We start from the raw sequence: 54,285 nt of genomic DNA on the forward strand, positions 1-54,285 counted from the left end.
TATTATCAGTTATATCGAGCTGTACTACAATCAGACGAGGATTCAAAAGGGTTTGGGCTATCAATCGCCAAGACAGGTGTGGTTTGATTATTATCGTCAGGCTGCGTAACTAAAATCTCCCAAGTTTAACTGTACGGAATTGACAGCAGGGGTCAGTTAGACAAATTGGGGCCAAAACTTGATAGAGTCCAGTTAATATACAGTTTCTATAAGTTCTACATATTGTCGGCAGCAGCAGGCATGCTAAAATTACGTCTCGAAATTTGTACTGCTACTTAGCGAAGCTGTACAAATAGCGAAGTTATCAAACCTTTCAATACCCAAGCATTAGGCTGTTAAAAATGTTTTTTTATAACTTTAATTCTTCTCAACCTCACCAAAAAGATCCTCCTCTAAGCTCTCATTCTTGGGTGAGGGTAATGTTTGGGTTACTGCTGGCCTTAATATTGGCTATTACTAGTACCGCCCAAGCGGCAGATGAGCAGTCAGCCTTATCCAATGGTGGCTCTCAAGACAGCGCCGAGGAAATGATTGATCCTTTTGGGCGCCAAACGCCGCGTAGTACTGTGCAAGGGTTTATAAAAGCGTTGGCAGAGAACAATGCTTCTTTAGCGGCAAATTACCTAAGCTTGAACTCAGGGGAGAACTCTGTTGAGTCTGTGCGTCAATTAAAGTTGGCCTTAGATACTGGCGGTAGGTTGAATCCTGAATTGCAAATTGACAATACCTCATCGGGTAACTTAGCAGATCAATTACCCCCGACTCTTGAAAAAGTAGGGACGATCACAGCCCCTGATCAGGTGATTGATATTGTTTTGGTAAGAAAGGTGAGTGAGCATGGCGGTCAATACTGGCAAATATCTAGCGAAACGCTACAGGCCATCAGAGACTCTAATATAGCGGCCAAACCCTCTCTTATTGATAAATATACTCTAAAGCCTCTGCAAGATAAGATGGTTGGTGGCTACAACCTAGCGGATATTTTTGCCGTATTCTTATTGGCTATCGTCTGTATTGCTGCCTCTTATGTCTTTTTTGCAGTGCTATATTTCATTATCAAAGCTTACTATCCTAAGGTGCGTAACAAGCCTCTGCCCATAGACATTAAGTTCATTTTACCGCTGGCTCTGGTGATGACCTCACTAATTTTATATGAGGTCATGGTTTTTGCGGGGGTTTCGGTTACAGTGCGAGAGCCTGTGAACCGTATCAAGGACATCATTGGTTGGTTTGCTTCGACTTGGTTATTGCTAAGAGTCGTTGATGCCATCTTTAGCCGTGCCGAGCGTCAAAGCTATAAGAAGAATCAGACCGAGCGGGTATCGATATTAAGCCTGCTGCATAAGATCATTAAAACGCTGCTACTTATTTTGGCATCGATTTTTATCTTCGGAAACTTAGGGTTTGATTTAACCACAGGTATTGCGGCACTGGGGGTCGGTGGTTTGGCATTGGCCTTAGGTGCGCAAAAGATGATCGAAAACTTAGTCGGTAGTGTGGTCGTTGTTGCAGACCAGCCTGTACGAGTTGGAGATTATTGTAAGTTTGGAGATTTAGAAGGCACCGTCGTTGATATCGGGATTCGCTCAACCAGACTACGTACTCTAAATAGAACTATTGTGACTGTGCCCAATGGTGAGTTTTCATCGATGTCGATTGAGAACTTTGCTTCCCGAGATATGTACCACTTTTTGCATAACATTTATATTAAGCGCAATGTTGATGCCACTACGCTAGAGAACTTCTTAAAGGAAATGGAGGAGTTTTTGGAAGAGCATGAGTTTACTAACTCAGAATGGACTCAGGTTAGGATTGCTGAGCTGCGCCAAGACAGCATGGTTATCGAGTTCCGTGCTTATATTTATGCGTCAGGAGCAGATGAATTCTATGATAAGCAAACTCAGCTGTTGATTGAAATCTTAAAAGAGATTGAAAGTTATCCTATCGAGCATGCCTTAGCGACTCAAAGAATGATTGTGGAATCTCCAGATAAAGACAATGCCACTTCTATGCTACAAGTGGGAGAAGATAAGGGCTAATTACCTTGAGCCATTTAAGGCTTAATAATTGAAAACCTTCTCATGTTATCCAAACAAAAGCCACTATATTAACTAGTGGCTTTTGTCTTTTTATAAGATTGAGTTGCTAAAGCTTTTAAAGACGAATTATTGGTCGTCAGTCTTATTTTTCTTTAACAGAACTAAGACAGCACCGTTACCGCCATCTTTTGGAGGAGCAGAGGCAAAGCCTAAGACTTCTGGAAGCTGACGTAACCAGCCGTTCACACAGGTTTTAAGGACAGCATCTGTACCTTTACCATGGACAATTTTCACCACAGTTTCATTCTTCTTACGTGCCTGAGTAATTAAAGTAGTCACCGCCTCACGGGCTTCATCAATAGTTGCCCCATGGATATCCACCGCATCATACCAACGCAGCTTGCCCTGTTTTAGCTGATTAAACACTTTGTTTTGTAAAGTCGGGGTCTTATAAACCAGATAAGACTCACCGCTTACAGGGTTTAATAAGGCTTGCATGTCTGATAGCCCAGCACCTAGCTGTTCTGCATCCGCACCTTGAGCAGCCGCACGCTTAGATAGGGTAGCTGCATCAGGCTTGGTGGCTTTAGGTTTGGCCACATCAGACAAGGTGTTGTTGTCTTTAATAGGCTGAACCCCTGCCATGGCTTGTAGGAATAACACCTTGTCATCATCGACATGCTCACTACCTAACTGCTTTACCGTTTTCTCAACTTGCTTCTTGGTCGGTAGCGTAACTGGGTCAGTAGGTTTTTCGTTTTCAGGATCGCTAGGTGAAGTAGCACGACCTTTGCTTAATTTGCCTTTAAGCTCCTTAAGCTGATCTTGTATTTCTTTCGAGAATAGAGAGTTTGACATAAATAATTACCGCTTACATTTAATGAATTTAAAAAATATTATGGGCTTTATAGCGAGCTTAGCAAAGAAGCCAGGGTCTCACCTGGGTTATCTGTTTTCATAAACTGCTCACCGATTAAGAAGCTGCTAATCTGATTGTTTAACATCAGTTGCATATCCTCGGTGCTATGGATCCCACTTTCTGTAACTAAAAGCTGAGGGCGAGTAGACTGATTATCAACATAGGCCTTCAATTTAATAGAAGTGTTCAGGTCAGTGGTAAAGGTGTTCAAGTCGCGATTGTTGATACCATAGATGTTGTGCTCAGAATATGGCAGCTGTAAAGCACGCTCAAGCTCTTGCTGAGTATGAACCTCAATTAAGACATCCATGCCCAAGTCGCACGCTACTTTATGCAGCTCATGCAGTTTATCATCTTCCAAACAAGCCACAATTAACAAAATACAGTCGGCGCCCAGTAGATAAGACTCATAGATTTGATAGCTATCAATCATAAAGTCTTTGCGTAAAACTGGAAGAGCACACGCAGCTTTGGCTTGCTGCAAGTAGTCATTATGACCTTGGAAGTATTGCTCATCAGTCAGTACTGACAGACAGGCGGCACCGGCTTGCTCATACTGTTGAGCGATTAGGGCAGGGTCGAAGTTCTTTGAAATAATCCCCTTTGATGGAGAGGCCTTTTTTACCTCGGCAATGATACCTGGCTTGCCGGCTTCTTGTTTGGCTAACAAAGCTTTAGCGAAGCCGCGACGAGGGGCTGTGCCTTGCTTTAGTAAAGCTTCTGCTTCACTTTTAATACTATCAAAGTCTTTTTTAGATTTGGCAGCAGCAACTTCTGAGTGCTTAGTAACAACAATTTTTTTTAAGATTGAAGGAATGGCATCTTGGGTCATAATTTGCTCGTATATTGCACTTAAAGTTAGTGTAAATGTGAAAGTTTAGAAGGTTTGAGTATAGGCTGCCAATTCTTTCATCTTTTGTAAGGCTTTACCGCTACGGATAATGTTCTGAGCTTTACTCACCCCGTTAGGGAAGTTGCTGGCAAGACCGGCGACATAAATAGCTGCCCCCGCATTTAGCGCAATCATATCACGCGCTTTTTCTACTTTATTTTGGTTGATATCAAAGTCATTGCTATCTTCACCAGATAATGCTGCCTGAATTAACTGTAAGCTTTGTTCTGACGAGTTAACATCCAGACCTACTAAAGTCTGTGAATCAATGCCGGCATCTTCTGGGAAAACATCATAAACTGTCACTTCACCATCTTTTAATTCAGCAACCTTGGTACTGGTCGCCAAGCTAATTTCATCTAAGCGGTCTTTAGAGCTGACAACCATAACATGTTCAGCACCCAAGTTTTTAAACACATGGGCCAATGGCTCACACATATTATCGGTAAATACCCCGACTACTGAGTTTTTGACGCCAGCTGGGTTGGTTAAAGGGCCTAAAATGTTAAAGATGGTGCGCACCTTTAACGCACGGCGTACCGGAATGGCGTGTTTCATCGCCGTATGGTGATTTGGGGCAAATAAGAAGCCAATACCTTGCTCTTCAATGCATTGACGAGTCTGCTCTGGAGTTATCTCTAAGTTTAGTCCTGCCTGCTCAAGTAAGTCTGAGCTGCCAGATTTAGAAGAGACGCCGCGGTTACCATGCTTGGCAACCGTTGCTCCTGCAGCAGCAGCCACAAAAGCTGATGCAGTAGAGACGTTAAATAAGTTACTGCCATCACCGCCAGTACCCACAATATCAACCAGATTATGACAATTTGTAGGCTCAATAGTATGAGCAAAATCTAACATCACACTGGCAGAAGCGGTGATCTCATCGATCGACTCACTTTTCATGTTTAGGCCGGTTAACAGTGCCCCCATCATGGCGTCAGGACAGCGCCCGTCCATAATAATGGTCATGATTTGACGCATCTCTTGTTGAGTTAAATCAATTCTTCGCAAGATACGAGCTAAGGCGGTGGTTAGAATGTCATGGATTTGATCATCAGATAAATGGGCTGTGGTTAACGGAGTATTTGGCATAGTTTCTAACACGACTTAAGTTAATGGGAAGGTTGGATTCTTAAAGTTATTGGTTTTTTATTATACACACTAAGGTTAAAGTTGTTAGTGACTTAACAGATGATGCTGTTTTAAAAAGTTTTCAAATAGCTTTAGACCGGCATGGCTTAATATCGACTCTGGATGGAATTGAACCCCTTCAATGGGAAGCTGTTTATGGCGGATCCCCATGATTTCATCGGGCGCATTCGCCCCATTTTCTGTCCAAGCACTGATTAAAAGAGTATCAGGCAAAGACGCTTTATCGATAATTAATGAGTGATAGCGGGTAAATTCGGTTGGATTATCTAGACCCTCAAACACACCTTGTTGGTCATGAAAAACTTGAGAGGTACGGCCATGCATGATTTGTGAGGCACGAATAATATTGGCCCCAAAAGATTGAGCAATGGCTTGGTGCCCTAAGCAAACGCCAAGTAGGGGTAGCTTGCCTGCAAAATACTGAATACACTGTAAGGTAATCCCAGCCTCATCAGGAGTGCCTGGTCCGGGGCCTAAGACAATGGCGGCTGGATTGAGGGCCTCAATATCAGCCAAGCTAACCTTATCGTTTTCCACGACCTTAACTTCTGACCCTAGTTGTTGCAGATACTGCACAATATTATAAGTAAAGCTATCGTAGTTATCTAAAAGCAAAATCATAAAGGATCATCACAACAATTAGGGCGGAGGGGTAAAAATAATAAGCACAGATTATACCTATCCTAAGCCGGTTACGAAACCAAAGCTATAGAGTTAAAAATAAGTAAGCCATGAAAATAACTTATAACAACTGCACTCCTAGTAATGCACCATAATAAATAACAATTTTTCTATATATGCACAAAAATAGTGCGATAATATAAGGCTTATTGCACTGTTTTTGACAATATTAACGGGCTAAAAAATATCTTAGACGTAAAAGTGCCATGAAAAGCATGGTTTACTGAGTAAAATCTAATATTTATCGCTAAATACAAATATTTTGATAGTTTTTCTTTATGTTGGCACAGCAGTTGCAACAATGAATATATCAAAGCAGCAACAGGTTGCTTAAAGTCGAACTTAGCTTGTTACGACTTGAATTTAAATTGTCATTAAAATTTTAAATTACTGTTACCTAAACTGTTTTTTGATAAAATGAGAATAATATGCCAGCTTTTGAACCTAATAAGCCTAAGTGCCGCATAATAAATTCAAATTAAGTTCAGATTAAATTACCCCACAAAAAAGTTCGTTATGAACAATTAATGGAGAGACATATAATGTCAAACAAACTATTCGATCTAATCAAAGAGTCTAACGCCAAATGGGTAGACTTCCGTTTTACTGATACGATCGGTAAAGAGCAGCACATCAGCTATCCTGCCTCAAGCATCGACGAAGATGTTCTTGAAGATGGCAAAATGTTCGATGGTTCATCTGTTGCTGGCTGGAAAGGTATTGAAGCCTCTGACATGATTTTACGCCCAGATCCAGAAACGGCGTTTGTCGACCCATTTTTTGATTCACCAACCGTTGTGGTAACTTGTGATGTCATCGAACCAACCACTATGCAAGGCTATGACCGTGACCCACGCTCAATCGCACGCCGCGCAGAAGAGTACTTAAAGTCAACGGGTATTGGCGATACCGCTTTCTTCGGTCCTGAGCCAGAATTCTTCGTATTTGATGACGTCAAATGGTCGGTAGATATGTCAGGTGCGCGTCACCGTATCACGGCTGAAGAGGCCGCTTGGTCAACAGATAACGACTATGAGTGGGGCAACATGGCTCACCGTCCACGCGTAAAAGGCGGTTACTTCCCAGTACCACCAGTAGACAGTGCACAAGACCTACGTGCCGTTATGTGTGAGCGCTTAGAAGACATCATGGGCCCAGATCGTGTAGAAGTTCATCACCACGAAGTCGCGTCATGTCAGTCTGAAATCGGTGTTTCATTTAACACTATGGTTCGTAAAGCAGACGAAGTACAGCAGTTCAAATATGTGGTACATAACGTAGCACACCAGTTCGGTAAAACTGCTACCTTTATGCCAAAACCAATCGTTGGTGATAACGGTTCTGGTATGCACGTGCACATGTCAATCTTTAAAGACGGCACTAACACCTTCGCAGGTGACGAGTATGCCGGTCTGTCTGAAACAGCGTTATACTTCATTGGTGGTATTATCAAGCATGCGCGTGCACTAAACGCCATTGTTAACCCATCGACTAACAGCTACAAGCGTTTGGTACCTCATTATGAAGCACCAATCATGCTGGCTTACTCAGCACGCAACCGCTCAGCGTCTATCCGTATTCCCTACGTAAGCTCGCCAAAAGGTATTCGTGTTGAAGCTCGCTTCCCTGATCCAACCGCTAACCCATACCTAGCATTTGCTGCTTTATTAATGGCCGGTCTTGACGGTATCCAAAATAAAATGCACCCAGGCGATGCGGCGGATAAGAACTTATACGACCTACCTCCAGAAGAAGAAGGTTCAATCCCAACCGTGGCTGAGAACTTAGAAGTGGCTCTACAAGCGCTTAAAGATGACCATGACTTCTTATTAAAAGGTGATGTGTTCACTAAAGATATGCTAGATGCCTTCATCGGTATTAAAACTGAAGAAGTACGCCGTCTAAATACGACTGTGCATCCAGTAGAGTTCGATATGTACTACAGCCTATAATCTTTACCTTTAGAGGTTAGTTTTCTATACATAAAAAAACCCAGCTTTCGAGCTGGGTTTTTTGTTTGATAGAGCTTTTGTTTAATAAAGCTAAGGACCTATCTCATAAATGGAATAAGTTCAATGGTACCACTTGCTGTCACACCCAATTTAGTGTTGCCACCCTCAAACTCTTGAGCAGGCACACTGCTTTTTGCAGCAGCATCTCGCATCATCATCATGGGACGCGGTTGATAGCCTCCGTTGGTGTTAATAGAGACATTAACAATTCGATAGCCGCTCATATCCCAAGTCTCAGCCAATGATTTGGCTTGCTCTTTAAATTGCAGGGATGCTTTTTTAATCAGCTCTGTTTCAAGCTGCTTTTGCTTTTTCTCAGAGACCCCAAACTGAATGTTTTGTATCACTAAGTTTTCTTGAAGCTGGGCCACAAGCTCACTGGTCTTAGCAAAGTCATTGCTTTTTAAATCCACACTGATGGTGCCAGTCCAACCCGTAATTTTACCGTTATCATCATACTTAGGATAAGTGTGCTGTCGGCCTGTGGTAGCCGTCACTGTGGGATAGCGTTTAGCAATATTTAGCGCTTGGTTCATTGCCGCATTAAGCTCTGTCGCTAGTTTTTTTGGTGTGGTGGCTTGTGCTTGCTTGTATAAAGTAGCGGTGACCTGATCATTTTCGACTTCTTGGTTGGCTTCCACATTAAAGCTGATTTGGTTATAGCCTGTGGGTTCGGCATTCGCAGCGTTAGCAAATAGGGCAGTAGTTCCTAATACAGATAACATGCCTACTTGAGATAATAGGGTAGATAGTGACTTTGACATGAGTGGATCGCTCGTAAATTATAATTGTTAGTATTTGATTGTTATTAAAAATAAGTGGATGAAACAGAAACTCTAACTGAGTCAGACCAATAAGTGGCAATACGATAAGGCTTAAATAAAACGCCACATATTAGTTACAGCGTCAGTAATCAAATAGTATCAGGTTCCTGATTTACAGTAAGTGTAATGCCTGTGAATATTGTTACACAAATCTGCTGTTTGTTATTAGCAAAAACTGAGTTAAAGGTTATATTAAGGTGGGTTCTAGTAAATATCGAAATGTGCTTGAAAACATTGAAAGTTTAGGTATAATACGTGCTTGGTGGCTCCATTGGTAGCCTCGCAACTATGTACTATGAACCCCGCCAGGACCGGAAGGTAGCAACGGTAGTAGATACACAGTGTGCCGAGGATGTGCTAGTGGAGTCATCTTTTTTTTGCTTAAAATTTAGAAAGTAATAAAAGTGCTCTATACAGAATATAAAATAAAGGTCTGCCACTATGATGTGACAGGCCTTTTTTGTGGGCGTTAATTTTTGTTTGGATGAATCGGAAGATCAAGGTTGTGTTAACGAGGAGGGTCTACAGATTATTGCCGTCAGTGTTTACAATAGGGCAGTCACCTATAATGAAAAATAGAACTTAATAAATAAAATTGAATAAAAAAAGGACATACTATGAAAGCTGAAATTATCGCTATCGGCACAGAGATTCTGCTCGGTCAAATTGTAAATACTAATGCTCAATATATGGCTGAAGAGTTAGCTGACCTTGGCGTGGATGTCTATTTTCAAGGGGTGGTTGGGGACAATCGTGCTCGAATTACAGAGGCTTTGCAAATAGCCAGTGAACGCTCAGATTTGGTAGTTTGCTGTGGCGGGCTTGGTCCAACAGAAGATGACTTAACCAAAGATGTTATCGCTGAGTTCACTCAATCAAAGCTGGTTATTGAAAAACAAGCTGAAGAAAAAATACTAGAGCTGTTTAAAGAGGGTAGCGATTCTCTAATTACCGCTAATAAAAGACAAGCCAATACCATTGAAGGCAGTCAGCTATTAAAAAATGAGGTGGGTCTAGCGGTTGGCTTCGTTCATAAATACCAAAATACTTATTATGCAGTGCTGCCAGGGCCCCCAAGAGAGATGAAGGTGATGTTTGAACAAGAGTTCAAGCCTTTAATCGATAACATACTGGGTCAGCGAAAAAAACTTTATTCTAAATATTTGAAGTTTGGCAATATTGGTGAGTCTACAGTAGAGGACATGTTAAAAGAGCTTATTATTAAGCAAGATAATGTCTCGATTGCGCCCTATGCCGGCATTGGTGAGATTACCATTCGTTTGTCAGTCAAAGCAGATAGCTTTGAGCAAGCAGAAACTTATTTTGAACAAACTGCACAGCCTATACGTGAGCTTTTAGGTGATTATCTATATAGTGAAGAAAATGAGTCATTAGAACAGGCTTTAAGTCAGCATAAGATAGCAGACTTTGGGGTGTATGAGATTAACACCAATGCCTACTTGAGCAATAGAATCTTAAGTACCGATGCCCCTCATGAGAATCTGCTAGTCAGTACAACTAAAGTTGAGAAACAGAGCATTACTGAAGCGTTGGCGACCAGTCAGATTGTAGAATTCATTGAGAGAAACAAACTAAAAAATGGCATTGGTCTTTTTCATTGCCAAATCTCTCAGGCTTCAGTGACCCCCTCAGGCCGACCAAAAAAGCGATTCTTTATTGCTTTATGTGTGAATAACAAAGTGTCAGTTATTGAAAGAACCTTTATTGGCGATATGCAGGCAGTACAGATTCGAGTTGCTAAGACGGCCTTGTTCTTATTACTTAAGGCGCTATAAGCGTTTAATTAGCCTAGTGTGATAGGGCTTTATTATTACGTGGTTTGCGATGAGTAGGCTGGAGCTATTGGTTTTGAATATGACTTTCAATCAGTGACTTATTATAGCCATGGATTATTGAACCATTAAATTGTAGTAAGGGCACAGCTTGGCCACCTAGCGCTCTAAACTGCTCATATCCTGTAGCGGATCGCTCTATATCGTATTCACAGTAATTCACATTGTGTTTGGCTAGCAGCTGCTTGGTTTGCTTGCAGTAGCCACACCAGACCGCACTATAAAGCACAACATCATTTTGCTCAGAGGCATTGCAAGCTCGGGCTTCAGGGACGGGTTGAACTCTGCTGGAGTTAATCAGATAAATACTCGCTATTAAAACGGTAGCGGTTAGCACTATAGTAAATAGTGTGATGGGTTTCATGCGTCACCTGGTGTGCAAAATGTGTGCACATGAGTATAGTTAGAATAGGGATAGATGTCTAATTTGCTTCTGAAAACTTTGTTGGTCTATTTCTATATAACTCGCTTTAATACCAACAATAGTACCAACATAACATGACCTAATATTGCGGTTTAGAGTATCAGGTTAGATTTTCAAACATCAGCTCAGCTACTGGAACGCCCATAAAAAAAGGCTTGCCACAATTAATGTGACAAGCCTTTTAAGTGTTTGGTGGAGATGGCGGGAGTTGAACCCGCTACGAGCCTATACAGTCTGACGCAATCCGACAAGAAGCCTTGAAACATAAGGCTTTTGATTTTTGGTTGTCAGATTGCATCGGACTGTTTGACGTGATAGCACGTCAAAAATCACGTCACAGATTAATCCGTCCTAAGCTTACTCATCTCAATCTTATTTTTATCACCATGAATCCAGCGGCCGTATCTTTTCATAAGCATCTGAATACTGTGGCCTAGTTGGTTGGCAACAAACACTGGATTCACTCCGTCCATCAACAGCATAGTAGCATAGGTGTGCCTGGCATTATATGCTGGGCGCTTTCTAATGCGACACGCTTCCATAGCTCTACTGATTCTTAGACGTGGCGGTTTTTCATTAAAAAATGGCTGGCTAGTCTCAGGGCATATCATCACATAATCATTATCAAGCTTTAGTGCTTGTAGCGCTTCAAACGCTGCTTTGCTTCTGTCGTTAAGATACACTTCACGCACTGTATGAGTTTTAGTGACGCTTTTCTCAACACCGCGCACCCTCGTTTTATTGATGATAATAGACCCATTAAACCAGTCTATATCTGACCATCTCAGAGCAAGCAATTCACTGGGTCGGCACCCCGTCCAAAACGCCACCTCAAAATACCAATAATAAAAATGCTCATCACCATCAAGATTCTTATCAAGCCAGGTCAGTAGCGCATTCATCTCATCTCTGTTGAATGGGTCCGGCAACCCCGTCTGCACTTTCTTGTTATTGATGTCAGACATAGGGTTGTAGCTTTGGTCAATCAACTTCATTTCAACGGCTTTATCAAAAACCCCGCGAAGTGGTACCAAGCAATTATTTAAGGTCTTATCAGTTTTAAAACCCCTGTCGGCAATAGCATCTTTAATCTGGTCACTGGTGATTTCATCAATACGAGACAAGGCAAAGTAGGGCATCCAGTGCTTATTAAGAGCTGATAAGTAATCTTTCTTAGAGTCAGTATTGGCTTCGCAGTGCTTAAGATACTTTTGTGCGACTTCTTGAAAAAGAACGCCGCTAGTAACTATCGATTCAGCTTGATAACCCTTGGCGGCATTGATGTCGGCATCGGTTAAGATGCCCCATTCGGCTTTTGTTGCTAATTCAGCTCTAATTTTAGAGGCTGCAGCGATACCTTCCGCAGTCGGCGGGTGTGGGAGCGTGATGTTGTACCGCTGTTTGCGTCGCTCAAAGTAGATTTGGACACTGCCGGTGCGGATTCGCACTCCTGTTGGCAGTTTCTTGCTTGTTGATTTAGCCATTTGTTAAATCCAGTTACTGAGTAATAGATTCGATTGTCAACTTTAACCCAGACTTCACCTTGCTTCCAACTATCTTTTCGTAAATCATAAAACCGACTTCTGGGTATGCCGGTCAGCTCTTCGAACTTTGGGGCGCTCACCCAGTCAATCTCGACTACAGCGACATTATCATCTGACATCTTTAGATCCTCCGTTTATTTCATCAATTGAATAAACCCACGGTGCCATGTTGTCTTCATAGTGTTCGTTAACAAATTCTTTGGCGCTATCAATACAAGTAAATCCACCGCAATGATCAGTGTGGTTATCTGCTAAGCGGGTTTTTTTAACTAAATACTTGCCATTAACGTCATCCAATATCACATATAAGTGAGTAGGGCCTTTGGCAACAATGCGAGTATCGTCAAAGGGGTTTGCATTCTGATAATGCCATTGTAGAGGCTTGACTGGCAGTTCATCTCGCTGGCGTCTACTGAGCACACCAGCTGTTTGAATCATCGACTCTCTAACTAAATTCATGCTAATACTCCAAACATATCTAATTGATCATCTGCTTTTGCAGGTTTAGCGCTTCGCTTAGCTGGCACTAAATCCCTGCAAAAATGCTCTCTGCAATACTCAAACACATCAGCAATCGTTGTACTGCTATCCATGATTTCAGCTATTTGATTACTACCCAATTTAATAGTACTTTTTAAACACTTGCCATTTTTGTAGATAGTCATAAATGAAAACCGACTACCCAAAAACACCATTATTTTTTCTTGCATTAAATGCTTGTCGTCTTCATGAGTAAACCAAACAGCCTTTTCCCATTGTTGGCCAATATTAGAGTAGCGGCTTTTTTCTGATTCGCATTTGTATTTATTCACTTGCACATCTATCCTTTTTTCACAAAACTAAATCCTACACACATCGCAAACGCCTCATCTGTGTATTTGCTAATGCCAAGTTCATACAGAGCCAGTTTCGCTTTTCCGTAAGGGCCGCCTAATACATATAATCCCTTTTCATCTGCATGCACTTCGACTTTTTGCCCAACTTCAAAATCACTAAACATTGCGGCCTCACATTCGATTAAGTCGCCTGCTTTTATTTTGTTGCTCATCACTCAATCTCCGTTATCTCATTTCCGTCCATGTCCACTGGCACAGCAAATTCAGCTAGGATACCTCCGGGGGTATTAAAGTAGTCACCATCTACACCAGTAACTATACGCAGCTTAGGGGGATTGACGCTCCTAGCTCTATCATCACTTATATGACTTACTAGACAAAGTACATACTTCTGCTTTTCTAGCAGCTTCTTAGTTAATTCGCTGCCTCTTACTGGCAATTCAGGTACTGCATCTTCGCCATAAAGCATAACTAAAGCTTGACGGTTTTTAGAAGTGGCGTGGAATAGGCTAGGTGTTCCGGGTTCATGCATAAATATATAACCTTCATCGGTGTAAGAGTCGTCTGCACTCATTACAGGATAGTGGTCATCACTACTTGGAATTAGTTCAACTAGTCTAATTTTTTTGTTTGGGACTATTTCAAATACTAAATCACCTGCTTTGAATTCATTTTTCATATCAACCCTCCTTAAACAAAGCCAAGCTGCTGTTAACAGCTCGGCTGGCTCGACTGACTAGCTCCTTTAGACGCTCTTCGTTGTCAGCCATACTTGCGAGCTCTTGCTCAAGTTCGCAAACCCTAAATTCCAAATCACTTATTTCGCTGTGTAATTCGGAATTTTTATCTTCCAGCTTATCCAACTGGCCAGACTCTTCAGGATTTAAGTTTCGCTCTAAGCGGCAGGCAAGGGCATATGCTAGCGAATCATACTCTTCGTCCAATGCGAGTGCTATCAATTCGAATTCAGATGCATTAGCAAATCGGCGGTTGGTTAACAAGTCCATTTATGCCTCCTTAGTTTTAGGGTAGTCATTTACCTTGGCGAGCTTTTTATGCACTTCAGATTCGAGCACCCAACCAGCTTTTCTTCCGCGCTCATAGTTAACAGATACCACATCATTTACTATGTTTGATTTTTTGAGAGCCAGTGCAACCATTCTTAATATAACAACTCTTGAATGCCTAGCCGTGTATTCATCAACTCTCACAAATTGGCCTGCTAATATTCTTTGCGCAATCTCTGCAATCGTTTGGTGATAGATCTGCTGGCTAGATAAGTCATTGATTGGCTCTAGGCGTTTGCGAACAGCCTCAGCATTTTTTTTAGTCAAAAGCCTTTCATTTAGCGCGCTTTCATCAATCCAACCAAGGTTTCGTTTGGTTTCAGTTCTTAGAGTAACGATCTCAAAGCCTTTTGATCTTAAATCTGCAGCTATTCGCGATAGGATGCAACTCATCGTTGATATGGCATAAACGCCTTTATAGTCAGTTGCTTTAACTAATTCCCCATTAAAAAACCTACTTTTAACCTGGCTAATCAAGTTAGTGTAATGCTCGTCTGAAAAATCAATCTCACGAGCCTTGTTCTTTGGCAGATTGCCAGCCTCCTTAACGATTGCCTCATGCGCCTTACGTGCACGCTGTTTGTTTTTAATTTGTCTCTTTTGAATTTCCTTGGTGTTTACATTATTAAAATAAGAATCACCTTTCACTAAATTATCAGGGAGCGATTCGACTCTCCCATTCTCTTTTAACCACTCTTCGACAACCTCAATTGGCGTTCCTTGACTGGCTTTAACAGCTGATAAATTTGTTTGTATTAGCATTGTTTGAACACCTCTTTAACGAATATTTTGACCTGATTTTCTTAATTTCGATTGTTTGCTAAAAACCTATTAGCATGCTCGTTTGATTGTTTAAACTCGAGTTGACGCTCATAGTTATCGACAGGATGGGTAGCTGTCGTTGCGATATCTTTGTCTAGTTGAGTAAAGACATAATCTGTGCAGCCTGTTGTATTACTCACAACTATGAACAAGCCGGCAAGTAGTGTGGTAAAACCTATGCCTCGCAATGCATTGAGTGCATATTCAGAAGCTGACACTTTAACCCCATCATCAATAAACTGATCATCAGTATCACCAGCGAATAGCTTGACTGGCGAGTAACCCCAGTCGCGTAGCCAGCTTGTATTTATAGGACGCACCACTTCATCTGTTGCTACATCGCAGATATCGACACGCCCGCCAGCATAGATTTTCAAAGTTTCATTGGCACCAAAGCGGTAAATGGCCGGTTGGTGACGCCCACCTTTTTGGATGAGTTGTAGTAATTGTGGCTTTTTCATATAACCCTCGCTTATTTGCTGCGTTGTTGTGATGCATTAATAATAGTTTAAACTATAATCATAAGTCAATAGCTTTAACAATAAAAATAGTTTAAACTTTAACTAAGGGTTTTAGCCACAATTAACAAACAAAAAAACCGCCACTCGGGCGGTTAATTTTCTTGAAATAGTGATAGATAACAGATGAACTTAATGCTATGGTTTGAGACTACTTTACTTCATTATTAAGATGGTGGTTTATGAAAACTTGGTCAGCACTGCTTATCTCTATGCTTATGATGGCGCCAGTAATGGAAGCGAATGCTCGTAACCAACCGTGCTCTAAAAGCATGGGCGGAGTCTCGCACTGTAAGGACGGCAAGTTTGTCTGTAAAAATGGCAAAATCAGTAAGTCTAAGCAAGTGTGTAAGATGTAAGGCAGTAGTTTAAGAATATAGTCATAGGCAACTAAATGAGATGCGAGGCAACCGATCTCAAGTACTACTATATCAGGCTTAGTAAGGTTAACGCTGTAGCTCTTTAATTTATCTACGACTATATGTTGATACCTATCAGCTCGTTTGTTGATAGGTATTTTTTTTGGGTAGTAAAAACCTGTCTTTGCTAAGCGGGGCGGGGCTAACTCCGCTAATTGAGACTCGAGTGGATTTTTTAATTGTTAAATGAGCAGATGAGGCATTGCGGATAGGTGGTTAGATTATTCTATAATGATGCTGTTTTCAGAACAGAATATTTAGAAGTAATTGAGTCCAAGAGGTAGTTGTTTCTATATTTAAATAGAATTATTAAATCAGCTTATAAAGTTTTGCAATTATTTCGCTTGAGCGAATATACATAATGGAGATAATCTCATCTCTGTCTACCATCATGTTTTGAGAGTTTAATTGAATATTTGAAGGGGACTCAATTGGAGTCTTTAGCTCAATAAACTCAAATAAGTTACTACAATCTGCTTTCAAAGCTGTAAAGTCTACGCCGCTTAAAGCTATAAACGGAAACGGTGCGCATTTAATAAATTTATCCACTGTCTGGGTTAGAATTAATTTATTAAATTGATACTCTCCATTAGAGGGGGTATATGGCACTGTATGACAAGAATTAACAACGAGTTCATTTAAGTTATCCAGTCTATTTACAATTTCATCAATACATCTGTGTTGCTTGCTTTTTGCATTCTGATGATGGAAAAATGCTATAGCAAATAGTAAAGGTATTAGAGTATTAAGAAATGCAAACATTAAGCGCCTGTGTATTGGAAATATATAAAGCCATTAGGCCTCTGAAACGTATCTTTTCACTTTCTCACGAATTTCAGGATATTCATTTGCTACGATCTCGAACTTATTGAAAAACTGACTTTTAGATATTTTTTTCTCTCGAATCAATCCAGCAAAAGCTTGTTCTAGAAAAGACGAGCCAGCAGCCAAAACCCCATCGAAATTAATTATGATTTTTTCATCTTCAGGTACTTTTTCAATTTCTCTTATCAGAATCTCATAAAAATGATCGCCTGTGTAGCTACCATCACTGCGGTGCCTTCCTGAAGGCATTAACGAAAAATCGTTAGCAACATTAATTATAGACATCATCTTAAATTCCTTATACGAGCTGGATTACCCATGAAATAACAGTACCATCAATTTTTGAAGTGAAATCTTCAAGATTTTTCTTTAATGATCTTTCTCTAAAACTACCATCTGAATTTGATTCAAGTAAGTAACTACCATATTTACTTAACACGGATGTATGAACCCTAGAGATTTCTGGAAATTCATTAGTGTTTTTAACAAGGTTTAGAATATCATCAAACCCTTGGCCTCTACCTTTCACTTTAGTACTGGTGGAGTTTAAGTATGTAGCATATTTGATAAGCTGAGAGTCTTTGAGCTTTCTCAATGAATCTAAATCTTTAGACGCACCTATAAAAATATCTTTTGCATTAGCTATTGTACCCTCTAAAGTATTCATAATAGATACTGGAGCTGTATAAGGGATGGTCACTCCTAAATCAGAGACTACTACCGAAATAGACCTATCATCGATATGGGTTAGGACATACCACTTGTTATATTGATCGTCATGATAAGCGTGATGTATGACGTTGTTTATAGCCTCACTAATAGCTGTAACTAGCCTAAAATGAACTGTTGGATCCTTAAACATCTTTTTAAGATCGTGGATGTGACGTACCATATCATCAGGTAAATCGGAGGTATAACCACTAAACATAGACCAATTATCAACACTAGACTTAAAGTTGGTTTTATTAACGTCTTTAAATCCAAAGTTTTTATTTAATTTTAAAAGTTTAAAAACCGCTCTAGGTATTAGGCTTTTACTATTACGAGACTTAAATCTTACATTACGGTCTTTATATTTATCTAATACATGAACTATATGGAGAGCAGTCAAAGGATTAATAGTTTCTAAATCAATAAAATTAAGATATAAGCTATCAAATGTATTATTAGGTATAGACTTCAATATTTTAATAATTTTATTTCTTTCTGAAGGAACAAATAAACTAAGTTTACTAGAGAATTTAATCCGTTCTTTCTTCATATTATCAGTTCTATTGTTACGGCTCTGTAATTTTCTTTGTCTTATATTGTATTTTACAATCCGCTGTCTTTGTTTTTCAGAAATTTTCTTCATCAATGTATGCACTTTAATTTTTGGGTATACGTATTAGGGCGTCTCCTCATTTTGGAAATTGAAATAAAATAAGGTAGATCGCAGTTAAATAGGGAACACAATGCAATAAATTTCGGGGTGTTTATCAGCTATTTGCTCCACTATTACAAGATTTAGTTATTTTTTGTCCCATTTAAATGCGGTTTTATGAATTAAAGACACGCCTAGTATAATACACATTTACAGTCTGATATGACAAACTCGCTACAATATAAATATCCTAATGCTGTGCAAACGTATATCGTACGCGGCCAAACAACCTAAACTGGCTAAAAGTATCTCTGCTAATGATTTGGTCAGGGTACGTATCTTTGTCTGCATTATCTGATTTGAGCACCACACTACCGTCTAAGTTCTTCACTGCACGCTTACAGATCATCTCCCCATCAGCATTGAATACATAAATCTTATTGTTAATAAAGTTGTCGTATTCGCTCTCATTGGTATTGACGAGCATTAGTGTGCCATGCGGTATCGTGTACCCCATACTGTCACTGCAGGCATGCATAAGTATTAGGCCTTTACCATCTGTAGGCAGGTTGTTATTCCTTAAAAACTCTACTGTAAATGATTGAGTGTGGGCCTCAGGGTTTTCTTCATTGACGTAACCTGGGCCACAGCTCGCTTTGATGTCTAAATAGGGGATTTTCACAAGAGGGTATTTTGTGCTTCCCCCAATAAGAATTACAGCCCCTTCTGCTAATAGATCCGCCTGGTTCGCCTCTGAACCTTTTTTAGCTTTGCCTTTGCCATAGACCAACCAATCGACATCGACCTTTAGTACGTTCGCAATTTCATTTATATAGCGCGACCGCTGAGTCTTGCCAGATTCTAATTGGTAGTAACTGGGTTGCTTCATACCTACAGCTTCAGCAACTTCACTTTGAGACATGTTTAGCTGCTCTCTAGCGTACTTAAGTCTTTCAGGCAACGTATTCATGCTTATTCCATAGTTGATTATCGTTATACAGAGATTTTATAGCTAAAACTATAACTAATCAAAAAGTTAAAACTATTGCTTAATTATAGTTTAAACAATATAATCGAGATAAATTATAGTAAGGACAATAGTATGACTTCTTACCAATCTAAATACATCAAGCTTATCGAGTATTTAGGTGGCCAAAGCGAAGCTGCCAGGGTATTAGGTTGCACGCAGCCATCAGTATGGGCATGGATTCAAGGCAAAGCGAATATGTCGGCAAAATTCGCAGTTAGAGCGGAGCAAAAAACAGATGGTCATTTCTCAAAAGAAGACCTTTGTCCAAGTCTAGCTCCAATCTCTAATACCGATTCTACAACCAATTAAAAACCAGTAACACGTTTTCATATAGGAGATAAACACGATGGACGTTATCGCAGCTGCTCACAAAACGGTACACAAGATTGAGCATGGTGGCTCGCCAGCTCTAGCTGCTCGCATGGGTATGTCTAGCACAGTGCTAAACAACAAGGTCAACCCTAATTGCGACACTCACCACTTACGGTTAGATGAAGCTCTAACCATCATGGAGTTTACGGGCGACCATACCATCATTGATGCTATGGCGAATCGCCTTGGCGGAGTCTTTTCCAAAATGGAAACAACTGCCGCCTCTGAAGAATCCATGGTTATGTCATTACTGAAAATTGGCGGGCAGAGCGGAAATCTACTGGGTGAATTCAAGAAGGCGATTGAGGACGGCCGTATTGATTGCAATGAGTACAAACAGCTTAAGCAAATACTACAAAAGCAAAAATCAGACTTGCACGCGCTAGAGCTTGTACTTGACCAACAGCGCGGGGAATAGCTATGCCAAATATAGGATGTGATAAATGCCCTTACTCGACAGGCGATACTTGCTGTCACCAGTCTATAAGAGCCAGAACCGAAGTCACTGGTGACGATAGAGCCATTAAACGTGAGTTTATGCGCATCGAAAGAATATCGCGCGCCCAAGCGGAAAAGACAGAATCCAAAACAAGAAAAAGCCCCATCGCTGGCAGGCAATAGGGCTTAGGTGTTTCTTAAAACAAACATTACAAGGATATTAAACCATGAATTTACCAACAATTCAAGAACACAAAGAGCTTGTTCAAGCAGTATCAGCCAGAGACTTGTATCAATTCTTACAACCCACTGAACGTTTTTCAAGCTGGTTTGATCGCCAACTACAGTATGGGTTCGAAAATGGAGTTGATTATTTAGGGTGTAAAGTTTTTAACACCCTAGCAAGACAGGAGCTGCAAGACTTCTACATATCGATTGATATGGCCAAAGAGGTATCGATGATTCAGCGTTCCGAAAAAGGTAAGCAGGCAAGACAGTATTTTATTGAATGTGAGCGTCGAGCTACACAGCCCACTTTCCAAATCCCTCAAACACTATCTGAAGCGTTGCGTTTAGCAGCCACTCAAGCCGAGACAATAGAACAGCAACAAGAGCGTTTAGCATTAGTGGAGCCCAAAGCAGCCGCATTGGATGTTATTGGAGCAGCAGAGGGCAGCCTAGGTGTGCGTGAGACCGCAAAAACGATAGGTATCGCTCAGAATAAGTTTGTCGCATGGTGCGTTAATAACGAATGGATGTATAGAGACTCTAAAGACAAGCTGCAGCCATACAGCGGTCGTATTCAGCAAGGGTATATGGAACAGCGTCCGGTTACATTTAATGGCCGTGACGGGACTGCCAGAGCGACAACACAGCCGATGTTCACACCAAAAGGGCTGGCAAGATTGGCACAGATATTCGCAATAGTACATGAGGTGGCGTAATGAGATACACATTGAGCATAAATGCAGTCAAATGCCATGAATGGGGCCTTAACTTAAACCAAGGTGCCTTATTTGATTTACTTAACCAAGCAAGCTCATGGGCCAAACCCCATGTAATTAATGGCGAGTTTTATTATTGGGTATCTCGCAACATGGTGATTGATGAAATTCCCCTGGCATACAGTAAGCCAGATACTGTTTATCGAGCCCTAAAGCTGTTTGAGGAAAAAGGCTTGATTGATTACATCAAGGAAGGAAAAAAAGACTTAGTTAAGTTAACTGAAAAGGGCAAGGAATGGAACTCTAAAACCACTTTTACACCTGATTCTAATTCGGATTTAAATCCGAAAAATAATCAAAACTCGGAAATAAATCCGAAAAACACCCAAAATTCGGATTCAAATCCGAGCAAATTCGGAAATGAATCCGAAAAAACCCCTAAAAACTCGGATTTGAATCCGACAAATAAGAATACTAATTATAAGAATACTAATAATCATATTAATAAAAAAAATACCAAAAAAACAAAATCGAAAACTCAGTCACCGGTGGAGACTTACAAACCTGAAAAACCCGACTTGGTTTCAGATCAGGTTTGGAGTGATTTACTCAGTCACAGAAAAATCAAAAAAACGTCGAATACCCAAACAGCTTGGAATGTGATTTTCAGTCAACTGGAAAAAGCGAAGCAAGCAACCGGTCATTCACTGGATCAGATAATCACTGAGTGGATAACACGGGATTGGAAAGGTTTTAAATCAGACTGGTACATCAACATTCAGAATAAGATTCAGAACACAGGATTTAATCATGCAAACAATAAACCAGCTAACAACCCAGCTAACGAACAGCCAAAGAAATCAAGCGCAGACATCTACGCAGAAAACCTTGCCAGAGACCTTGCACAGCAGTACCCAGACGAATTCGCAAACGTGCCTTTCTAAGCAGCAGATAGCCAGTTTGTTTGCAGGGTGGAAAAAGTTGTTTAGATCAAAAATCAAAGATGAGGACTGGGGTGTTGACACACTGACCGTTTGGTATATCGCATTAACCGACCTAGGCATGACACAAGACGAGTTCAACCAAGCTAAGCGTAAGTCGTTAAGTCTTTCGTGGCCACCAACAGCCCCAGCTGATTTTTTAGAGTTAGCGAGAGCTGGCAAGCAAAGTGAATACCTAGACACACAAATCGCATTTGAGACAGCCTGTAGATGCTCAGGAATGCGCGGAGACGTCGAAAGAGACTGGAGGCACCCAACTGTACTAGAAACTGCAAATCGCATCGGGTGGGGCAAATTAGCGGGTGCTGGTAACGGATTTATCAAATACTTTGCCACGGTCTATGAGCGGGTGCTTATCGAACACAAGAATGGGGCTAATTTTGAGATACCCAAAACCCATCGTATTGAAGCGCCAAAACCTGCCCGCTTAGACAACGACAGCCCAGTTGCCCAGGACTGGGAAAAGATGAGGGCTAGATTTGGGCTCAAGAAAAAAAACAAGGAAGTGGTCTGTGGGGAAGAGTCTTAATTTAAATCGTAGCACCAAATCACCGCTTGATAATTTCTACACTATTTTTGCGGCCGTACGTGGTTCAAATGGAATAACAACCGCAGGGATTGAGTCTCTAACTAAGTTAAACCGACGAACGATTGAACGCCATGTTAAACGGATGGTGCAAGAGGGGCTTATTAGCTGCATACCTCGCCGGCCAAGTGGCTATATCTATCAAATTAAATCAGAGGAATAATATGAAAAAACACATCGGTACCGGCAAGGTAGTCAAGAAGTCCGAATGGCTAGGAGCCAATAAGGTGAAAGTCACTTACACGGATTTAAGCAGCGAAGAGTTAACGCGCCAAGCCTATGATCAAGTTATTCGAGAGGTGAAAGATGCGTAAAGCTAGGGGGTTAACAGAAGACCAAGTGCAACAAGTAGTGCTCAATTGGTCAAGACGGCAAACATACAAATCACGTCCCTTGTTTGATTATCTGCATCATTCCCCCAATGGGGGCAGCCGTCATTCTTTAGAGGCTGCTAAATTCAAACGCATGGGGGTTAAGGCGGGTTATCCAGACTTAATACTTGATATTGCTAAGGGTGGTTATCACGGGCTCAGAGTTGAGCTTAAACGAGACAAAAGAAGCTACCTCACAAAGATGCAAAAAGAGCGCATACAGATGCTCAATGACGAGGGGTATCTAGCGGTGGTAGCCAAAGGCGTAGATGAAGCCATTGAGACAATCCAGACGTATTTAAATCTTAAAGACAAAGGGGAATCGCTTGAACAAGGTGTTGCTAAATAGATTTGGTACCAGCCCTCGGTTGCAGTTGGCCTGCGGTGATTGGCTTCAGCATGGCATGCATGCTAAGACTGTTAAGTTTGATATTGGCCAAGGCGGTGAGGTGCCGCAAGTTAATTGGGAGGATAGGAGTGCGGCTATCGCTCTAATAAAACATGGTCCAACCAAAGCGCTGGCAAGCTTATTGCTGTGGGGGAGTAACGAGCATTGGAATTGGTCAGATGACTTTGACGAAGTTGTACGTTATTTGACTAACGAGATGCTAAAGCGCTGTGATGCAGACGATAGGCAAGCACCAAAGGGTTGCAGTCACAGCCGTGAGGAATTGGCTTATCTCATGTCTCGCATGACATTGCATTTCGAGTTGTATAATCTGTGGGATTTGTACTCGCTTGAGGGGCAGCTACTGTTCAGTGGGATCAATGTGCCAGCTAACACTTATCGGCAAGTGTGGAAGAAGTACCAAGACTATATGCTTGATGATACCCAAAGGCTGGCACTAGACGTGGAACATGCTGTCCAAGAGTATAGGCATAGATTAGGACTATAAGGTTGCATTTACTACATAGCACAGCCATGATAGTATAGTTGAACCTATATCTAGTTAAAAATAGACACTATGAGCATACAACCTCAAACTAAAAGCATTGAAGTGCAGAGCTTTATGAACTCTTATTTGGGTTTGCTTAGTCCAAATAATTTTAGACTAAAGCTCTGGCTTAGAGATGCAGAAGCATTGCGCAAATCCAATCCAGTCGATAGTTATATGATTGAGGGTTGGGTTAGCCGCGCTCAGGGTAATCTTAATGATGCGGTGAAGAAGGTTGCAAATGCAAGTAAGCTTGATGATTCTGTGTTAGGCAACTTGGCTACGATGTACTCTTCAGCCGGTAGGTTCGATGAAGCAGAGAAACTATGCTTATCAATACTTCAGAAAGATAATTATGATTGGTATGCGTTTCATCAGATGTTAGTTAATACATCCGTTACGTTAAATCAAACTAGGTTGAAAAAAGCTATGAATCTTTTTAAGCCAGTAGATGAAAAAGCACAAGTTCTATTAAATATAGGCAATATTTATTTAGAAGATATAGTTAAGGCTCATGAGGTGCTAGAAAAAGTAGGTGTCACAATCGCCACATACCGATCTATAATGGAGATGGCCACAGTTGTTAAAAACAATAAATACCTAGGAGATAGCAAGTTAAAACTAAGCATGCAGGTCAACGAAGTCGGTAAAATACTAATCATAGATGAAACATTATTTAATGTGACTGTTGACGATTGTATTGATTTGAATGAGCAATATTTTGATTCTATTTTAAGCTTAGAGTGCCCATTTGATGAGTTGAAAAAAGTGGTGTATAACTTTAGACCAGGAGAAGAAAAAGAGGATTTAGAGTCTGAGGCCTCTAGTTATAAGGAGTTTGTCGAATGGGGGTGAGTATATCTGATCTACATAAAACTATTGATAGCTTATTCCCTGATTTAAACTCTATAGATAGCGAGGGCACTCAGAGAGCTTGTGTAAACAGAAAGTATTACGCTACTTACCATCATCTATTAGAAGTTTTAAATAACCACTTCAGTTATGACCTTAGCAATGAAGGTAGGTTTGGTAATACGGGACATCATAAAAGAGTTGTTTTGGCTTTTGAAGACGTATATATGACCACAGGAAGCAAGAATGCGCAGCAGTTATACTTAAAAATACAAAACTTCATTTCTAAACGACATAAAGCGGACTATTATTTAGATTCTGATTTTGATGAATTTGACTATAAGCAGTCAATTAAGTTTGCTAATGACATACCAGATTTGGCGAATAAATTGGTTGAAGAACTAAAAAACAAGAGGGCGTAAAATAGAGAATGCTTGACCCTCTCTGACGGATAAGGTAGTATTTATATAAAGTGGTCTTACGTGTAAGTAAGGCGTTATTAAAAGCGATTGATTTAATTATCAGTCGCTTTTTTTGTGCCTGTAATTTAAGAGTACCATCTGACTGAGTACCCTTTATAACCCTTATAGATTCTAAGATGCTCATATCTGAGCATCTGAATAACCATGGTACCCTCATTGATGATGGCACCAAAAATATATAAGTTCCGAAAGGATTACCACTGGTAATAGTGGCGGCGTTAAGTGACCCATAAGCCCGTAGCCAACGATAAGAGTCGCACTTATATTTACCTTACCCACGCCCAAACAGCGTGGGCTTTTTTATACCTGGAGTTTGTGTTGGCTACACCATGCAGGGCACCACGCTGTCCTAATCTAACAACACGCAAAGACAAAGGTTATTGTGATGAGCACAAAGATAGACGCAGTAATTGGGCTAGACATCAACAAAGACGCGGGAACACAACACAGCGTGGTTACGGGCACGTATGGCGCAAGCTTCGCACGCAGATACTTCAGCGTGATGATTATCTTTGCGTATCTTGTCGAGAAGCAGGTAGGCTTGTGCCAGCCACTGACGTTGACCACATAGTGCCTAAGTCACAAGGTGGTACAGATACACCAGAGAATCTTCAGTCATTGTGTAAGGCATGTCACAGACACAAAACGGCGACTGAAAACAAGATCGGTTACTTTATGCCTGAGCACTTGAAGCCTATCCCTCAATCGGTCATCGTTTTCGGACCGCCTGCATCGGGTAAAACAACATGGGCAGTCAAGAATACACCCAATGCATTTATTGTAGACCTAGATTTGATTGTTCAGAAGATGACAGGCAAACCTAAATACATTAAGACCGAAGAAGAAAGGTTGCTAGGCATTAATAAGCGAAATCAAATTATGCTGGAGTTAGCAGCCAGCGGCGAACCTTGTACGATAGTTTTAACAGGCTCTACGGTAGAGCAAAGAAGATGGTGGGTTGATAAATTGAAGCCCAAGCAAGTTGTACAGCTTAGAGAGCCAGACAGTGTGCTTATAGAAAGAATACATGAAGATACAAGTAGGCCTAGTAGCGTCAAAAAAAGACATTTAGAGGTAGTGCGCTGCTATGAATATGACTGAGTCAGGGGGAGGGTGGGTTAATTGTTCAGGACCACCGCCGAGATGACCGACCCCCCCACACAGATTTTTACGACCGCGAAATTAAAAGTTTAGGTTGCCCCGAAAAATAGGATTTATTTATGAGAGGACGTAAGCCCAAGCCAACGGCCCTAAAGAAGCTGGCAGGTAATCCGGGCAAGCGTAAGCTCAATGATGCTGAGCCGGACTTCACTGAGATAACAGATGTCGAGCCGCCAGAATGGCTGCCAGACTTAGCAGTAGAAATGTGGCAAACAGTAATGCCTGAATTGTTAGCCGCCAAAGTCCTAACCGTACCGGACCTGCATAATGTTGAAGCTTTTTGCACAGCATACTCAATGTGGCGAGATGCGGAAGATCACGTTAAGCAATTTGGTGTTGTCATAGAAACGGAAAGATCCACAATTAAGAACCCAGCTGTCACTGTAATTAACGAGGCCAAAAAACAAATGCGTGAGTTCGGCGCATTGCTTGGACTCGATCCAAGTTCTCGTCAAAGATTGGTTGGACCCAAAAAGAGCGAAGACAAAGGAAACCCCTTTGATGACTTTTAAATAACAAATAACTAGATAGAGTTAACGATGAAATGTCCCGTAAATATCCTAATGTCGCAAAAGCTGAAAAGTACGCTCGCGACGTGGTTGCGGGAAAAATCATTGCATGCAAATGGATTAAGCTTGCATGTAAACGTCATTTAGACGAAAAAAAACTAAGCAGAAGTAAAGACTTTCCATACAGGTTTGACCCTGAGAGAGCTGAGCGAGTAGCTAAGTTTATCCAGTTGCTACCACATACGAAGGGCAAGTGGGCTAGAGAGCGCCTGCCAATAACGCTTGAACCATGGCAGCTATTTAGTATTTGCATACCATTTGGCTGGATAATTAAGAAGACAAAAACGCGCCGGTTCCGGCGCTTACTTGTTTTTGTGCCTCGTAAAAATGGTAAATCGGTGATTGCTGCAGGTATTGGCTTGTATATGTTCGTGGCCGATAACGAGTTCGGAGCTGAAGTCTACTCAGGCGCCACAACAGAGAAGCAGGCTTGGGAGGTTTTTAGGCCGGCCAAGCAGATGGTTGACCGTACGCCGGCATTAAAAGCACGCTTTGGTATTGAGTCAAATGCATCAAACATGAACGTGCCGTCCGATGGCAGTCGCTTTGAGCCGGTTATTGGTAAGCCTGGCGATGGTTCGAGTCCATCATGTGCTTTGGTTGATGAATACCACGAGCATAAAGATTCGGACCTGTACGACACGATGGAAACCGGTATGGGTGCCCGTGACCAGCCAATGATGGTAGTTATTACCACCGCAGGCGCGAATATTGGTGGTCCTTGCTACACGTTGGTACGTGACGCACAAAAGATGCTCGATGGTGCGTTAGACATGCCCGACATGTGGGCCATGATCTACACAAAAGATGAGGAAGATGAGTGGTCTAGTGAGCTAGCACTGCGTAAAGCAAACCCGAATTACGACATATCAGTAAGCGGTGAGTTTTTAAGAGCAAGATGCCGCGATGCAATGCAGTCAGCCCATAAGCAAAACACGTTCAGAACCAAGCACGTCAACGAGTTTGTGGGCGCCAAATCTGCTTGGATGAATATGTCCAAGTGGCAAATGGCGCCAGAGCGTAAATCACTTGAGGAGCTACAAGGCAGACCGTGCTATATCGGTCTTGATTTAGCAACCAAGATTGATATTGTCGCAAAAGTAATGGTATTTCCGCCAACGCTTGATGACCCTAACTATCATGTGCACTGCAAGTTCTACATACCCGAAGCCAGGTTAATGGAGGAGGGCGAGGTTAATAGCGAGCGTTACCAAGAATATGATCACCTTGGTTTATTGACTGTAACGGCTGGCGAGGTTATCGACTTTAGCGCTATTGAAGATGATTTAAAAGATGATCTGGGTACTCACAATGTACAAGAAGTAGCCTACGACCCATGGCAAGCGGCTCAATTGGCTCAGAACATGGAAAACGAGGGCGCAGTGATGGTAGAGATACGTCACACAGTCCAAAACATGTCCGAGCCCATGAAAGAGACTGAAGCGCTTGTGCTGTCACAGCGCCTGGCTCATGGTGACGATCCTGTTATGACTTGGATGATGTCCAACGTGGTGGCGACACTGGATAAAAAAGACAACATCTATCCGAACAAAGAGCGAGCCGAAAGTAAGATTGATGGGCCAGTGGCACTAATTATGGCACTGGCGCGTGCGATAGTGCATGACCAAAGCAATGGCTTAGATGATTTTGCAAGCAACCCAATTATGGTAGGGATATGATAAAAAAACAGGTAGGCCCTATCAGAGCGGCCATTTTAGAGTTTATGGGCGTTCCGGCTGAGATAACGCAGTTGGACGCCAATCAAGTGTTGTCCTTGTTGGGCAACGGCACTCAAACATCAAGCGGCAAAAACGTCACTGTAGATAGTGCATTGCAATTATCTACAGTGTGGGCTTGTGTGCGATTGATTAGTGAAACGGTTTCAACGCTACCGCTTAGAGTCTATCAAAACAATGACGATGGTAGCCGCACCTTGGCTAAGTCGCACCACTTATACAAGCTACTTTGCAAGAAACCCAATGCCGAGTTTACGCCTAGCCGCTTTCGCTTGATGATTGTGGCTAGCATTTGCCTGTGGGGTAATGCATATGTCGAAAAGATTTATATTGGCAAGCGCCTAGTATCATTAGAGCCACTATTGCCACAGTGCATCACAGTGAAGCGATTAAAATACGGCAGCCTTGAATATAAAGAAGTTAAAAATGGTAAAGAGCGGGTTATCCCAGAGAACCGAATTATGCATATTCGTGGCTTTGGGATAGATGGTATCAATGGTTTGGCAACAATATATCAAGGCCGTGAGACAGTTGGGAGTGCAACTGCAGCTGACCAAAGTGCTGGCAAGTTCTTCAAAAAAGGTATGCAGCCATCAGGGTTTCTGACAACTGACGTGCAGTTAAATGATAAACAAAGAGGTCAGATTGGTGACAACGTTACTAAATATGCGATGAGTGAAAATGCTGGACGCATTATGGTGTTAGAAGCTGGCATGAAGTACCAGAACATCACAATGAATCCAGAAGCTGCTCAGTTACTACAAACTCGCAGCTATAACGTTGAGGAATTGTGCCGGTTGTGGCGTGTACCACCCTTTATGATTGGCCACATGGACAAAGCATCAAGCTGGGCTTCATCAACTGAAGCTCAAATGCTGCACTTTTTAACCAATACCTTACGCCCTTTATTAGTCAATATTGAGCAAGAGCTTACAGCCAGTCTATTGGACCCGAGAGAAAGCGACGATATTACAATCGAGTTTTCTGTTGAGGGATTGCTAAGGGCTGACAGCAAGGGCCGGGCGGAATATTACAATAGCGCTCTTAATAATGGCTGGATGAATCGTAACGAAGTAAGGCGACTTGAAAACCTACCACCAGTGCCTGGCGGCGATGTCTATACGGTGCAGTCTGCGCTAATCAATCTTGAGCATGTTGGCAAAAATTACGGAGCTATAAACGATGAACCGACGCAGCAAACTACCTAAAGCACCTGAAGCTAAAGAACGCCCACAGCTGCACAGCGATGTGACGCCCAAAGCGCGTGAAATGTGGGATGGTGCTATTAAAGCAGCTGATGTGAGTGAAGATGACAATGTCATTAATATCTTAGATGCTATTGGCTACGATTGGTGGACTGATAGTGGCACCACAGCGAAGCGAATAAATGCAGCGCTAAAATATATTGGCCGTGACAACGATGTAATTGTAAATATTAATAGCCCGGGCGGTGATGTATTCGAAGGTTTGGCCATCTATAACCTCTTGCGTGAGCATAAAGGCAAAGTAACTGTACGCATTTTGGGCATTGCTGCAAGTGCCGCATCATTTATTGCCATGGCTGCCGATGAACTACAAATTGCTAGAGCTGGCTTTCTTATGATTCATAATAGCTGGACGATTGCAGCGGGTGATCGCAATGATTTACGGGATGTGGCTGACTTCTTAGAGCAAATCGACGGCACTATCGCTGATGTTTACCATGTTCGTAGCGGTATTGATGCTGGCGAGTTGGCCACCCAGATGGACACAGAAACATGGATTAGCGGCAAGACTGCTGTAGAAACCGGCATGGCTGACGGCTTTCTTGACTCCGATATTATTACAAAAGACGAAGACACTAAAAATACATCGAACGCGGTGCGCAAGATTGACAAATTGATGGCGATGCAAGGCATTCCACGTAGTGAGCGCCGCGAACTAATTGCAGAAATTAAACAGGGTACGCAAGACGCTGCCCAGCCAGGTATGCATGACGCTACCGAAATACCGCAGGATCTGATCAATGATTTGCGTGCTGTAGCCGCTAAATTTGAGCAGTTAAACGCTTAATCCCTCAACCAAATTAAACATTAGAGACCCGCCATTTGGTGGGTTTTTGCATTTATGGAGATAGACATTATGTCTGACCTTGAAATTAAAAATACGCTTGATGCTGTAAACAAGCAATTGAAAAAAGCTAATGAAGAGTTATTGCCAAAAGCAGAGAATGCGCTCAAAAAAGCTGAGAAGTCTGAAGAGTTATCTGCTCAAACAAAAAATGAGTTAGATAAGCTAATGGCAACCACCAACGCTTTGGAGGTCGCTAAAAATGATCTTGAAGTGCGTATTGGCGAAGCTGAGCAATTATTCGCGCGCCATAAGGGCGATGCTGGTAACAAAACTTACCAAACCGCTGGCCAGATTGTAGCCAATCACGAGGGTTTGCCACAGTTTGTAGAGGGCATCCAGGCTGGTCAGAAAATCCGAATCCCTGTTGGCAATGCAATTACGTCGCCTGATATTCCAGATGGTATTATCGCACCAACACGCCTCCCTGGTATTGATCAGAAGCCTAAGCAGCGTTTGTTTATCCGCGACTTAATCGCACCAGGTCAAACAGACAGTAATGCTATTTTTTGGGTGCAAGAGGGCGGCTTTACTAACAATGCAGCTGCGGTCCCTGAAAACACGCAAAAGCCGTACTCTACAATGACTTTTGATACCAAGATTACACCAGTGGCCACAATCGCTCATATGTTCAAAGCGTCTAAGCAAGTATTAGATGACTTCAAACAGCTGATGTCTACTATCGATGCTGAAATGCGCTTTGGTTTAAAGCAGAAAGAAGAAGAGGAAATCTTGTTTGGCAATGGTTCTGGTGCAAACTTGCATGGCATCATGCCACAAGCTGAAGATTTTAACGCCCTTATTAAGCCTGAAGGTACATCAACCAATATTGATGTTGTGCGTTTAGCAATGCTGCAGTGTCGTCTTGCACGTATGCCTGCCACTGGTACCGTCATGGACTTCTTGGAGTGGGCGAAGATTGAGCTGACCAAAAACAGCCTTGGCAACTATATCATCGCCAATCCAATGGGCTTCTTAGAAAAAACTCTATGGGGCCTACCAGTTGTCGATACTGATGAGCCAAACTTCAAAGGCAAGTTCTTAACAGGCGCGTTTGCAAGTGGCGCTCAAATTTTTGACCGTGAAGAAGCCAACGTGGTGATCTCTACTGAAAACGTAGATGACTTTGAGAAGAACATGATCTCTATCCGCTGCGAAGAACGTTTGGCATTAGCTCTTAAGCGTCCTGAAGCGTTCGTTAAAGGTGAATTTGCTACAGCGGTTGCAGGTTTAAACGCAGGAGCCTAACCCACACTCACAGCATTCCACTAATCATAAAAGGCAGCTATTAACCGTAGCTGTCTTTTTTATGGAGATAACAATATGTTTGTACGAGTAAATACCGACATTATGGTCGGAAACAAGACGATTATGAAGGGTCGCACTACAGAAACAACAAAGAGCGAGGGTCGCGATCTAGTCACTAAAGGCTATGCAGAGGAAGTTGATGCCTTAGATACGGCTGACGCAGGAGCTGCTGACTCTAATACTGAAAAATGGCAAACCGTAATTGCCATTAATGATGATGAAAGCGTGGTCACTGTCAATGATATGACGGGTCCAGAGCTTAAAAAATTCCTAACCGACAATGAAGTTGATTTTAAATCGAGCGCTAAAGTCAACGAGTTAAAAGACTTGGTGGAAGATTTGATTAAATCAAAAAATGAAGGTTAGCCATGATCACACTTGAGCAAGTTAAATTCCAATGCCGCATCGAGCAAGATAATGATTACGAAGATGACTTGCTCAACGGCTATATTGCAGCGGCTCGCAATCATGTGCAGGCCCACTTAGACCGCACGATTTATCCTGATGCGGTGCCAAGCAATGACCCCGATGGCTTGGTAGACAACGCGAGTATTGATCAAGCCATGCTTTTACTCGTTGCTCATTGGTGCGCCAATCGTGAAGCAGTATCTGAGTCAGCAATGACGGAAGTGCCACTTGGTGTACGTCACTTACTGCAACCCTATAGACGCATGGGGGTTTGAATGAATGCTGGCAAGTTAAGACACCGCATTAAGCTTTATAAGAGTAAAACAAAATCATCGCCTATGGGTGGGGGCGGAGCATTAATATGGGAGCATGTACTGACACTCTCCGCCGCGTTTGAGCCACTATCTGTAAAAGATATGTTGGCAGCTCAAGCGGCCAGTAGTGAGGCTAAAGTACGTTGTACCTTACGGTACCGGCATGATGTGGATAGCAAAATGCGAGTTGGCCATAGAGGCCGCATGTATGAGATTGATGGCGACCCTCTGCCAGATGCCAACAGTGGCCTTGAATACATGACTTTAATGTTAAAAGAGGTGACCAATGGCTAGTGACTGGGGTTCAGTTGATATTAAAGGGCTCGACGAACTTGACGCCAAGCTTGCACTGCTAGATAACGAGCTGGCTGGCAAGTCTCTATATAGCGCTTTAAACGTTGCTTTAACTCCAGTTGTTAAAGAGGCTAAAGCGCGAGCGAGTGTAGCACCTGAACCGCACATAATGACAACCGCCGGCGGTCGTAAGGTTGAGGTTAAGCCTGGGCTACTTGAGTCGGCTATCCGCAAACGCAGACTGCCGAAATCTGAGCATACAGGAGAGTTCGCCCAAGGCGCGGTGATGGGTGTTTATGTTGGGAAGGGCACAAAACAAAAAGAATATCCTAGGTATTGGCACTTTATTGAACATGGCACATCAAAAATGAGATCAGCGCCATTTTTACGCCCTGCTTTTGATCACAACGTAGACAATATGGTGAACCGCTTTGCTAAAAAGCTAGCGCAAAATATAGACAAGCATCTGGAGTAATCAATGATAGCGGGCATACAAATATATGAAGCTCTGCATTTACTCTTTGCGAACGATTTGCGCTTGGCGGATAAAACGCATTATGCGGACAAGACAAGATATGCATTGAAGCCTACAGCAGGCCGCATTTACCCCGATATGCTAACAGAGCACGATGACAAAACTATCCCTTATGTTGTTTATCAGAATATAAGCACAGTGCCCGAAGTAACGCTGGACGGTGTAACCGGGCATGAGTGGGTCCGCATGCAAATAGACGTATATCACAACGATAAATACCAGGCTGTACTACTCGCAAATCGAGTAGTACAAAAAATTAATGACAATATACAACCAAGCATTTATAGCGCGAGACAATCGCTTCGCGAGGGTAATTTATTTCGCGAGTCAATCGATTATGAGTTCTGGCAAACCGCCCCAACAACAGAAGACGAAATGGAGTAATCACCATGGCAGTAGAGAATTTAGTAGATAGCTTTTACCAGCTATTAGTATCTAGCACCGAGTTAGAGTTTAAAAAAGTAAGGCATTTGCAAAAATGCGAGCCACCGACCAGCGAAAAAACATTAGATGATGTGACGTCAACGGATGATAGGCGCACAGTCAAAGCAGTTGTTGATTTCACCGAGGACAGCGAAATTGAGTTTGAATTTGTGCTTGATCCGACTGACGAACAGCATCTCCTAATACAAAGTGCGTATGAAGATAATACAGAGCTAAACTGGCAGTATAAACTCGTCAAAGCGACGGGATTGAGCCGTCAGTTCAAAGGCATGGTCAGTAAATTAACTCCAAACACTGATGATAATAAAAAGAAGGTCCGCATGACTGGGACAATCACTATCACCAGCGACCCCACAAAAATTTTAACCGAATAATCACTAAAATTTAGCATAAGGACAAGATAGATGAAAAAGATTGAAACTAAAGGTGTTTTAGATAAAGCTGCCATTTTGGCATTTGCCAGCAATAGCGCTTTAAAGGTTGAGAAAATCGAATTATCAGAAATGGGGGGTGAGGTTTACATCAAAGAGCTTACAGCGGGCGAGCGCGAAGCTCTTGAAAAACAGATGCAAAGTCAGACTGATAAAAATGCTGTACGCGCCACAGTGTTTGTACATAGTGTTTGTAACGCAGATGGCGAGCTGATGTTTAATGTTGAAGACATCGAAGCAATTAAACAATTGCCAAGCCGTCCAGTCATTAAAGTGTTTAACCGCTCAAATGAAATCAACGGCATCACCCCTGAGCAAGTAGATACTGCAGAAAAAAACTCCTAAGCCATCCTAGTCGTAGATTTTTATTCAAGCTTGCAGGTCATCTTGGCATGACAGTCTCACAGCTATCATCTGAGATGACATCGCAAGAACTGACAGAGTGGATGGCGTACGATAGATTTGACCCGATTGGAGGGTTCCGACAAGATTTACAGACAGCGCATTTGTTATATGAAAAACGGGGTAGCGATGATAAAAACATTTTTGACTTCTTACCTGTTGACCCAAACCCAATGACTGACGAGCAGCGCGCAGAAGTTGAGAGAGTTAAGAAAATAGAGGAGTTGGAGGTTCAGACAGCACAAATGATTGCTATGTTTGACAGTATGTAATGCTATAGACAGCTGGTTATTTGTGATTTTTCGTACTATGATTAAGTCTTTAATCTTAATATTTGGAGGCTGAATGTTGCGCAAAATTATAAATATCACACTTTACTTAATTGCAGCGTTTGTAGCCCTCATGGCTATAGCAATGATATTTGCAGCAAATGTGAATAATTTTAAAGCATTTGTTGTGCTAATAATATCGGCTGCTATTTTTTTGCCAGAGGTGCAGGCCTCAATTAATAGGATGGTTGGAAAGAACATTAATGCCATTGCTTATATTTTTTTAGGGTTTGTTTTATTCATCTGTGGAATACTCATTGCTGCGGGGACAGAGTCACAAGTAAAAGAAGTCCAGGCTAAAAAAGCAATCGACGCAAAGCAGGTTGTGGTAGGAAAAGAACAAGAGATAAAGAAAAAAGAACAGATCGAAAAAGAGAAAGCTGAGAAAGTTAAAGAGCAAGATTTAAGTAAGGTTATTTATCCTTATACTAAAGAAGAATATCCTAAGCTTTATGCTCAATGGGGAGAGGAATGGATATCGGATATTAATCTAATGTTGCCTAAAGCTGCTGAAAAAATCAGCAAAGAGTCGAAGTGTGATAATGTGGAGATTGTTGAAATCTCTACAACTAAAAGCAAACCCAAAAAAGAAGCAGTTTTTTTTATTGATTGCAGTAATGGTGAGCGTTTCTATGTATCACAAAATGACTTTGATGTAGAAAGTGAGATGCTAGCAGAGAGTGAAAAACTTGGGCAGCCTAGTAACTACATTCACTCCTGCAGAAAAGCCATAACAGCCCAACTACAATATCCAAGCTCTTTTGATGATGAAATATTATCTATCTCAGCTAGAAAGACACGGACAGGAAATATTGAAATCGTAATTCCTTTTACAGCAAAAAATGGCTTGGGTATGGATATTCCGCAAAGCGGGAGATGTTTAGTAACTACTGAAAATAAAATAGAGCTTAACATTACTGACAGGTAGTATGCATAAGGCTATGCAATATAAAAACCCACTTGCTAAAGTGGGTTTTTTAGTAGATAATCACAAATGAGGCGTCGAAACCTCTAATCAAACAGCGCAATCCACATGCGTCAACGTGGTTTTTTTATGCCTAATCAATAGGCAGGCTCTTACATATTTGTCTCTGTGTTGTTGTGATAAACATGCAGATAACCATCTATGTCGAGAGGGTGGCAGCACATATAAGACCCACTTGCGTGGGAAAAACTGCCCGCCGTTCTGTTTGACGGTTTCGAACCTCTTGGCGCCCTATATATTTATAAGGCAACCTCGAAAAAAACAAACAGGAGGTCATTATGACCACATTATCTGCAACCTATCAAAGCTTAGTTCATAACCATAACAATCAAGTTACCACTACATCAAAAATAGTGGCCGATACTTTTGGTAAAATGCATAAACATGTTTTAGCTAAAATTGACCAAATAATCGCTGAAACGCCCGTAGAATTCAATGAGCCCAATTTTCGTCCTATTGAGATGAGTGTAAAAGTTGGCTTTGGTATGCGCTCAGAAAGAGCTTTCGAAATCACCAAGGATGGCTTTATGTTATTGGTGATGGGCTTTACTGGCAAAAAGGCAATGGCGCTTAAGATTGAATTTATTAACGCCTTCAATTGGATGTATGAACAATTACAATCTGCAAGGACAACATCAGAGCAGCGCACACCACTTAGGCAGGCATGTGATCGTCTGGCTGTGAATAATATGCTGATTAGCGATGCTTACAAGATGGTGAGTGAGTATTATGGCGTGGAAGGTATCGATCAGATACCTGTCGATAAACTGCCTGAAGCGGTAGCTTATGTGTACGAAGTGGCTTTAAAGCTTAAATCCACCAGTACGCTGAGCGAAGCGGTGCGCCTCAATACCAATCATTGGTGACCAATGTGTTTTATATCAATAGCTGGTTTAAAGCGGTGCGCGGCCCACTATCAGCCTTAAATCCATTGCTGGTTAAAGAGGTTAGTGGACATATGATTAACGGCGTATTTACAGCTGGCATATTAAACAGTCAATTACAGATAGGGTTTGATGCTACTATTAGCAACGCCCACCAATGGAGTGTTGGTAAAGTCTAAACACTCATATTAACTGAACAAAAAGCCTCAATCGTTTTGATTGGGGCTTTTTTATTACCCAAAGCAAAACCCCCAGTCTGACCGGACGTGGGGGTTTTTGTATTCACTCCTAACAGCACTTAAGAGTAAATCTATGAAAGATTATATCACAATATTTATGGAGGCGATAATGGAGAGTCTAAAGAAATATGGCTTGATACCGACGCTTTTAATGATTATAGGGTTTATTATTTTTGCGTCAATTCTGCTATTCGTTTGGCAGCTGCCTGAAATAATTATGGCAATTAAATCTTAAAAACAAAAATATAGATATGCCCCTTTATGGGGCTTTTTTTATGCCCGGAATAAGGAGTATTAACATTGGGTAAAGTCTTATCACGCTTAGATATCTTACTGCATGCTAATACTGCTAACTACCGCCGCGATATTAAGCAAGCAACAAACGAGACCAAAGCAGAGCTAAAAAGCGTCTCCGATGCAGCAGTTGCAAGTGGCAAAAAAATTGATGCGTCACTTAACTCGCTACTTAATATGAAAAACGCGATTGCTGGCGTGGGTGTTGCTGCATTTGCATCATCTATCATAAGCACGGCTGATCAAATGCAGGATCTTGCTAGTAAGATTCGGATTAGCACTGAAAGCACTGAAGAATATGTTGCAGTCATGCACCAGTTGCGAGATATCTCGCGCGAAAACGCAGCATCTTATGGAGCAACAGTTGAACTGTATGCTGATTCACGTAGAGCATTAAAAGAGCTCGGTAAATCACAGCAAGAGACTATTGATTTTACGAATAATTTATCTAAAGCAATGCGCGTCGGTGGTGGCGAAGCACAGGCTCAAGCCGCTGCATTAACTCAGCTTGGTCAGGCTCTAGCATCAGGCGTTCTAAGAGGTGATGAATTTAACTCAGTTGCTGAGCAGGCGCCAGTTTTGCTTGATTTGCTTGCAAAAGAGTTAGACACAACCAGAGGAGCTTTGCGTAAATTAGCCGCTGATGGGGCATTGACTTCAGATGTAATTTACAACGCTATATCATCAGCAACTGACGTTCTAGACGAAAAGATGTCTAAAGTGACAGTAACTCTCACTCAAGCAGTGGGGGTGTTTAAAGATCAGTATGCAATTTTTGTAGATGACATAGTTAACCAGAACACAACCATAGGTCAGAACCTGGGTCAAATGGTATTAGTCGCCGCTGATAACTTTGCAACACTAGCCAAGGCAGGTATAGCGGTCAGTGGCGTGTGGCTAGCAAACACAGTGGCAAGCTCAGGCCTAACAAAGTCAATAGCGGGGCTGGTGGGCGCACAAGTAGCGTCAGCAAAAGCCGCGGTCACAAATGCTATGAGCACTCAGAGTCAAATAGCAGCAATTAATAAATTGCATACAAACATGATGTTACTGCGCATGACTAAGACGCATTACATCGCATTAGCAAAGCAGGCTGTCGCAAGTACCGTGGCGTACACTCGCTCATTGGCTGGGCTGGCTAGCGGCTTTAATGCATCAACTGCGGCAGCTGCTATGCACAATAGAGCGATAGCAGCGGGCAATGCAACAAAAAAAGTTGCTGTAGCAAGTACCATGCTTGCGACAAGTGCAACCAGGAGTATGGGTAACGCGCTTAAGTCTGTTGGCAGTATTATCACCAAGCATCCTCTTATGATAGTAGCTGCGACGCTGTCTGCTATTGTCGTGCAGACACATGGCCTACAAGGCGCCATGGATAGTCTAGGCGATGCGTTAAGCGTTGTTGGCATCTTATTTACTGACATGGTCTCAGTGGGAGTCAACGGCATTGGCTGGCTGTGGGATAGCACTACCAACTTTTTAAACAGCCTTATGGGAGACTCTCAGACTGCAACCGAAACATCTGGTGGTTATTTTGCGACTCTATTTGCTGGCACTGAAGGCGGGTTTGTTGGCATGTTGCAAGTAGCTGCTAGTGTCTTTGATGACATCCTGTCTGCAGTAGTGGCTTTTGCTCGCATGAGCTGGACAAATCTAAACCAGTTTGTCATTAGTGTGAAGAACGCTTTTAAAAGCATGGGAAACCTAGCTATAAGTGTGTTTGAGGGGATTGTTAACGCAGGCATTAGTCGGATCAACTTTTTGATATCGGGCGTGAACCTGCTCATAAGAGGTGCAAACGCTGCTAAAAACCTTTTTGGTTTTGACGGTGGCTATAGTGAGGTAGCGCATCTAGGGAATGCGAGCTTTGGGAGGTTCTCATTCGAGGACACCAACTATGTTGGCTACACAGAGTCGTACACTCAAATCACTGCAGCGAGAAGCCTGACTGACAGCGCAATCGCTCGACAAAACGACATTAAAACAAACGCAGACGCTGCAAGAGACGCGTTAAATAAAACTGGAGTAGCTGCTGAACAGGCTGGAGAATCTGCTAAGAAGGCGGCCGACAAGGCGAACAAAGGTCTTAAAGATGTCAAAAAAGGTCTGACGGATGCTGAAAAAGCAGCTCAAGCTCTTTATAGGTCTTTCCTGAGCGCCGAAGCTGAGCTTAGAAAATCTATCTTCATGCTGGACCCGCAGACAACTTTTAGCGAACTGGCTTACGATCTATCAGATGCAACAAACGAGATGTCGAAGTTTGATGAGCAAATGAAGCAAGTTTTACGCTCGCTCGCTAGAACTAAAGATATAAAACAATTCAATAATCAAATGAGAGATGCTGACGAGGAGATTAAAAGAGAAATTGAATTGTTGCGCGCTACTAATGACCTTGAGCGTGAGCGCCTCACAATCCAGTATGAAATACAAGACGAGCTTAAAAAATACCAGTCTCTAAAAAATGCTGGACTAACCGCTGATTACAACGCAATTGAGACGCGTTTAAAATATTTAGAAGCTGACAAGCTGCAATTACTACACTACCAGACAATCGATTCTGTAGCTAAGGACTTGGAAGGTACGATAAATGATTTATATCGACAAACTGCATTGCTTGATAATGACAGCCCTGTCGAGGCGCTACTGTACGATCTCAAAGCGTCTGGAAAATTGGCGAACGCAACAGAAGAGGAAATGCAGAGCCTAGCCAGTGCTGTCAATGCTGCTAGAGATGCATACGAAGAGTTTACACAAGCAAAATTAGCTAGCGAAATAAAGCTAGAAGTACGTAATAGCGCGGAACAACTTCGTACAGAGTTGCTGGATTATGCAACACCAGGCACGACTTATGATCAGAATGACAAATTGCTAGCCGACTCAATTAAGAAACTGCGACAAGCTCGAGAGCTAGAGCAGATGCAGCAAGATGAGTATGACAGACTTGCTGAGATAGCAAAAAAACGTCATTACGACAAAATGATCGAGCTGAATCAGATGTATGCTAGCGACACACTAACGTCTATGGTCGGTATGACTCGAGCGTTATTTAGCGAACAATCAAGCGCATATCGCTTTATGTTTGCAGCACAGCAGTCATTTGTAATGGCGAGTGCCGGCATGAATATGTATGAGGCTTGGGGTGACATGATGGCACAGGGCGTAAGCTTACCCGACAAATTAGCTGGAGCCGCAACGATTGTTGCAGAATTCGGGAAAATTATCTCAGCAGCAAGCTCATTAACTCTTGATTTGCCGGGCTACCGCAGCGGTGGTTTTACCGGATCTGGACGTGTGAATGAAGTCGCGGGACTTGTGCACAGAGAAGAATTTGTGGCAAACGCTGGCGTGACTCGTAAGTATCGACCTGAGTTGGAAGCCATGCACAACGGCACCTACAAGCGCAACAGTGGCAACACTAATATCAATGTGAGCGTTAAAGTCGAAAGTAATGGTCAGAGCACAGTTGAGTCGAATCAGCAATTGGGCAAACAGCTTGGTGCGGGGCTTGTCGAGAAGATTAAACAGGTCTTGGTGCAAGAGAGTAAGCCTGGAGGTTTGTTGTATGCTTAAAACATTCACATGGTCCGTTGACATGGGTCCTAGCGCCCAAACATCACACCGTGTTGGCAAAAACCAGTTTGGTGATGGCTACGCTCAAAAATTTAAGATAGGTATAAACAATAAAACAAAGAATTGGTCTGGCACAAAAAAGGGAGACTACCGAACAGTCATCAAGCCGATTATTGATTTTCTCGACGAGCATGAAGGCTACCTGCCTTTTCTGTGGACCGACCCTCACGGTGAGACTCGGCAATATACTTGCTCAGAATATCCTGTAGTCCAAACAAAGGGTAACCACTGGCAAATTACTCTTAATTTTGAGCAAAATCACAGCGTTTAACCCCTCTTAATCAATCAACCATACGCCCCGCAGCTATCAGCTCGGGGCTTTTTTTGGAGTAAATATAATGGCTATAAAATTACCCGACCCAGGCAACGGCATTCCCGAGCAAAAAACCGGCAATGACGAATGGACTAACATGCAGATTGTGCGCGAAAACTTTGCTGATAAGAGTAACGCAGCGAGCAGGCTTGTAGGCACTGCTGACGGACAAGTGCCACTTGCAGAAGATATAGCAAAACTAGCAGGCTCTCAAGTACATAGGGAATTAACATCAAGCCAGGCAGGTTCAACAGACTTCAATGATTATGTAGCGGGAGAAAGGGTATACAGCTCAACATTTGCCAAAAACGCGCCAAATGGTTCGCCAAGTTATGTATTTTTACAGACTATCTCGACACGGAATGCGAACAAAATGAACCGCCTCCAAGTAGTGACACCCGCGTTTGGTAGTACCGCCAATATGTGGTTAAGGGTGGCAACGGGCAACGCTGACTTATCTTGGAGTGCGTGGGCTAAAGTATATACTGACCAAAACACAACAAAAGAGGCGGGCACAGGCTACCTAGTGGCCTCAAGTCCTGTACTAAAAGTACAACACGACAGCTTCGAGAAAGTACACGAAGCCGAGCAATTAGATATTGAAGTGAAAAACATTAAAACAGGCGTCTATGAAATCACAGGCACGACAGGACTTCGAGAGAATGATGGCTGGAACCTAAAACCACCTAAAGATGTTAACGGGAACGTGTTATGTATTTGCGAAGCAACAGAGAGAAATGGAGTAATCACACTCAAAACTTACAAGAAAAAGTTTGATTTTGAGACTGTATCTATTGTCGCAGACTATGAGCAACCAACGGATATTCCCGAAGGTGCGGTTGTAATGCTTCGCTTTAACGACTTACCGCAGGAGCAACTAGATGAGCCGACTATCTAATGACCTCCAAAAACTATCAGTCTCGGGTCTCGTTACGCTTTACGAGTTAGACGCAACTCAATTGGGCGGTGATATTTACCGTTGGCATGGTCATATAAGTCATCAAGACTGGGTGTATATTTTTGAGCATGCAAGCAAAAATCAGTATGCCGATAAAAACAAATATACAAAGCCAATAGGTAAAGACGAAGTTCTTAAAAGAAATATAATCTGGCAGGGCAAGACGTTTACTCCAATGCCTATTAGCACCGATGGTCTTGAAGTGCGCGGGGATAGTAGGCCGTCATCACCATCACTAGCTGTTGCCAACATGATTGACGGCCAAGCTGGGGCAATAGGCATACTATGTGCTTACTTTAACGACTTTGTTGGAGCCAAGCTCAAGGTAATTCGTGTGCTCGCTAAATATCTTGATTCTGCTAATTTCGCGGACGGCAACCTCTCAGCTGACTCCACCCAGTTTAGCTTTCAAGATTGGGAAATCAATAAGAAGTTGCGCGAGTCGCTTAGCGAGAAATCAAGCGAAGTTGTCTTTGAGTTGAGCACACCGCTTACTGCGCAAAATCAAAAAATACCAGCTCGCACTATCACAAAATACTGTGATTGGTGCGTCAAAGGCAAATACCGAGGTGAGTCGTGCGGCTATACGGGCGCGGCTATGTTTACTGAAGACGGCAAGCCTACAGACAACCCCGCGCTTGATAAGTGCGGTGGCCTTATTAAAGACTGTAAGCTCCGATTTGGCGAGAATCAGCCACTAAGACATGGCGGGTTCGCATCGTCTCGTATCAGCTAAGGTGAATCATGAAACTGACTAAAAAAGCAAAAGACGCAATCATTGAGCATGCCAAGCAATGCTACCCGCGCGAATGCTGTGGCCTCATCATTAATCGTCAGTATGTACCATGCAACAATATTGCGAGTCGTGAAGAGGACTTTGTGATTGACCCGCGCGACCTGGTAGAAGCGGAAGCGCTGGGTAAAGTACAGGCAATTGTGCATAGCCATCCAGACGGCACTTGTCAGCCTTCTTTAGTTGACAATCAAAACATTGATAAGCACGGCGTTCCGTGGGTTATTGTCGCCTATCCTGAAATTGAATTTGGTATCTATTACGAGGGCGTCAAACAGGCACTAATCAACCGTCAGTATGTGCACGGTGAGCTTGACTGTTTTACTATCATCAAAGACTACTATGAGCGCGAGCTTGACATTAAGCTTGATGATTTTGAGAGAGTCGATAGATGGTGGGAAACGGCAGAGTCCAGTCTGTATCTTGATAACTATAAATCACAAGGGTTTGTACAAGTGGACGACTTACAGCGTCACGACATTATCTTATGTGCTGTGCAACCGACCAAGCAAGTAAACCACGCTTTAATATACTTGGGTGATGACGGCAGTCTAAAATCAGAAGATACCGAACCTTGCATTGGTGATCATATCATTTTGCATCATCCGTATGGCAGACGCTCAAAACGTGAGATTTATGGTAATGCCTGGCAAGGTCGTACAGCCTTAATTATTAGACATAAATCTTTAATAGGCGGGACTAACAATGCTCAAGAAGATTGAATTACATGGCGTATTGGCTGAAAAGTTTGGTAAGTTTTTCGAACTAGACGTAGCAACCCCGCGCGAAGCATGCGAAGCCTTAAGCTACCAAATACCAGGTTTTAGAAAGTTTATGAAGACCGCTCATGATAGCGGTCTTTTTTTTGCTGTGTATAACGATGACAACAATATTGGGCCTGAAGAGATTGAGCAACAAACAGGGGCGTCTGTCATTCGCATCGTTCCCAAGATTATCGGCTCAGGCGGCGACTCGTTGGGGATTTTGCAAGTGGTGGCAGGCGTAGCTCTTATTGGGCTAAGTTTTACGCCATTTGGCGCCCCTTTTTCAAGTGCATTGATGGGAGCAGGTGCAGGGTTATTGTTAGAGGGTGCAACAACGCTATTAATGCCCACACCCAAAATCGACCCGCGAGACCCTAGCGAAAATAAGCCAAATTACGGCTATGGCGGAGCAGTTACAAGCGTTAAATCCGGTAACTGCGTACCATTGCAATATGGGCGTGGCCGCATTGGCGGGCATCTACTAGGCGGTATGAGTGTAAGCGAGGACACATAATGCAATTAATCTATGGCTCTAAAGCCGGACAAAAAAAGCCCCATACCCCGCGTATATCTGACGATACTGTTGCGTCTATTACTAAGATTACGGCCCTTTATTTGCTTGGTGAGGGTGAAATCCGTGGTTTAGTGAACGGCTCAAAAAGCATTTACTTCGAAGACACACCGCTTGAAGATGACAATGGCCATCGTAACTTTGAAAACGTAGAGTGGGAAATTCGACACGGCACTGTTGATCAAACTCATATACCTGGTGTGCCTAGTGCCAGCACTGAAAGAGTGGTCAACACAGAGTTGCGCAGTAGTGTGCCATGGACTCGCCTAATAACTGATATCGAGTTATCTAGTATCAACGTCAATGTGTCGTGGCCACGGCTGTCAAAAATGGAAGACAATGGCGATGTAAACGGTACCACAGTAGATTACGCTATCGACGTACGTACAGATGGTGGTGCTTGGTTGACTATGGTCAGTAAATCACTTACTGCAAAGACATCTGGGCGCTATCAACGTACTCACAATATCCCGCTGCCGGATGCTAATAATAACTGGCAGGTACGTGTCCGTAAAATCACAGAAGATGGTGATAACGAGCGTCTATTTAATCAGATGCACATTGATAGCATTGCTGAGATTATTGACGCTAAATTATGCTATCCACACTCCGCTGTTATCAAGCTAACATGGGACTCCCGTGCATTTGGCAACACCCCAAAAGTATCGTTTGAGACGTATGGTCGTTATGTTAAGGTGCCTGTTAATTATGATGCAGAGACCCGAAAGAGCACTGGTATTTGGACTGGCGAATTCAAAGAGGCTTTTACAACCAATCCAGCTTGGATTTACTATGATCTAATCACAAATGATAGATATGGCCTAGGCAACAAATTAAAGCCATATATGATCCATAAATGGGCCATTGAGCATATCGCAAAAATCTGTGATGTCATGGTTGATGATGGTAAAGGTGGGCTAGAACCTCGCTATACCTGTAACTTATATCTACAGACGGCCGAAACAGCGTTTGACGTACTGCAACATATTGCCGGTATTTTCCGCGGTATGGCATTCTGGAATGGGTCGCAAATCATATTAGACGCAGATACCTATAAAGACTGTGATTATGTGATTACCCGTGCCAACGTTATAAATGGCGAGTTTGTTAAGACCGGTACAGCTGCAAACGAACGCCACACTATCGCAAAAGTCGGGTACTCGAACCCAGATAATAACTACGAAGTAGATTATGTCTTTGTCCGCAACGAGCGGGCTATCGCTGAGATTGGCATCAACATACTTGATTTATCAGCTATCGCTTGTACTAGCGAGGGTGAAGCGTACCGCTTTGGCTTAGCTGCTTTATTAACTGAGCAGAATCGAACACAAACCGTATCATTTACCATGGGTCTAGACGGTGCATTGCCAAGCGTCGGTGACCGTATTGATATTCCAGATATCATGTTCACTGGTCACAACACTGGTGGGCGTATATCTGGTGTTAATAAAGATCGTACTATCATTACTGTTGATAGAGACAATGTACCGGTGTCACCAGGCGACAAGTTGGTTGTTAACTTAGAATCTGGCAAAGCACAAACTCGCGAGATATTAAGCATCAATGGCCGAGAAATCACTGTCAGCAAGCCATTTGATGCCGTATCAAGCGAGAACGTGTGGGCAGTCAGTAGCGATGAACTACCAACTATGTCATTTATTGTGCTATCAGTACGTGCAAACGAGGACGGCACACAGTATAGCTACACAGCACTACAATACGATGCAACTCTGCAGCAGCAGATTGACAATGGCACTATTATTGAGAATAAGCCGCCGCTGCCACCGCTTATGTCAATGATCATTGACGCGCCACAGTCAATAACTCTATCTACTCGTCATCGCATTGAGCAAGCGCAAACTGTCACTACGCTTGTAATAACTTGGGAGCAAGTAAAAGATGCTGTTGCGTATGACGTGGAGTGGCGAAAAGATGATGGTGATTGGGTACCACTACCACGCACAGGTAATATTTCAGTGGAAGTTGATGGCGTGTACAGTGGCAATTATATTGCTCGCGTGCGTGCTGTCAGTGCGTTTGATGCTGTCTCGAAGCCTGCCACTTCTGCTTTAACAAAAGTTGAGGGCAAGGCTGGTAAGCCGCCAAGTTTGTTGTCATTAAAAGCCACCGGTACTTTATTTGGCATGGAGCTTAATTGGTCATTTGCAAAAGGCTCAGGTGACGCCGCTTACACAGAAATACAGGTAGCATCCGCGCCAGATACTAATGTGGCTCTACTTGGACAGTACAGCTATCCAACCAACAACGCCAAGCTTAACGGCTTACAAAACGGACTGGTGCAGTATTACCGTGGCCGCATTGTCGACAAACTAGGTTTTAAGGGTGACTGGAGTAACTGGGCTAGAGGCGAAGTGCTTAATGACTCAAGCCAAGTGCTAGATTTAATTGCCGGTGATATTGAGCAGTCGCATCTACATCAAGAGCTTAAGAGTAAGATTGATAAAATTAAAAGGATTGAGCCGCTTGAAAATATTGTAGGTGATGAAACCAAAGGCTTAGTCAAATCTATAGCCGATGAACGCAAAGCACGAATTGATGCAATCGGTACGTCTGCACTTGATAACAGCAAAAGCTTACATGAGCGTGCTGATGCATTAGCTGGTAGTATCAATGGTATAGTTGAGCATCAAGCAGAGGTTGATAATGAGTTAGAGAAGAGCTCAGAAAAACTTACTTATCTATCATCAGAGCTTGATTTTAGATACGCTGACAAAAACCGTTATGCGTCTAAGGCTCGTGGTACTGCTTGGACGTTTGCAAAAACAGTGGCACAGCAAGGCTATGTGTTATCTGAATTATCAAGAGGTGTGTCTGCAGAGCTTGATAATATGCGCTCAAGCTACACTGAGCAAATTACTACAAACGTCACTAAGACAGAAGCAGCTACTCGTCAGATAGAGAGCTTATCAGCTCAGATGACCGGCGGTTATAAGGGTGATGATTTAGGCGCATTATCAAAAGGCTTGTTGTATCAAGAACGCCAAGCACGTGCTTCAGACTTTAGCGCACTATCTGAGCAAATTAGTCTGCTTAGCGCGGGAGTTGGTGAACAGTTTGATCCATATCAAATATGGCATTTTGACAGTAATGCTGAGGGCTGGACGGGCGGCGTTTATAACAGTGGCTATCTCAATGCTCGTACTACTAAACTGCAAAGCCCAAGTCTTAATAAAACAGATGATGATGGCAATACTATAGCGCTTAACACCAGTGCTTATCATCACATCAAAATGCGCATCGAGAAAGTCGGGACGCCAACATGGTCTGGCTTAGTAGAGTGGAATGGCGGTAGTACAACGATTAAAGAGCCATCTATCGAAGAGGGCGTGGCTAACGTCAGCTTTGATTTGGGCTGGTCTGGCAATATCTCAAACTTTAGTATTAAAGTGGCTGAGACTGCAGATAACTTAAACTACTTTAAGGTCGACTGGATTGCTATTGGTCGCCCCAGTCCTGGCGCATCATCATCTGCTGTACTTGATATCAAACGTGCATTTAGTGATTATAAAATATCATCTAGCGAGCAAATACGCGATTTAACCAGCACAATCTTTGGTAAAGATGAGACCCCTCTCGCATCATCTATACGAGAGCAGTTAAGGGTGCTATCTCATGATAGTGGTACTTATGCTGACAGGCTTAATGTATTAGATTCCTGGTATAAGGGAGAAGATAAGACTTTAGCAGCAATTACTAAAGAGCAGGTCACAGGCTTTGTAAATGCTGACTTAGCAAATGCTAGACGAGTTACTGAGCTATCAGCTGAAATCGATTTTAGATATGCTGACAAAAATCGCTATGCTGATAAAAACCGCTCGATACAGCGCACCTTTGCTGTGTCAGTCGCCCAAGCTGACTACAATGCTAATTTACGTATTGATGACTTACAGTCTGAGTTTAATAGCAATAGCGCTCATATACAAAATGAGCTTGTTACGCTTGCCAATAAGGACTTAGCAATAGCTTCCGAACAAAGCAGGTTGTCAGCTAAAGTGGGTGAAAACAGTGCTGACATACTCGACTTAAAGCTAGTTGTTACAACGCCTGAAACCGGTCTTGCAGCTAAGTACAGTCAGCTTAGTACACAGCTTGGTAGTGTCACCCAGCAAGTAGGCACATTTGATAGTAAATTTGGCAACATTGGTGGACAGATAACGACAATCCAAAACGATGTAAAAGGTCAAAAAAACGCAATCGAAGTGGTGGCGAGTCTGGGCGATGCTGAGAAGTTAAAATACGAGATTGCAAAAGCTCGACTTGATAAAGATGTTGCTGTATTGACCACTAAGAAATCTGATTTAACATCGCTGATTGCTGAGTATGAAGCTAAAAAGTACGATTTACAGGTTAAAGCTAACCAAGCTCAAGCCGAAAACAACTTGGCATTAAAACAATCTTATCTAGATCAGATTGCTTTATTGGATAGTGCTATTACTGATGCTAATGCTCAAAAAGATGCGATTAACAACCAGATTAATCAGCTAAATCAGGAGAAAAAAGAGCTTGATAGCCTAAAACTGACTGAGAGCAAAATTAAAGCTCAATACTTTATCAAGATTGATGCAAACGGTAATTCAGGGGGTTATGGTTTACTACAAGATGAGGATGCTAGGCTAGATTTTGGCATTATCTCAAATAGATTCTGGATTACTTCCCCGGATAACAAGTCCAAAGTTAGACCCTTAGTCTATTATCCAAGCTCAACCACTATTAATGGCGTTACGGTACCAAGTGGTTTGTATTTGGACGGTAACTTGCTTGCCACAGGCACAATAACCGGCGATAAAATCAGAGCAAATACTGAAATTAACGCACCTGTTATAAAAGGCGGCCAAATTAATATCAATGATAAGTTTATTGTTGACAATCAAGGTAACGTCACTGCTAAGAATGGCACTTTCGAGGGCGATGTTAGACTAAAGAATGGTCAGGTTGATACGTTACATATTGCAGGCAATGCAATCACAACGTCTAGGGTTCAATACATTGAAGAATCTACAACCGCAGTGGGGACAGCCCCTATAGAGATTGCCAGTCTGACTATCGACAGTGCAGGGGGTAGTGTCTCTGTGGGTTGTAATTTTGAGAGTATATCTTTGAGAAATATTACTTGGGGTGAGCCATTTGATGCAAATGATAAAGTTACTATGAAAATATATAGGCAAGGTAGGTCAACCCCTTTACGCACCATAGTCCTTGGTGCTCAGTCCGAAGTTAGTGGGGGTAGGTGGGTTGATCGACCAAACAACAACCCCTCTTATTGGGAACCCTCTTGGAGATATTACCTAAGTTACAAATTTGCCACCATTGCTAACTTTATTGACTACCCTCCTGCTGGTGAGGTCAGGTACTACATTACAGCACAGTCGGCTAAACAAGGTCGTGAGCTACATATTGCAGGACGTAGTTTAACTTTATTTGGAGCAAAGCGATGAATACAATTCTATACATCTACGAGAAAAGTACGGGAAAGTTGAAATATCAAGACGCTGGGGATGTTACCTATATCCTAAAAGATATACCAGAAGATTGCGATTTTACGCTTACCCCATATCCGTTTGATGGTGTAGGCTACAGATGGAATGGCTTAGAATGGGTCGAAGTCGAAACTGAGTAACAACCACCTTAACCGGTGGTTTTTTTATATCTAAAACAAGGGGGCGATATGCTCAAAAAGATTTTAAGCTGCGGCATTTGCATCAAAAAACAAATGCTGTGGCTGTTAGCTGCATTGCTGCTACTGATGACGGCGGCGGTAGCAAGCTCGGGAAAACCTCCAGACACTGTAACTTTAAATAATTACGGTGTAGGAGTGCCATTTCTCAAGTCATGGTTGCCTATCTGGATTTTTGCGGCGGCCGGTGGTGCAGGGTCGCTATTCTTTAAGATTAAAGCGATTGATGAGCATTTTCGCTTTTTAATGATTGCTAAGCCGTTTTTGGGTCTATTCGGGGCTTTGTCACTGTGTCTTGTGCTAGCGTCAGCCGCTGAGCCGCAGCCGCCAATTATGTCAGCTTATGCGTTTGTGGCTGCTTTATTGTCAGCACCGATTTTGCAAGCATTGTTAGCTGTTGCGTCACTGCCACGCAATCAAGCTGAGCTGTTTAATACTATCAACCCGTTTAAGTTTAAGGTTGTAGTAGATGACAAGGAGGGTCGAGATGACAAGTCTTAATTTTAATCTAAGCGCTGTTATGTGTATGTTAGCAGCCGCTTACGGATTTTATATCTTAATCAAGCATCTGCACATCGCTAAGCACAACATGCGAACAGTGGCTTGCGATGCTCTGCCAGTCATCTTAGGCACGCTTTCGTGGTCAACCGCAGCACTGATATTTTTAGAAATGCCAGTAACGTACAGCTCGCCGATTGAGCTGCAAAGGGTGTTTATGGTTATAACTTGGTGTTGGTTGATTAGCAGATACCGACGATGCAAAACTAAACGATTACGCCCGCGCAACTAGCGGGTTTTTTATATATAAAGGATTTAAAAATGAGCAAATTTAATGAGTTTTTTGATAGATTAATGCAGCACGAAGGCGGTTATGTTAACCACCCTAATGATCCGGGTGGCGAAACAATGTGGGGTGTAACTAAGCGAGTTGCACAGGCGCATGGGTATTATGGGCCTATGCGACAATTACCAAAAAGTAAAGCCAGGGAGATAGCAACGACATCATACTGGTTAGCAGTTAGAGGTGATGATTTACCACCGGCTGTGGCTTGGCAGTTAGTGGATGCAGCATACAACCATGGGAACCGTAATGCGGTTAAGTTTTTACAACGTGCTGTTGGTGTGAATGATGACGGTATTATTGGGCCGCGTACACTTGCTGCTGTTAATAGCAAAGATAAAAACGATGTTATCTTGCTATTCAATGCTGAGCGCTTAGAGTTTTATACAAGACTTAGAACATGGGCCACTTTTGGTCGTGGCTGGGCTAGACGTATTGTTGGTAATCTTAAGTATGCTGCCAAAGATAATTAGAATGACATGCTTTTAAGTAAAATCACGTCAAAATCCTGTCATAAAAAAAGCCCCTCTGTTGAGGGGCTTGATTTTATTACTAATATTTGGTGGAGATGGCGGGAGTTGAACCCGCGTCCGCCAGCACTACGCTCATGAATCTACATGTTTAGGGTCTGTCTTTGGCTTTAACCCGCACCGAACCGACAGTCAGGTTGGATAGGGCGATCCTTTAAGTTTGAACCCAAACAACTAAGGCAGTTGTTTGAGCGAACCCATATGCGTGCGCTTCAACTCGTCTAACCCACTATGGGTAAAGGGCAGAGGAGTAAGCAGGGTTTAAGCTGCTAGAGCGTAAGTTTCGTCGTTTGCGACTATAACAATATATGTTTGATTTACGAGAGGACATATACTCTCGACATGCATCATTGAGTTTCATCACCAGCGTCGAAGCCAGAACATCCCCAATGGAACGAGACATTATATAACTAAATTCAGATTAGCACAAGATTACCTTGGCAAATCTTACATAACGTAACATATTGATAAATTTAGCTAAATAAGTTGTTTTGATCATAAAAAAAGTCAGCCGAAGCTGACTTTTTTAACAACTAAACTGTTGTAGGGCAGTAATTACTCTGCGTCTTCTTCAGTTTCTTGCTGTTGTGCAGCTTCTACATCACCATCTTCAGAAAGAATAGTAACTAAGATGCTAGCAAAGATGTCGTGGTGAAGTTGGATGTCAACGTTGTATTCACCAACCTGACGTAAAGTACCTTCAGGTAACTTAACTTCAGAACGGTCAACTTCAAGGCCAGACTTGGTTAGAGCATCAGCGATATCGCGAGTACCGATAGAACCGAATAGCTTACCGTCTTCACCAGATTTAGCGCGCATGATAACGTTAACGTCAGTTAAAGCGTCAGCACGTTTTTGTGCAGCGGCTAATTCTTCAGCTTCGATAGCTTCAAGTTCAGCACGACGAGCTTCAAATTTCTCAACGTTAGCTGGAGTAGCTGGTAAAGCTTTACCTTGAGGGATTAAGTAGTTACGACCGTAACCTGATTTTACATCGACAGTTTCGCCAAGTTTACCAAGGTTGACGATACGCTGTAATAAAATAACTTGCATGAGTCACTCCTAAGTTGGCTTACTGATGATTGTCAGTGTATGGTAGCAATGCTAAGTAACGAGCTTGTTTGATAGCAGTTGCTAATTGACGCTGATATTTGTTAGACGTACCAGTGATACGGCTTGGAACAATTTTACCATTGTCACTGATGTATTGTTTTAGTAGCTCAACATCTTTATAGTCAATGTGAGTGATACCTTCAGCGGTAAAACGGCAAAATTTGCGACGGCGATAAAAACGTGCCATGGATCTTCTCCTTAAATGAGCTTAAATTATTCGTCAGAATCGTCGTTAGACTCATCATCCTGATCGTTGTCTGAGTTTTCGCTACGTGGAGCTTTACGGGCACGCTTCTCATCAGCACTTTTCGCTAATTGTGAAGGCTCAGTAATAGCGTCGTCACGACGAACAACTAGGCTACGGATGATAGCGTCGTTATAACGGAATAGCTCTTCAAGCTCTTCTAGAGTTGCACCATCACACTCAATGTTGAATAAAACATAGTGTGCTTTATGGATTTTGTTGATTGGGTAAGCCAATTGACGACGGCCCCAGTCTTCCAGACGATGAACCATACCATTGTTGTCTTGAACTAATTTGATATATCGCTCAACCATTCCGACTACTTGGTCGCTTTGGTCAGGGTGTACGATAAGCACCACTTCGTAATGTCTCATTTAGGACTCCTTACGGATTAGTAGCCATTGACCCCATGTCAACAGCAAGGAGATTTATAGCAGATACTTAGTACTTATTTTAGTTAATTAGTTAAATAAGGGGTATCTACATTGAAATAAATTGGTGTTACTATTTACAAGCTAACAATAAATTTACTAATTGCTATAAAGCGCCGGATTATAACAGTTAATCCTTTTTTTAACAAGCTTTGTATCAAATGATTTCAATACTCAATATCTGATTGAGACTCGCCTAAAAAATGTTTACAGTAACCTGCTGACAACATCTTCAATATTTTATCACCAGTCGCCGTAAAACCACCCACTTCAGGGAGTGGATATAAGGCGACACACACTGTCGTAAGAAGTCGTTAAAGGGTTGTAAGCTAAAATTAATCTTGCCATACTAAGCATATGAAAACCCTCAAGCTACGCATTAAAGACAAACACATAAAAGAGCTGAATCAGCTAAGCGGTTCAGTGAACTTTGTGTGGAACTATATTAATGCACTTTGCTTTGAGCATCTAAAACGTACCGGTAAGTACTTTTCAGCCTATGATTTAAACCAGTACACCAAAGGTAGCGGTGAATATTTAGGATTACACAGTCAGACCTTACAGACTATCAATGAGACACACGCTAAATCACGTAAACAATTTAAAAAAGCCAAGCTTAGCTGGCGCAGCAACCGTCCTGATGCCAAACGTAAATCACTGGGTTGGATACCTTTTAAAAAATCTGCTATCAAGTATTTGCAAACAAGACAGACAGGTAAGAAGGCACTTAAATCAACCCTACAGCTATCGCTATCTAAAGGT

At 42.3% G+C, this 54,285-nt stretch carries 65 protein-coding genes, 2 other RNA genes and 1 pseudogene; 46 read left to right on the forward strand and 22 right to left on the reverse strand.

All coding sequences use genetic code 11. The features are described from left to right. Nucleotides 1-419 precede the first annotated feature (419 nt). Entirely contained in the window at nt 420-2,039 is a 1,620-nt protein-coding gene (locus A1232T_RS05875; RefSeq protein WP_244152397.1) for a mechanosensitive ion channel family protein, read from the forward strand. Nucleotides 2,040-2,165: 126 nt separating this feature from the next. Here the strand turns inward: A1232T_RS05875 and A1232T_RS05880 are convergent, their stop codons facing one another. From A1232T_RS05880 to A1232T_RS05895, 4 genes are all read right to left on the reverse strand, one after another. Beyond that, nucleotides 2,166-2,897, reverse strand: a complete 732-nt coding sequence (locus tag A1232T_RS05880) for a Smr/MutS family protein (protein ID WP_077448540.1) — start codon at nt 2,895-2,897, stop codon at nt 2,166-2,168. Nucleotides 2,898-2,944: 47 nt separating this feature from the next. Beyond that, nucleotides 2,945-3,790 (reverse strand): indole-3-glycerol phosphate synthase TrpC, encoded by an 846-nt coding sequence (gene trpC / locus A1232T_RS05885; RefSeq protein ID WP_077448541.1) that lies wholly within the window; start codon nt 3,788-3,790, stop codon nt 2,945-2,947. A gap of 45 nt (nt 3,791-3,835) precedes the next feature. Continuing rightward, nucleotides 3,836-4,939, reverse strand: a complete 1,104-nt coding sequence (gene trpD / locus A1232T_RS05890) for an anthranilate phosphoribosyltransferase (protein WP_077448542.1) — start codon at nt 4,937-4,939, stop codon at nt 3,836-3,838. A gap of 84 nt (nt 4,940-5,023) precedes the next feature. Beyond that, the gene (locus A1232T_RS05895) at nt 5,024-5,620 is read right to left on the reverse strand and encodes an anthranilate synthase component II (protein ID WP_077448543.1); all 597 of its coding nucleotides are present in this window, start codon (nt 5,618-5,620) and stop codon (nt 5,024-5,026) included. A gap of 602 nt (nt 5,621-6,222) precedes the next feature. On the opposite strand from A1232T_RS05895, the gene glnA reads away from it, so the two are divergent. Then, the gene (gene glnA / locus A1232T_RS05900; RefSeq protein ID WP_077448544.1) at nt 6,223-7,632 is read left to right on the forward strand and encodes a type I glutamate--ammonia ligase; all 1,410 of its coding nucleotides are present in this window, start codon (nt 6,223-6,225) and stop codon (nt 7,630-7,632) included. 98 nt (nt 7,633-7,730) lie between these two features. On the opposite strand, the gene A1232T_RS05905 is transcribed toward glnA, so the two are convergent. Beyond that, nucleotides 7,731-8,456 carry an SIMPL domain-containing protein gene (locus A1232T_RS05905; protein WP_077448545.1) on the reverse strand — a complete coding sequence of 242 codons (726 nt, stop codon included), beginning with the start codon at nt 8,454-8,456 and terminating at the stop codon, nt 7,731-7,733. A gap of 329 nt (nt 8,457-8,785) precedes the next feature. Between A1232T_RS05905 and ffs the strand changes: the two genes are divergently transcribed. Further along, an RNA gene (gene ffs / locus A1232T_RS05910) (signal recognition particle sRNA small type) lies at nt 8,786-8,882 on the forward strand. 251 nt (nt 8,883-9,133) lie between these two features. Beyond that, nucleotides 9,134-10,312, forward strand: a complete 1,179-nt coding sequence (locus A1232T_RS05915; RefSeq protein WP_077448546.1) for a CinA family nicotinamide mononucleotide deamidase-related protein — start codon at nt 9,134-9,136, stop codon at nt 10,310-10,312. Between the two features lie 64 nt (nt 10,313-10,376). Here A1232T_RS05915 and A1232T_RS05920 read toward each other — a convergent pair whose 3' ends face one another. From A1232T_RS05920 to A1232T_RS05960, 9 genes are all read right to left on the reverse strand, one after another. After that, nucleotides 10,377-10,733 carry a glutaredoxin family protein gene (locus tag A1232T_RS05920; RefSeq protein ID WP_077448547.1) on the reverse strand — a complete coding sequence of 119 codons (357 nt, stop codon included), beginning with the start codon at nt 10,731-10,733 and terminating at the stop codon, nt 10,377-10,379. Nucleotides 10,734-11,134: 401 nt separating this feature from the next. Then, nucleotides 11,135-12,277 carry a site-specific integrase gene (locus tag A1232T_RS05925; RefSeq protein ID WP_077448548.1) on the reverse strand — a complete coding sequence of 381 codons (1,143 nt, stop codon included), beginning with the start codon at nt 12,275-12,277 and terminating at the stop codon, nt 11,135-11,137. Between the two features lie 168 nt (nt 12,278-12,445). Continuing rightward, the gene (locus A1232T_RS05930; RefSeq protein ID WP_077448549.1) at nt 12,446-12,796 is read right to left on the reverse strand and encodes a hypothetical protein; all 351 of its coding nucleotides are present in this window, start codon (nt 12,794-12,796) and stop codon (nt 12,446-12,448) included. After that, a complete protein-coding gene (locus tag A1232T_RS05935) occupies nt 12,793-13,155 on the reverse strand; it encodes a hypothetical protein (RefSeq protein WP_077448550.1) in 363 nt (120 codons plus the stop codon). Before A1232T_RS05935 ends, A1232T_RS05930 begins: the two co-directional genes overlap by 4 nt. Before the next feature lie 2 nt (nt 13,156-13,157). Beyond that, nucleotides 13,158-13,385, reverse strand: a complete 228-nt coding sequence (locus tag A1232T_RS05940; RefSeq protein ID WP_077448551.1) for a hypothetical protein — start codon at nt 13,383-13,385, stop codon at nt 13,158-13,160. Continuing rightward, nucleotides 13,385-13,852, reverse strand: coding sequence for a hypothetical protein (locus A1232T_RS05945; protein ID WP_077448552.1), 468 nt, complete (start codon nt 13,850-13,852; stop codon nt 13,385-13,387). The genes A1232T_RS05940 and A1232T_RS05945 overlap by 1 nt, the downstream gene beginning before the upstream one ends. A gap of 1 nt (nt 13,853) precedes the next feature. Continuing rightward, on the reverse strand, nt 13,854-14,180 hold the full coding sequence (locus tag A1232T_RS05950; RefSeq protein WP_077448553.1) for a hypothetical protein: 327 nt from the start codon (nt 14,178-14,180) through the stop codon (nt 13,854-13,856). After that, nucleotides 14,181-15,002 (reverse strand): hypothetical protein, encoded by an 822-nt coding sequence (locus tag A1232T_RS05955; RefSeq protein WP_077448554.1) that lies wholly within the window; start codon nt 15,000-15,002, stop codon nt 14,181-14,183. A gap of 41 nt (nt 15,003-15,043) precedes the next feature. Next, nucleotides 15,044-15,523 carry a hypothetical protein gene (locus A1232T_RS05960; protein ID WP_077448555.1) on the reverse strand — a complete coding sequence of 160 codons (480 nt, stop codon included), beginning with the start codon at nt 15,521-15,523 and terminating at the stop codon, nt 15,044-15,046. 239 nt (nt 15,524-15,762) lie between these two features. Between A1232T_RS05960 and A1232T_RS14085 the strand changes: the two genes are divergently transcribed. Continuing rightward, the gene (locus A1232T_RS14085) at nt 15,763-15,939 is read left to right on the forward strand and encodes a YdcA family protein (RefSeq protein ID WP_167367042.1); all 177 of its coding nucleotides are present in this window, start codon (nt 15,763-15,765) and stop codon (nt 15,937-15,939) included. 369 nt (nt 15,940-16,308) lie between these two features. Here the strand turns inward: A1232T_RS14085 and A1232T_RS05965 are convergent, their stop codons facing one another. The 4 genes from A1232T_RS05965 to A1232T_RS05980 all read right to left on the reverse strand — a co-directional run bounded on the left by A1232T_RS05965 (nt 16,309) and on the right by A1232T_RS05980 (nt 19,157). Next, nucleotides 16,309-16,761: a hypothetical protein gene (locus A1232T_RS05965; RefSeq protein ID WP_077448556.1), complete on the reverse strand. Its 453-nt coding sequence runs from the start codon at nt 16,759-16,761 to the stop codon at nt 16,309-16,311. A 33-nt stretch (nt 16,762-16,794) separates the two neighbouring features. Beyond that, nucleotides 16,795-17,112, reverse strand: a complete 318-nt coding sequence (locus A1232T_RS05970; protein ID WP_077448557.1) for an STAS-like domain-containing protein — start codon at nt 17,110-17,112, stop codon at nt 16,795-16,797. Nucleotides 17,113-17,122: 10 nt separating this feature from the next. After that, nucleotides 17,123-18,181 carry an ATP-binding protein gene (locus tag A1232T_RS05975; protein WP_143513957.1) on the reverse strand — a complete coding sequence of 353 codons (1,059 nt, stop codon included), beginning with the start codon at nt 18,179-18,181 and terminating at the stop codon, nt 17,123-17,125. Nucleotides 18,182-18,437: 256 nt separating this feature from the next. Beyond that, nucleotides 18,438-19,157 (reverse strand): XRE family transcriptional regulator, encoded by a 720-nt coding sequence (locus tag A1232T_RS05980; protein WP_077448559.1) that lies wholly within the window; start codon nt 19,155-19,157, stop codon nt 18,438-18,440. Between the two features lie 132 nt (nt 19,158-19,289). Here A1232T_RS05980 and A1232T_RS05985 point away from each other — a divergent pair, with 132 nt between their 5' ends. From A1232T_RS05985 to A1232T_RS06165, 40 genes are all read left to right on the forward strand, one after another. Then, nucleotides 19,290-19,526 carry a transcriptional regulator gene (locus A1232T_RS05985; protein WP_077448560.1) on the forward strand — a complete coding sequence of 79 codons (237 nt, stop codon included), beginning with the start codon at nt 19,290-19,292 and terminating at the stop codon, nt 19,524-19,526. Between the two features lie 37 nt (nt 19,527-19,563). Then, nucleotides 19,564-20,007: a phage regulatory CII family protein gene (locus A1232T_RS05990; RefSeq protein WP_077448561.1), complete on the forward strand. Its 444-nt coding sequence runs from the start codon at nt 19,564-19,566 to the stop codon at nt 20,005-20,007. 2 nt (nt 20,008-20,009) lie between these two features. Beyond that, entirely contained in the window at nt 20,010-20,210 is a 201-nt protein-coding gene (locus A1232T_RS13825; RefSeq protein ID WP_143513958.1) for a hypothetical protein, read from the forward strand. A gap of 44 nt (nt 20,211-20,254) precedes the next feature. Continuing rightward, nucleotides 20,255-20,971, forward strand: coding sequence for a phage antirepressor KilAC domain-containing protein (locus tag A1232T_RS14090; protein ID WP_077448562.1), 717 nt, complete (start codon nt 20,255-20,257; stop codon nt 20,969-20,971). An 11-nt stretch (nt 20,972-20,982) separates the two neighbouring features. Further along, a complete protein-coding gene (locus A1232T_RS06000) occupies nt 20,983-21,915 on the forward strand; it encodes a hypothetical protein (RefSeq protein WP_143513959.1) in 933 nt (310 codons plus the stop codon). A 37-nt stretch (nt 21,916-21,952) separates the two neighbouring features. Continuing rightward, nucleotides 21,953-22,501, forward strand: coding sequence for a hypothetical protein (locus A1232T_RS06005; RefSeq protein WP_244152398.1), 549 nt, complete (start codon nt 21,953-21,955; stop codon nt 22,499-22,501). After that, nucleotides 22,485-22,721, forward strand: coding sequence for a hypothetical protein (locus A1232T_RS13830; RefSeq protein WP_143513960.1), 237 nt, complete (start codon nt 22,485-22,487; stop codon nt 22,719-22,721). Before A1232T_RS06005 ends, A1232T_RS13830 begins: the two co-directional genes overlap by 17 nt. 1 nt (nt 22,722) lies before the next feature. Beyond that, entirely contained in the window at nt 22,723-22,872 is a 150-nt protein-coding gene (locus tag A1232T_RS14095) for a hypothetical protein (RefSeq protein WP_167367043.1), read from the forward strand. Then, a complete protein-coding gene (locus A1232T_RS06015) occupies nt 22,865-23,278 on the forward strand; it encodes a VRR-NUC domain-containing protein (RefSeq protein ID WP_077448566.1) in 414 nt (137 codons plus the stop codon). Before A1232T_RS14095 ends, A1232T_RS06015 begins: the two co-directional genes overlap by 8 nt. Further along, nucleotides 23,256-23,825, forward strand: a complete 570-nt coding sequence (locus tag A1232T_RS06020) for a hypothetical protein (protein WP_077448567.1) — start codon at nt 23,256-23,258, stop codon at nt 23,823-23,825. Before A1232T_RS06015 ends, A1232T_RS06020 begins: the two co-directional genes overlap by 23 nt. 69 nt (nt 23,826-23,894) lie before the next feature. Continuing rightward, nucleotides 23,895-24,719, forward strand: a complete 825-nt coding sequence (locus tag A1232T_RS06025; protein WP_077448568.1) for a tetratricopeptide repeat protein — start codon at nt 23,895-23,897, stop codon at nt 24,717-24,719. Beyond that, entirely contained in the window at nt 24,710-25,138 is a 429-nt protein-coding gene (locus A1232T_RS06030) for a hypothetical protein (RefSeq protein ID WP_077448569.1), read from the forward strand. The genes A1232T_RS06025 and A1232T_RS06030 overlap by 10 nt, the downstream gene beginning before the upstream one ends. A 445-nt stretch (nt 25,139-25,583) precedes the next feature. Beyond that, nucleotides 25,584-25,769 (forward strand): hypothetical protein, encoded by a 186-nt coding sequence (locus A1232T_RS14370; RefSeq protein WP_244152399.1) that lies wholly within the window; start codon nt 25,584-25,586, stop codon nt 25,767-25,769. Further along, nucleotides 25,742-26,299 carry an HNH endonuclease gene (locus A1232T_RS14375; RefSeq protein WP_244152400.1) on the forward strand — a complete coding sequence of 186 codons (558 nt, stop codon included), beginning with the start codon at nt 25,742-25,744 and terminating at the stop codon, nt 26,297-26,299. The genes A1232T_RS14370 and A1232T_RS14375 overlap by 28 nt, the downstream gene beginning before the upstream one ends. A 119-nt stretch (nt 26,300-26,418) precedes the next feature. Beyond that, a complete protein-coding gene (locus tag A1232T_RS06040) occupies nt 26,419-26,871 on the forward strand; it encodes a phage terminase small subunit P27 family (protein ID WP_077448571.1) in 453 nt (150 codons plus the stop codon). A 32-nt stretch (nt 26,872-26,903) separates the two neighbouring features. Then, complete coding sequence (locus A1232T_RS06045) at nt 26,904-28,607, forward strand: terminase large subunit (RefSeq protein WP_077448572.1); 1,704 nt, start codon at nt 26,904-26,906, stop codon at nt 28,605-28,607. After that, entirely contained in the window at nt 28,604-29,872 is a 1,269-nt protein-coding gene (locus A1232T_RS13695) for a phage portal protein (protein ID WP_095532730.1), read from the forward strand. Before A1232T_RS06045 ends, A1232T_RS13695 begins: the two co-directional genes overlap by 4 nt. Next, a complete protein-coding gene (locus tag A1232T_RS13700; protein WP_095532731.1) occupies nt 29,847-30,716 on the forward strand; it encodes a head maturation protease, ClpP-related in 870 nt (289 codons plus the stop codon). Before A1232T_RS13695 ends, A1232T_RS13700 begins: the two co-directional genes overlap by 26 nt. Nucleotides 30,717-30,785: 69 nt before the next feature. Continuing rightward, nucleotides 30,786-32,021 carry a phage major capsid protein gene (locus A1232T_RS06055; protein ID WP_077448573.1) on the forward strand — a complete coding sequence of 412 codons (1,236 nt, stop codon included), beginning with the start codon at nt 30,786-30,788 and terminating at the stop codon, nt 32,019-32,021. A gap of 75 nt (nt 32,022-32,096) precedes the next feature. Next, nucleotides 32,097-32,447, forward strand: a complete 351-nt coding sequence (locus A1232T_RS06060; protein ID WP_077448574.1) for a hypothetical protein — start codon at nt 32,097-32,099, stop codon at nt 32,445-32,447. A 2-nt stretch (nt 32,448-32,449) separates the two neighbouring features. Further along, nucleotides 32,450-32,764 (forward strand): head-tail connector protein, encoded by a 315-nt coding sequence (locus tag A1232T_RS06065; RefSeq protein WP_077448575.1) that lies wholly within the window; start codon nt 32,450-32,452, stop codon nt 32,762-32,764. Next, nucleotides 32,765-33,097: a phage head closure protein gene (locus tag A1232T_RS06070; RefSeq protein WP_077448576.1), complete on the forward strand. Its 333-nt coding sequence runs from the start codon at nt 32,765-32,767 to the stop codon at nt 33,095-33,097. Continuing rightward, nucleotides 33,090-33,572, forward strand: a complete 483-nt coding sequence (locus A1232T_RS06075) for an HK97-gp10 family putative phage morphogenesis protein (RefSeq protein ID WP_077448577.1) — start codon at nt 33,090-33,092, stop codon at nt 33,570-33,572. The genes A1232T_RS06070 and A1232T_RS06075 overlap by 8 nt, the downstream gene beginning before the upstream one ends. Before the next feature lie 3 nt (nt 33,573-33,575). Further along, entirely contained in the window at nt 33,576-34,016 is a 441-nt protein-coding gene (gp17, locus tag A1232T_RS06080; protein ID WP_077448578.1) for a tail completion protein gp17, read from the forward strand. A 5-nt stretch (nt 34,017-34,021) separates the two neighbouring features. Continuing rightward, nucleotides 34,022-34,450, forward strand: coding sequence for a hypothetical protein (locus A1232T_RS06085; protein WP_077448579.1), 429 nt, complete (start codon nt 34,022-34,024; stop codon nt 34,448-34,450). A 30-nt stretch (nt 34,451-34,480) separates the two neighbouring features. Then, nucleotides 34,481-34,852, forward strand: a complete 372-nt coding sequence (locus tag A1232T_RS06090) for a phage tail assembly chaperone family protein, TAC (RefSeq protein WP_077448580.1) — start codon at nt 34,481-34,483, stop codon at nt 34,850-34,852. Nucleotides 34,853-34,899: 47 nt separating this feature from the next. Next, entirely contained in the window at nt 34,900-35,181 is a 282-nt protein-coding gene (locus tag A1232T_RS06095; protein ID WP_077448581.1) for a phage tail assembly protein T, read from the forward strand. Between the two features lie 73 nt (nt 35,182-35,254). Beyond that, nucleotides 35,255-36,166 (forward strand): hypothetical protein, encoded by a 912-nt coding sequence (locus tag A1232T_RS06100; protein ID WP_077448582.1) that lies wholly within the window; start codon nt 35,255-35,257, stop codon nt 36,164-36,166. A 335-nt stretch (nt 36,167-36,501) separates the two neighbouring features. Beyond that, nucleotides 36,502-37,089, forward strand: coding sequence for a Rha family transcriptional regulator (locus A1232T_RS06105; protein WP_077448583.1), 588 nt, complete (start codon nt 36,502-36,504; stop codon nt 37,087-37,089). 5 nt (nt 37,090-37,094) lie between these two features. Further along, entirely contained in the window at nt 37,095-37,286 is a 192-nt protein-coding gene (locus tag A1232T_RS06110; RefSeq protein WP_077448584.1) for a hypothetical protein, read from the forward strand. 360 nt (nt 37,287-37,646) lie between these two features. Continuing rightward, nucleotides 37,647-41,210 carry a tape measure protein gene (locus A1232T_RS06115; protein WP_077448585.1) on the forward strand — a complete coding sequence of 1,188 codons (3,564 nt, stop codon included), beginning with the start codon at nt 37,647-37,649 and terminating at the stop codon, nt 41,208-41,210. Next, complete coding sequence (locus A1232T_RS06120) at nt 41,203-41,541, forward strand: phage tail protein (RefSeq protein WP_077448586.1); 339 nt, start codon at nt 41,203-41,205, stop codon at nt 41,539-41,541. Before A1232T_RS06115 ends, A1232T_RS06120 begins: the two co-directional genes overlap by 8 nt. 67 nt (nt 41,542-41,608) lie before the next feature. Continuing rightward, on the forward strand, nt 41,609-42,481 hold the full coding sequence (locus A1232T_RS06125; RefSeq protein WP_077448587.1) for a pyocin knob domain-containing protein: 873 nt from the start codon (nt 41,609-41,611) through the stop codon (nt 42,479-42,481). Next, nucleotides 42,465-43,277 carry a phage minor tail protein L gene (locus A1232T_RS06130; protein WP_077448588.1) on the forward strand — a complete coding sequence of 271 codons (813 nt, stop codon included), beginning with the start codon at nt 42,465-42,467 and terminating at the stop codon, nt 43,275-43,277. Before A1232T_RS06125 ends, A1232T_RS06130 begins: the two co-directional genes overlap by 17 nt. An 8-nt stretch (nt 43,278-43,285) precedes the next feature. Beyond that, nucleotides 43,286-44,056: a C40 family peptidase gene (locus A1232T_RS06135; protein WP_077448589.1), complete on the forward strand. Its 771-nt coding sequence runs from the start codon at nt 43,286-43,288 to the stop codon at nt 44,054-44,056. Further along, complete coding sequence (locus tag A1232T_RS06140; protein WP_077448590.1) at nt 44,040-44,612, forward strand: tail assembly protein; 573 nt, start codon at nt 44,040-44,042, stop codon at nt 44,610-44,612. Before A1232T_RS06135 ends, A1232T_RS06140 begins: the two co-directional genes overlap by 17 nt. Then, nucleotides 44,612-50,125 (forward strand): TipJ family phage tail tip protein, encoded by a 5,514-nt coding sequence (gpJ, locus tag A1232T_RS06145; protein WP_077448591.1) that lies wholly within the window; start codon nt 44,612-44,614, stop codon nt 50,123-50,125. The genes A1232T_RS06140 and gpJ overlap by 1 nt, the downstream gene beginning before the upstream one ends. Before the next feature lie 230 nt (nt 50,126-50,355). Continuing rightward, nucleotides 50,356-50,865 (forward strand): hypothetical protein, encoded by a 510-nt coding sequence (locus A1232T_RS06155; RefSeq protein WP_077448593.1) that lies wholly within the window; start codon nt 50,356-50,358, stop codon nt 50,863-50,865. After that, a complete protein-coding gene (locus A1232T_RS06160) occupies nt 50,852-51,154 on the forward strand; it encodes a hypothetical protein (RefSeq protein WP_077448594.1) in 303 nt (100 codons plus the stop codon). Before A1232T_RS06155 ends, A1232T_RS06160 begins: the two co-directional genes overlap by 14 nt. Nucleotides 51,155-51,183: 29 nt before the next feature. Then, on the forward strand, nt 51,184-51,678 hold the full coding sequence (locus tag A1232T_RS06165) for a glycoside hydrolase family 108 protein (RefSeq protein WP_077448595.1): 495 nt from the start codon (nt 51,184-51,186) through the stop codon (nt 51,676-51,678). Between the two features lie 87 nt (nt 51,679-51,765). Here the strand turns inward: A1232T_RS06165 and ssrA are convergent. The 4 genes from ssrA to rpsF all read right to left on the reverse strand — a co-directional run bounded on the left by ssrA (nt 51,766) and on the right by rpsF (nt 53,466). Next, nucleotides 51,766-52,123: a transfer-messenger RNA gene (gene ssrA / locus A1232T_RS06170) on the reverse strand. Nucleotides 52,124-52,290: 167 nt separating this feature from the next. Next, entirely contained in the window at nt 52,291-52,788 is a 498-nt protein-coding gene (gene rplI, locus A1232T_RS06175; protein ID WP_077448596.1) for a 50S ribosomal protein L9, read from the reverse strand. Nucleotides 52,789-52,807: 19 nt separating this feature from the next. Continuing rightward, entirely contained in the window at nt 52,808-53,035 is a 228-nt protein-coding gene (gene rpsR / locus A1232T_RS06180) for a 30S ribosomal protein S18 (RefSeq protein ID WP_007395263.1), read from the reverse strand. 26 nt (nt 53,036-53,061) lie between these two features. Next, entirely contained in the window at nt 53,062-53,466 is a 405-nt protein-coding gene (gene rpsF / locus A1232T_RS06185) for a 30S ribosomal protein S6 (protein ID WP_077448597.1), read from the reverse strand. 414 nt (nt 53,467-53,880) lie between these two features. Here rpsF and A1232T_RS06190 point away from each other — a divergent pair. Beyond that, nucleotides 53,881-54,285, forward strand: a pseudogene (locus tag A1232T_RS06190) (RNA-guided endonuclease InsQ/TnpB family protein); the annotation flags it as partial.

Source organism: Psychrobacter pasteurii (assembly GCF_900162815.1).
Lineage (GTDB): Bacteria > Pseudomonadota > Gammaproteobacteria > Pseudomonadales > Moraxellaceae > Psychrobacter > Psychrobacter pasteurii.

Coding starts and splice junctions, on each gene's coding strand:
- A1232T_RS05875 (WP_244152397.1), top strand. CDS start 420: ATGTTTGGGTTACTGCTGGCCTTAATATTGGCTATTACTAGTACCGCC.
- A1232T_RS05880 (WP_077448540.1), bottom strand. CDS start 2,897: ATGTCAAACTCTCTATTCTCGAAAGAAATACAAGATCAGCTTAAGGAG.
- trpC (WP_077448541.1), bottom strand. CDS start 3,790: ATGACCCAAGATGCCATTCCTTCAATCTTAAAAAAAATTGTTGTTACT.
- trpD (WP_077448542.1), bottom strand. CDS start 4,939: ATGCCAAATACTCCGTTAACCACAGCCCATTTATCTGATGATCAAATC.
- A1232T_RS05895 (WP_077448543.1), bottom strand. CDS start 5,620: ATGATTTTGCTTTTAGATAACTACGATAGCTTTACTTATAATATTGTG.
- glnA (WP_077448544.1), top strand. CDS start 6,223: ATGTCAAACAAACTATTCGATCTAATCAAAGAGTCTAACGCCAAATGG.
- A1232T_RS05905 (WP_077448545.1), bottom strand. CDS start 8,456: ATGTCAAAGTCACTATCTACCCTATTATCTCAAGTAGGCATGTTATCT.
- A1232T_RS05915 (WP_077448546.1), top strand. CDS start 9,134: ATGAAAGCTGAAATTATCGCTATCGGCACAGAGATTCTGCTCGGTCAA.
- A1232T_RS05920 (WP_077448547.1), bottom strand. CDS start 10,733: ATGAAACCCATCACACTATTTACTATAGTGCTAACCGCTACCGTTTTA.
- A1232T_RS05925 (WP_077448548.1), bottom strand. CDS start 12,277: ATGGCTAAATCAACAAGCAAGAAACTGCCAACAGGAGTGCGAATCCGC.
- A1232T_RS05930 (WP_077448549.1), bottom strand. CDS start 12,796: ATGAATTTAGTTAGAGAGTCGATGATTCAAACAGCTGGTGTGCTCAGT.
- A1232T_RS05940 (WP_077448551.1), bottom strand. CDS start 13,385: ATGAGCAACAAAATAAAAGCAGGCGACTTAATCGAATGTGAGGCCGCA.
- A1232T_RS05945 (WP_077448552.1), bottom strand. CDS start 13,852: ATGAAAAATGAATTCAAAGCAGGTGATTTAGTATTTGAAATAGTCCCA.
- A1232T_RS05950 (WP_077448553.1), bottom strand. CDS start 14,180: ATGGACTTGTTAACCAACCGCCGATTTGCTAATGCATCTGAATTCGAA.
- A1232T_RS05955 (WP_077448554.1), bottom strand. CDS start 15,002: ATGCTAATACAAACAAATTTATCAGCTGTTAAAGCCAGTCAAGGAACG.
- A1232T_RS05960 (WP_077448555.1), bottom strand. CDS start 15,523: ATGAAAAAGCCACAATTACTACAACTCATCCAAAAAGGTGGGCGTCAC.
- A1232T_RS14085 (WP_167367042.1), top strand. CDS start 15,763: ATGAAAACTTGGTCAGCACTGCTTATCTCTATGCTTATGATGGCGCCA.
- A1232T_RS05965 (WP_077448556.1), bottom strand. CDS start 16,761: ATGTTTGCATTTCTTAATACTCTAATACCTTTACTATTTGCTATAGCA.
- A1232T_RS05970 (WP_077448557.1), bottom strand. CDS start 17,112: ATGATGTCTATAATTAATGTTGCTAACGATTTTTCGTTAATGCCTTCA.
- A1232T_RS05980 (WP_077448559.1), bottom strand. CDS start 19,157: ATGAATACGTTGCCTGAAAGACTTAAGTACGCTAGAGAGCAGCTAAAC.
- A1232T_RS05985 (WP_077448560.1), top strand. CDS start 19,290: ATGACTTCTTACCAATCTAAATACATCAAGCTTATCGAGTATTTAGGT.
- A1232T_RS05990 (WP_077448561.1), top strand. CDS start 19,564: ATGGACGTTATCGCAGCTGCTCACAAAACGGTACACAAGATTGAGCAT.
- A1232T_RS13825 (WP_143513958.1), top strand. CDS start 20,010: ATGCCAAATATAGGATGTGATAAATGCCCTTACTCGACAGGCGATACT.
- A1232T_RS14090 (WP_077448562.1), top strand. CDS start 20,255: ATGAATTTACCAACAATTCAAGAACACAAAGAGCTTGTTCAAGCAGTA.
- A1232T_RS14095 (WP_167367043.1), top strand. CDS start 22,723: ATGAAAAAACACATCGGTACCGGCAAGGTAGTCAAGAAGTCCGAATGG.
- A1232T_RS06015 (WP_077448566.1), top strand. CDS start 22,865: ATGCGTAAAGCTAGGGGGTTAACAGAAGACCAAGTGCAACAAGTAGTG.
- A1232T_RS06025 (WP_077448568.1), top strand. CDS start 23,895: ATGAGCATACAACCTCAAACTAAAAGCATTGAAGTGCAGAGCTTTATG.
- A1232T_RS06030 (WP_077448569.1), top strand. CDS start 24,710: ATGGGGGTGAGTATATCTGATCTACATAAAACTATTGATAGCTTATTC.
- A1232T_RS14370 (WP_244152399.1), top strand. CDS start 25,584: ATGAGCACAAAGATAGACGCAGTAATTGGGCTAGACATCAACAAAGAC.
- A1232T_RS06040 (WP_077448571.1), top strand. CDS start 26,419: ATGAGAGGACGTAAGCCCAAGCCAACGGCCCTAAAGAAGCTGGCAGGT.
- A1232T_RS06045 (WP_077448572.1), top strand. CDS start 26,904: ATGTCCCGTAAATATCCTAATGTCGCAAAAGCTGAAAAGTACGCTCGC.
- A1232T_RS13695 (WP_095532730.1), top strand. CDS start 28,604: ATGATAAAAAAACAGGTAGGCCCTATCAGAGCGGCCATTTTAGAGTTT.
- A1232T_RS13700 (WP_095532731.1), top strand. CDS start 29,847: ATGAACCGACGCAGCAAACTACCTAAAGCACCTGAAGCTAAAGAACGC.
- A1232T_RS06055 (WP_077448573.1), top strand. CDS start 30,786: ATGTCTGACCTTGAAATTAAAAATACGCTTGATGCTGTAAACAAGCAA.
- A1232T_RS06060 (WP_077448574.1), top strand. CDS start 32,097: ATGTTTGTACGAGTAAATACCGACATTATGGTCGGAAACAAGACGATT.
- A1232T_RS06065 (WP_077448575.1), top strand. CDS start 32,450: ATGATCACACTTGAGCAAGTTAAATTCCAATGCCGCATCGAGCAAGAT.
- A1232T_RS06070 (WP_077448576.1), top strand. CDS start 32,765: ATGAATGCTGGCAAGTTAAGACACCGCATTAAGCTTTATAAGAGTAAA.
- A1232T_RS06075 (WP_077448577.1), top strand. CDS start 33,090: ATGGCTAGTGACTGGGGTTCAGTTGATATTAAAGGGCTCGACGAACTT.
- gp17 (WP_077448578.1), top strand. CDS start 33,576: ATGATAGCGGGCATACAAATATATGAAGCTCTGCATTTACTCTTTGCG.
- A1232T_RS06085 (WP_077448579.1), top strand. CDS start 34,022: ATGGCAGTAGAGAATTTAGTAGATAGCTTTTACCAGCTATTAGTATCT.
- A1232T_RS06090 (WP_077448580.1), top strand. CDS start 34,481: ATGAAAAAGATTGAAACTAAAGGTGTTTTAGATAAAGCTGCCATTTTG.
- A1232T_RS06095 (WP_077448581.1), top strand. CDS start 34,900: ATGACAGTCTCACAGCTATCATCTGAGATGACATCGCAAGAACTGACA.
- A1232T_RS06100 (WP_077448582.1), top strand. CDS start 35,255: ATGTTGCGCAAAATTATAAATATCACACTTTACTTAATTGCAGCGTTT.
- A1232T_RS06105 (WP_077448583.1), top strand. CDS start 36,502: ATGACCACATTATCTGCAACCTATCAAAGCTTAGTTCATAACCATAAC.
- A1232T_RS06120 (WP_077448586.1), top strand. CDS start 41,203: ATGCTTAAAACATTCACATGGTCCGTTGACATGGGTCCTAGCGCCCAA.
- A1232T_RS06125 (WP_077448587.1), top strand. CDS start 41,609: ATGGCTATAAAATTACCCGACCCAGGCAACGGCATTCCCGAGCAAAAA.
- A1232T_RS06130 (WP_077448588.1), top strand. CDS start 42,465: ATGAGCCGACTATCTAATGACCTCCAAAAACTATCAGTCTCGGGTCTC.
- A1232T_RS06135 (WP_077448589.1), top strand. CDS start 43,286: ATGAAACTGACTAAAAAAGCAAAAGACGCAATCATTGAGCATGCCAAG.
- A1232T_RS06140 (WP_077448590.1), top strand. CDS start 44,040: ATGCTCAAGAAGATTGAATTACATGGCGTATTGGCTGAAAAGTTTGGT.
- gpJ (WP_077448591.1), top strand. CDS start 44,612: ATGCAATTAATCTATGGCTCTAAAGCCGGACAAAAAAAGCCCCATACC.
- A1232T_RS06155 (WP_077448593.1), top strand. CDS start 50,356: ATGCTCAAAAAGATTTTAAGCTGCGGCATTTGCATCAAAAAACAAATG.
- A1232T_RS06160 (WP_077448594.1), top strand. CDS start 50,852: ATGACAAGTCTTAATTTTAATCTAAGCGCTGTTATGTGTATGTTAGCA.
- A1232T_RS06165 (WP_077448595.1), top strand. CDS start 51,184: ATGAGCAAATTTAATGAGTTTTTTGATAGATTAATGCAGCACGAAGGC.
- rplI (WP_077448596.1), bottom strand. CDS start 52,788: ATGCAAGTTATTTTATTACAGCGTATCGTCAACCTTGGTAAACTTGGC.
- rpsR (WP_007395263.1), bottom strand. CDS start 53,035: ATGGCACGTTTTTATCGCCGTCGCAAATTTTGCCGTTTTACCGCTGAA.
- rpsF (WP_077448597.1), bottom strand. CDS start 53,466: ATGAGACATTACGAAGTGGTGCTTATCGTACACCCTGACCAAAGCGAC.